Annotated in this window: 50 protein-coding genes (2 of these 50 only partly in view); 12 read left to right on the top strand and 38 right to left on the bottom strand. The window is 72.6% G+C overall.

Going from position 1 to position 56,649, the window contains the following annotated elements; genetic code table 11:
• From DCW30_RS33015 to DCW30_RS32990, 6 genes are all read right to left on the bottom strand, one after another.
• Positions 1-387, bottom strand: partial view of a lysine N(6)-hydroxylase/L-ornithine N(5)-oxygenase family protein gene (locus tag DCW30_RS33015; RefSeq protein WP_076686778.1) — the 5' end (the start) only. Its footprint begins 1,062 nt before the window's first position; only the first 387 of its 1,449 coding nucleotides appear in the window; the start codon lies at positions 385-387; its stop codon lies beyond the left edge, outside the window.
• A complete protein-coding gene (locus DCW30_RS33010; RefSeq protein ID WP_076686777.1) occupies positions 384-1,808 on the bottom strand; it encodes a pyridoxal phosphate-dependent decarboxylase family protein in 1,425 nt (474 codons plus the stop codon). The genes DCW30_RS33015 and DCW30_RS33010 overlap by 4 nt, the downstream gene beginning before the upstream one ends.
• Positions 1,809-1,971: 163 nt before the next feature.
• Entirely contained in the window at positions 1,972-2,829 is an 858-nt protein-coding gene (locus DCW30_RS33005) for an SDR family oxidoreductase (protein ID WP_076686776.1), read from the bottom strand.
• A 142-nt stretch (positions 2,830-2,971) separates the two neighbouring features.
• Positions 2,972-5,536, bottom strand: coding sequence for an aminopeptidase N (gene pepN / locus DCW30_RS33000; protein ID WP_076686775.1), 2,565 nt, complete (start codon positions 5,534-5,536; stop codon positions 2,972-2,974).
• Positions 5,537-5,607: 71 nt separating this feature from the next.
• Positions 5,608-6,006, bottom strand: a complete 399-nt coding sequence (locus DCW30_RS32995; protein ID WP_076686774.1) for a chorismate mutase — start codon at positions 6,004-6,006, stop codon at positions 5,608-5,610.
• An 11-nt stretch (positions 6,007-6,017) separates the two neighbouring features.
• Positions 6,018-6,926 (bottom strand): helix-turn-helix domain-containing protein, encoded by a 909-nt coding sequence (locus DCW30_RS32990; RefSeq protein WP_076686773.1) that lies wholly within the window; start codon positions 6,924-6,926, stop codon positions 6,018-6,020.
• Positions 6,927-7,058: 132 nt separating this feature from the next.
• Between DCW30_RS32990 and DCW30_RS32985 the strand changes: the two genes are divergently transcribed.
• Positions 7,059-8,810: a glycoside hydrolase family 35 protein gene (locus DCW30_RS32985; protein WP_076686772.1), complete on the top strand. Its 1,752-nt coding sequence runs from the start codon at positions 7,059-7,061 to the stop codon at positions 8,808-8,810.
• A gap of 68 nt (positions 8,811-8,878) precedes the next feature.
• Here the strand turns inward: DCW30_RS32985 and DCW30_RS32980 are convergent, their stop codons facing one another.
• Both DCW30_RS32980 and DCW30_RS32975 read right to left on the bottom strand, forming a co-directional pair.
• Positions 8,879-11,986 (bottom strand): endo-alpha-N-acetylgalactosaminidase family protein, encoded by a 3,108-nt coding sequence (locus tag DCW30_RS32980; RefSeq protein ID WP_076686771.1) that lies wholly within the window; start codon positions 11,984-11,986, stop codon positions 8,879-8,881.
• A gap of 189 nt (positions 11,987-12,175) precedes the next feature.
• Positions 12,176-12,952, bottom strand: a complete 777-nt coding sequence (locus DCW30_RS32975; protein ID WP_373568987.1) for a S1 family peptidase — start codon at positions 12,950-12,952, stop codon at positions 12,176-12,178.
• Positions 12,953-13,226: 274 nt separating this feature from the next.
• Between DCW30_RS32975 and DCW30_RS32970 the strand changes: the two genes are divergently transcribed.
• Entirely contained in the window at positions 13,227-14,189 is a 963-nt protein-coding gene (locus tag DCW30_RS32970; protein ID WP_076686769.1) for a hypothetical protein, read from the top strand.
• Between the two features lie 127 nt (positions 14,190-14,316).
• Here DCW30_RS32970 and DCW30_RS32965 read toward each other — a convergent pair whose 3' ends face one another.
• From DCW30_RS32965 to DCW30_RS32915, 11 genes are all read right to left on the bottom strand, one after another.
• Positions 14,317-15,174, bottom strand: coding sequence for a pentapeptide repeat-containing protein (locus DCW30_RS32965; RefSeq protein WP_076686768.1), 858 nt, complete (start codon positions 15,172-15,174; stop codon positions 14,317-14,319).
• Between the two features lie 687 nt (positions 15,175-15,861).
• Positions 15,862-17,409, bottom strand: coding sequence for a DEAD/DEAH box helicase (locus tag DCW30_RS32960; protein WP_062781290.1), 1,548 nt, complete (start codon positions 17,407-17,409; stop codon positions 15,862-15,864).
• 142 nt (positions 17,410-17,551) lie between these two features.
• Positions 17,552-17,755, bottom strand: coding sequence for a cold-shock protein (locus tag DCW30_RS32955; RefSeq protein WP_037661310.1), 204 nt, complete (start codon positions 17,753-17,755; stop codon positions 17,552-17,554).
• Positions 17,756-17,989: 234 nt separating this feature from the next.
• Positions 17,990-18,562 carry a dihydrofolate reductase family protein gene (locus DCW30_RS32950; protein WP_076686767.1) on the bottom strand — a complete coding sequence of 191 codons (573 nt, stop codon included), beginning with the start codon at positions 18,560-18,562 and terminating at the stop codon, positions 17,990-17,992.
• Positions 18,563-18,688: 126 nt separating this feature from the next.
• Positions 18,689-19,411, bottom strand: coding sequence for a VWA domain-containing protein (locus tag DCW30_RS32945; protein WP_076686766.1), 723 nt, complete (start codon positions 19,409-19,411; stop codon positions 18,689-18,691).
• 179 nt (positions 19,412-19,590) lie between these two features.
• Positions 19,591-20,472 carry a carbohydrate ABC transporter permease gene (locus tag DCW30_RS32940; RefSeq protein WP_079107702.1) on the bottom strand — a complete coding sequence of 294 codons (882 nt, stop codon included), beginning with the start codon at positions 20,470-20,472 and terminating at the stop codon, positions 19,591-19,593.
• On the bottom strand, positions 20,469-21,410 hold the full coding sequence (locus DCW30_RS32935; RefSeq protein ID WP_062781311.1) for a carbohydrate ABC transporter permease: 942 nt from the start codon (positions 21,408-21,410) through the stop codon (positions 20,469-20,471). Before DCW30_RS32935 ends, DCW30_RS32940 begins: the two co-directional genes overlap by 4 nt.
• 95 nt (positions 21,411-21,505) lie before the next feature.
• The gene (locus DCW30_RS32930; protein WP_232626658.1) at positions 21,506-22,771 is read right to left on the bottom strand and encodes a sugar ABC transporter substrate-binding protein; all 1,266 of its coding nucleotides are present in this window, start codon (positions 22,769-22,771) and stop codon (positions 21,506-21,508) included.
• A 332-nt stretch (positions 22,772-23,103) separates the two neighbouring features.
• Positions 23,104-24,564: a glutamate synthase subunit beta gene (locus tag DCW30_RS32925; protein ID WP_062781282.1), complete on the bottom strand. Its 1,461-nt coding sequence runs from the start codon at positions 24,562-24,564 to the stop codon at positions 23,104-23,106.
• Positions 24,557-29,134: a glutamate synthase large subunit gene (gene gltB, locus DCW30_RS32920; protein ID WP_076686765.1), complete on the bottom strand. Its 4,578-nt coding sequence runs from the start codon at positions 29,132-29,134 to the stop codon at positions 24,557-24,559. The genes DCW30_RS32925 and gltB overlap by 8 nt, the downstream gene beginning before the upstream one ends.
• A 335-nt stretch (positions 29,135-29,469) precedes the next feature.
• Positions 29,470-30,201 (bottom strand): VIT1/CCC1 transporter family protein, encoded by a 732-nt coding sequence (locus tag DCW30_RS32915; RefSeq protein ID WP_062781277.1) that lies wholly within the window; start codon positions 30,199-30,201, stop codon positions 29,470-29,472.
• A 247-nt stretch (positions 30,202-30,448) separates the two neighbouring features.
• Between DCW30_RS32915 and DCW30_RS32910 the strand changes: the two genes are divergently transcribed.
• Genes DCW30_RS32910 through DCW30_RS32880 form a run of 7 tightly spaced genes read left to right on the top strand, consistent with a single transcriptional unit; the run spans position 30,449 to position 38,223 of the window.
• A complete protein-coding gene (locus DCW30_RS32910) occupies positions 30,449-31,453 on the top strand; it encodes an ADP-ribosylglycohydrolase family protein (protein ID WP_062781275.1) in 1,005 nt (334 codons plus the stop codon).
• The gene (locus DCW30_RS32905) at positions 31,450-32,667 is read left to right on the top strand and encodes an ADP-ribosylglycohydrolase family protein (RefSeq protein WP_237283448.1); all 1,218 of its coding nucleotides are present in this window, start codon (positions 31,450-31,452) and stop codon (positions 32,665-32,667) included. Before DCW30_RS32910 ends, DCW30_RS32905 begins: the two co-directional genes overlap by 4 nt.
• Positions 32,651-33,868, top strand: a complete 1,218-nt coding sequence (locus DCW30_RS32900; protein WP_076686764.1) for an ADP-ribosylglycohydrolase family protein — start codon at positions 32,651-32,653, stop codon at positions 33,866-33,868. The genes DCW30_RS32905 and DCW30_RS32900 overlap by 17 nt, the downstream gene beginning before the upstream one ends.
• Entirely contained in the window at positions 33,865-35,235 is a 1,371-nt protein-coding gene (locus tag DCW30_RS32895; protein WP_076686763.1) for an ADP-ribosylglycohydrolase family protein, read from the top strand. Before DCW30_RS32900 ends, DCW30_RS32895 begins: the two co-directional genes overlap by 4 nt.
• Positions 35,232-36,158 (top strand): ribokinase, encoded by a 927-nt coding sequence (gene rbsK, locus DCW30_RS32890; protein WP_076686762.1) that lies wholly within the window; start codon positions 35,232-35,234, stop codon positions 36,156-36,158. The genes DCW30_RS32895 and rbsK overlap by 4 nt, the downstream gene beginning before the upstream one ends.
• A 26-nt stretch (positions 36,159-36,184) precedes the next feature.
• Positions 36,185-37,387 (top strand): CaiB/BaiF CoA transferase family protein, encoded by a 1,203-nt coding sequence (locus DCW30_RS32885; RefSeq protein ID WP_076689433.1) that lies wholly within the window; start codon positions 36,185-36,187, stop codon positions 37,385-37,387.
• Positions 37,384-38,223: an HpcH/HpaI aldolase/citrate lyase family protein gene (locus DCW30_RS32880; protein ID WP_062781267.1), complete on the top strand. Its 840-nt coding sequence runs from the start codon at positions 37,384-37,386 to the stop codon at positions 38,221-38,223. Before DCW30_RS32885 ends, DCW30_RS32880 begins: the two co-directional genes overlap by 4 nt.
• Before the next feature lie 284 nt (positions 38,224-38,507).
• Here DCW30_RS32880 and lgt read toward each other — a convergent pair whose 3' ends face one another.
• From lgt to hisI, 11 genes are all read right to left on the bottom strand, one after another.
• The gene (gene lgt, locus DCW30_RS32875; protein WP_076686761.1) at positions 38,508-39,518 is read right to left on the bottom strand and encodes a prolipoprotein diacylglyceryl transferase; all 1,011 of its coding nucleotides are present in this window, start codon (positions 39,516-39,518) and stop codon (positions 38,508-38,510) included.
• Between the two features lie 82 nt (positions 39,519-39,600).
• Positions 39,601-40,377, bottom strand: a complete 777-nt coding sequence (locus tag DCW30_RS32870) for a DsbA family protein (RefSeq protein ID WP_076686760.1) — start codon at positions 40,375-40,377, stop codon at positions 39,601-39,603.
• 95 nt (positions 40,378-40,472) lie between these two features.
• Complete coding sequence (trpA, locus tag DCW30_RS32865; RefSeq protein WP_062781260.1) at positions 40,473-41,288, bottom strand: tryptophan synthase subunit alpha; 816 nt, start codon at positions 41,286-41,288, stop codon at positions 40,473-40,475.
• Positions 41,285-42,568 (bottom strand): tryptophan synthase subunit beta, encoded by a 1,284-nt coding sequence (gene trpB / locus DCW30_RS32860; protein ID WP_076686759.1) that lies wholly within the window; start codon positions 42,566-42,568, stop codon positions 41,285-41,287. The genes trpA and trpB overlap by 4 nt, the downstream gene beginning before the upstream one ends.
• 135 nt (positions 42,569-42,703) lie before the next feature.
• Positions 42,704-42,868 carry a tryptophan biosynthesis modulator TrpM gene (trpM, locus tag DCW30_RS38320; RefSeq protein WP_373569029.1) on the bottom strand — a complete coding sequence of 55 codons (165 nt, stop codon included), beginning with the start codon at positions 42,866-42,868 and terminating at the stop codon, positions 42,704-42,706.
• A gap of 8 nt (positions 42,869-42,876) precedes the next feature.
• Positions 42,877-43,686, bottom strand: a complete 810-nt coding sequence (gene trpC / locus DCW30_RS32855) for an indole-3-glycerol phosphate synthase TrpC (RefSeq protein ID WP_062781256.1) — start codon at positions 43,684-43,686, stop codon at positions 42,877-42,879.
• Between the two features lie 142 nt (positions 43,687-43,828).
• Complete coding sequence (locus DCW30_RS32850; protein ID WP_062781304.1) at positions 43,829-44,269, bottom strand: DUF2752 domain-containing protein; 441 nt, start codon at positions 44,267-44,269, stop codon at positions 43,829-43,831.
• 143 nt (positions 44,270-44,412) lie between these two features.
• Positions 44,413-44,646: an HGxxPAAW family protein gene (locus DCW30_RS32845; protein WP_062781254.1), complete on the bottom strand. Its 234-nt coding sequence runs from the start codon at positions 44,644-44,646 to the stop codon at positions 44,413-44,415.
• Between the two features lie 106 nt (positions 44,647-44,752).
• The gene (locus DCW30_RS32840; RefSeq protein ID WP_076686757.1) at positions 44,753-45,403 is read right to left on the bottom strand and encodes a TIGR02234 family membrane protein; all 651 of its coding nucleotides are present in this window, start codon (positions 45,401-45,403) and stop codon (positions 44,753-44,755) included.
• A 7-nt stretch (positions 45,404-45,410) separates the two neighbouring features.
• Positions 45,411-46,919, bottom strand: a complete 1,509-nt coding sequence (locus DCW30_RS32835; RefSeq protein WP_062781250.1) for an anthranilate synthase component I — start codon at positions 46,917-46,919, stop codon at positions 45,411-45,413.
• An 11-nt stretch (positions 46,920-46,930) separates the two neighbouring features.
• Complete coding sequence (gene hisI / locus DCW30_RS32830; RefSeq protein ID WP_076686756.1) at positions 46,931-47,341, bottom strand: phosphoribosyl-AMP cyclohydrolase; 411 nt, start codon at positions 47,339-47,341, stop codon at positions 46,931-46,933.
• An 82-nt stretch (positions 47,342-47,423) separates the two neighbouring features.
• On the opposite strand from hisI, the gene DCW30_RS32825 reads away from it, so the two are divergent.
• Complete coding sequence (locus DCW30_RS32825; RefSeq protein WP_076686755.1) at positions 47,424-48,059, top strand: TIGR03085 family metal-binding protein; 636 nt, start codon at positions 47,424-47,426, stop codon at positions 48,057-48,059.
• A gap of 63 nt (positions 48,060-48,122) precedes the next feature.
• On the opposite strand, the gene hisF is transcribed toward DCW30_RS32825, so the two are convergent.
• From hisF to hisD, 8 genes are read right to left on the bottom strand one after another with little or no spacing between them, the layout of a single operon-like run.
• A complete protein-coding gene (hisF, locus tag DCW30_RS32820) occupies positions 48,123-48,878 on the bottom strand; it encodes an imidazole glycerol phosphate synthase subunit HisF (RefSeq protein WP_062781243.1) in 756 nt (251 codons plus the stop codon).
• Positions 48,875-49,279, bottom strand: a complete 405-nt coding sequence (locus DCW30_RS32815; protein ID WP_062781240.1) for a RidA family protein — start codon at positions 49,277-49,279, stop codon at positions 48,875-48,877. The genes hisF and DCW30_RS32815 overlap by 4 nt, the downstream gene beginning before the upstream one ends.
• A complete protein-coding gene (priA, locus tag DCW30_RS32810) occupies positions 49,276-50,004 on the bottom strand; it encodes a bifunctional 1-(5-phosphoribosyl)-5-((5-phosphoribosylamino)methylideneamino)imidazole-4-carboxamide isomerase/phosphoribosylanthranilate isomerase PriA (RefSeq protein ID WP_062781238.1) in 729 nt (242 codons plus the stop codon). The genes DCW30_RS32815 and priA overlap by 4 nt, the downstream gene beginning before the upstream one ends.
• Positions 50,001-50,642: an imidazole glycerol phosphate synthase subunit HisH gene (gene hisH / locus DCW30_RS32805; RefSeq protein ID WP_076686754.1), complete on the bottom strand. Its 642-nt coding sequence runs from the start codon at positions 50,640-50,642 to the stop codon at positions 50,001-50,003. The genes priA and hisH overlap by 4 nt, the downstream gene beginning before the upstream one ends.
• Before the next feature lie 16 nt (positions 50,643-50,658).
• The gene (locus DCW30_RS36925; protein ID WP_062781233.1) at positions 50,659-50,823 is read right to left on the bottom strand and encodes a hypothetical protein; all 165 of its coding nucleotides are present in this window, start codon (positions 50,821-50,823) and stop codon (positions 50,659-50,661) included.
• Between the two features lie 4 nt (positions 50,824-50,827).
• Positions 50,828-51,421 (bottom strand): imidazoleglycerol-phosphate dehydratase HisB, encoded by a 594-nt coding sequence (gene hisB / locus DCW30_RS32800; RefSeq protein ID WP_062781230.1) that lies wholly within the window; start codon positions 51,419-51,421, stop codon positions 50,828-50,830.
• The gene (locus DCW30_RS32795; RefSeq protein ID WP_076686753.1) at positions 51,418-52,533 is read right to left on the bottom strand and encodes a histidinol-phosphate transaminase; all 1,116 of its coding nucleotides are present in this window, start codon (positions 52,531-52,533) and stop codon (positions 51,418-51,420) included. The genes hisB and DCW30_RS32795 overlap by 4 nt, the downstream gene beginning before the upstream one ends.
• Positions 52,530-53,864 (bottom strand): histidinol dehydrogenase, encoded by a 1,335-nt coding sequence (gene hisD, locus DCW30_RS32790; protein WP_076686752.1) that lies wholly within the window; start codon positions 53,862-53,864, stop codon positions 52,530-52,532. Before hisD ends, DCW30_RS32795 begins: the two co-directional genes overlap by 4 nt.
• A 223-nt stretch (positions 53,865-54,087) precedes the next feature.
• On the opposite strand from hisD, the gene DCW30_RS32785 reads away from it, so the two are divergent.
• Positions 54,088-55,602 carry an oxidoreductase gene (locus tag DCW30_RS32785; protein WP_373569030.1) on the top strand — a complete coding sequence of 505 codons (1,515 nt, stop codon included), beginning with the start codon at positions 54,088-54,090 and terminating at the stop codon, positions 55,600-55,602.
• A 178-nt stretch (positions 55,603-55,780) separates the two neighbouring features.
• Positions 55,781-56,649, top strand: partial view of a hypothetical protein gene (locus tag DCW30_RS32780; protein ID WP_062781221.1) — the 5' portion only. Its footprint extends 133 nt past the window's final position; 869 of the gene's 1,002 nt are visible here — the first part of the coding sequence; it begins with the start codon at positions 55,781-55,783; its stop codon lies off the right edge, out of view.

The raw sequence follows: 56,649 nt of genomic DNA, 5'->3' as shown, positions 1-56,649 counted from the left end.
GTGGAGTGCGGGGAGGTTCTCGCTGACCCAGCGGCAGTAGGCGTCGTATTCGGCGCGTTGGATGTGGAAGCGCTCGGCGAAGTAGAAGGGGTAGAGGCGTTCGCGGGTCTTGAGGTAGTTGAGAAAGGTCCAGGGGTTGGCGGGGTCGGCGAGGGTGACGAGGTCGGCGAGGAAGGGGACTTGGAGGGTGGCGCCTTCGATGAGGAGTCCGGGGTGCCAGTGGAAGGCGGGCCGCTGGTCGTAGAAGGCGGTGTCGAGTCCGGTGAGGGGCTGGGCGAGGGCGGCGAGGGAGAGGTTGAAGGGTCCGATGCCGATGCCGACCAGGTCGCGGGGGGCTTCGGGGGTGGTGAGCGGCTCGGGTCCTGGCTGGTCGGGCGTGCCGGTCATCGGCGGGTGGTTCCTTCCGTGGGGTGGGGGGTGGTGGGGGCCGGGTGGTGGTGGTCGACGCGGGCGAGGAGTTCGGTGAGGTCTTCGGTGCGGGTGTGGGGGTTGAGCAGGGTTGCTTTGAGCCAGCGCTGTCCTGCGAGGTCGGCGCGGCCGAGGACGGCGGCGCCGAGGTCGAGGAGGTGTCTGCGGAGGCGGGCGATGTCGTGGTCGTCGGCGTCGGTGGGGCGGAAGAGGACGGTGCTGATGGTGGGGGTGGCGTGGAGTTCGAGGCGGGGGTGCTTGTCGATGAGGGCGGCGAGCTCGTGGGCGCGGTCGCAGACGTGGTCGACGAGGGCGCCGAGGCCTTGGCGGCCGAGGGCCTTGAGGGTGACGGCGATCTTGAGGATGTCGGGGCGGCGGGTGGTGCGCAGGGAGCGGCCGAGGAGGTCGGGCAGGCCTGCTTCGGTGTCGTCGTCGGCGTTGAGGTAGTCGGCGCTGTGGGTGAGTGCGGTGAGGTCGGTGGGCTCGCGTACGGCGAGGAGGCCGGCGGCTGCGGGTTGCCAGCCGAATTTGTGCAGGTCGAGGGTGACGGTGTCGGCGCGGTGGATGCCGTGGACGAGGTGTTTGCGTGCGTCGCTGAAGAGGAGGCCCGCGCCGTAGGCGGCGTCGATGTGGAGGCGGGCGGTGTGGGTGGCGCAGACGTCGGCGATGTCGTCGAGGGGGTCGATGAGTCCGGCGTCGGTGGTGCCGGCGGTGGCGGCGACGAGGGGGGTGCCGGGTCGGTCGGCGAGGGTGGTGAGGGCTTCGTCGAGGGCGGCGGGGTCGAGGGTGCCGGTGGGGGTGGGGATGACGTGGGGGGCGGGCAGGCCGAGGAGCCAGGTGGCGCGGGCGAGGCTGTGGTGGGCGTTGGCGCCGATGAGGAGGCGTGGGGGGTCTTGGGTGGTGGGGTGCTCGCGGGCGAGGAGGAGGGCGAGCTGGTTGGCCTCGGTGCCGCCGGTGGTGACGAGGGCGTCGCCGTTCTCGTGGATCAGGGCGGTGAGGGTGCGGGTGAGGAGTGCTTCGAGTGCGGAGGCGGCGGGTGCCTGGTCCCAGGAGTCCATGGAGGGGTTGAGTGCGGACGCGGCGAGGTCGGCGGCGGCTGCGACGGCGAGGGGTGGGCAGTGCAGGTGGGCGGCGCAGAGGGGGTCGGCGGGGTCGGCGGTGCCTTCGGCGAGTGCGTGGACGAGGGTGCGCAGGGCGGTTTCGGCGCCTTCGCCGTGTTCGGGGAGGAGGGGTAGGGCGGCGGTGCGGAGGCGGTCGGTGACGGCTGCGGGGCCCCCTGCGGGCAGGGGGCCCCGGCGGGCTGTGGCGCCTTGGCAGAGGGCGTCGAGGGTGGTGGCGAGCAGGGGCCGGAGGGCATCGGGGCCGTGGGCGCCTCCGGCGAGGGGCGGCGGGGTGCTCATGGGCGTGTCCTCCGGATGCGCGCGTACAGGGGGACCAGCCTGTACAACGCACGCACCGTTTGCCCGGGTACTTCGGGGAACGGAACCCGAAAGTGGTACTTGCGTACTGGTGCCGCGTGGTGGCGCCCGGCGGGGTGCTAGGGCCGGGCGGGAGGGTGTGGGGTCAGGGTTTGCGGAAGTCGTCCCTGTGATCGTGGGCCCACTGGTCGAAGGTGCGGGCGGGGCGGCCGGTGACGGTTTCGACGGTGGTGGTGATCTCGGGTTCGACGCCGACGGTTTCGGCGAAGGAGGCGAGGAGGGCGGGCAGCATCTGCGGCGGGACGTGCGGGAACGTCTCGGGGCCGATGTCCTCGGGGGGTACGTCGATGAAGCGCAGGGGCCTGCCGAGTGCGGTGCCGATGGCGTGGATCTGCTGTTCGGTGGTGAGGGCGTGGGGCCCGGTGAGGCGGTGGACGGCGCCCCGGTGGGTGTCGTCGAGGAGGGTGCGGGCGGCGACTTCGGCGATGTCGGCCTCGTGGATGGGGGCGGTGGCGGCTTGGGCGAAGGGGCCGCGGACGGTGTCGCCGACGTGTGTCTGGGGTGCCCATTGCAGGGAGTTGGTGGCGAAGGCGTTGGGCCGCAGGAGGGTGTGGTCGAGGCCGCTGTGCCGGACGTGGGCTTCGAGTTCGGCGTGCATGACGTGGATGGGGTGGCTGGTGTCGGCGCCTTCTTGGATGATGCCGGACGACAGGACGGTGACGTGGGTGACTCCGGCCTCGGCGGCGGCTCGGAGGAGTGCCGCGGTGTGGTCGCCCGCGGCCCGCAGGTGGAGGAAGAGCCGGGTGGCGCCCTTGAGTGCGGTGGTGAGGTCGTCGGGGGCGGTGTGTTCGTCGGCGAGGTCGAGCCGTGCGACGGTGGCGGCCGGGTGGAGCCGGGCTCGCCGGGGGTCGCGGGTCAGGGCGCGTACGGGGGCGCCTTCGGCGCCGAGGCGGTCGACGAGGGCGCGGCCTACGTTCCCGGTGGCTCCGGTCACGACGATCATGGGGGCTCCTCTGGGCTGGAGGGGCCGGGGCGGCGGGCCCGGCCCGGTTCTCGATCGAGCCTAGGTCGGGCCTGCCGGGTGTCGGATCGTCGGTTGGGACCAGGGGGTGTAGGCCGCGGGACCTACGTCGGGCGGTCCGGGGTCAGGCCGTGCCGTCGCCCTCGCGTACGCGCAGGGCCCGTGCGAGGTCGTCGAGTTGGTCGGTGAGTCTGCGGCGCAGGGCGGGGGTGGGGTCGGTGTCGCGCAGGCAGCGTTCGCCGAGGCGGAGGGTTTCGGTGTCGACGAGCGGGGCGGGGAAGGCGAAGCCGCCGATGACGGCGGCGATGGCGGGGCCGCGGCGGGCGGCCACGGCAACGGCGTCCTCGTAGTAGCGCGGCACGTACTCGCGTACGAAGTCGGCCTGTTCGGGCTGCCAGAAGCCCTGGGCGGTGGCCTTGAGGAGGTAGTTGGACAGGTCGTCGGTGGCGAACATGGCCTCCCACGCGGCCTGTTTGGCGGCGGCGTCGGGCAGTGCGGCGCGGCAGCGTGCGGCGCCTTCCTGGCCGGTGGCGCTGGGGTCGCGGGCCAGTTCGGCGGTGATGGCGGCCTCGTCGGTGGCGTCGAGGACGGCGAGGCGGGCGAGGATGTGCCAGCGCAGTTCGGGGTCGAGTTCGGGGCCGCCGGGGACGGTGCCCTCGGTGAGCCAGGCCTCCAGGGGTGCGGGCTGGGTGGCGACGTTGATGGCGCCGCGGACGGCGGTGAGGCGCAGGCCCGGGTGGGAGCCGTCCTCGGTGCGGCGGATCAGGTCGCGGCAGAGTTCGCCGAGGGTGGCGAGGGCGGCGGGCCGTTCGTCGGGGCCCGTGTAGCGGCCGGCGATGTGGGTGGTGGCGAAGGTGAGGACGCCTTGGACGACGGCGAGGTCGCTCTCCTCGGGGAGGTGGGTCTGGGCGGCCCTCAGGTAGCGGGCGGGGGCGAGTTCGCCGTCGCGGACCATGTCGCGCAGGCTGTTCCACAGGACGGCGCGGGTGAGGGGGTCGGGGACCCGGGAGAGGCTCGCGAGGGCGGTCTCCTGGGATGCCGCGTCGAGGCGGATCTTGGCGTAGGTGACGTCCTGGTCGTTGGGGACGACGAGGGCGGGGCAGCCGCCGTCGCGTTCGACGGTGGTGGTGGCGGGCACGTCGGTCTCGAAGCGCTCGCGCAGGACGAGTGCGGGGCCGCCCGCGAGGTCGCGGTCGTAGACGCCGACGGTGACGCGGTGGGGGCGGCCGTCGGTGCGGCCTCCGTCGCGGTCGATGTCGAGGGTCCACTGGCGTCCGGCGTGGTTGACCTTGGAGGTCAGGGTGTCGACGCCGGTCGTGCGCAGCCATGCCGCGGCCCAGGAGTGGACGTCGCGGTCGGTGGCGTGGGCGAGGGAGTCGATGAAGTCGGCGAGGGTGGCGTTGGAGAACTTGTGGCGGGCGAAGTGGGTGTTGATGCCGGCGAGGAAGTCCTTCTCGCCGAGCCAGGTGACGAGCTGGCGCAGGGCGCTCGCGCCCTTGGCGTAGGAGATGCCGTCGAAGTTGAGCAGCGCGGACGCGGTGTCGGGCACGGCGTCGGGGTCGGGGGCCACGGGGTGGGTGGAGGGGCGCTGGTCGGCGTCGTAGCCCCAGGCTTTGCGGGCGATGGCGAAGTCGGTCCACGGGTCGGTGGATGGGGTATCCCCTGCTCGAACGGAGTTGAGAGCTCGGGGGAGGGTGGCTTCGGCGGTGATCTGGTAGCCCATGTACTCGGCGAAGGACTCGTTCAGCCAGATGTCGTCCCACCAGCGCAGGGTGACGAGGTCGCCGAACCACATGTGGGCCATCTCGTGGGCGATGGTGACGGCGCGGCTCCGGCGTTCGGTGTCGGTGACGGCGGAGCGGAAGACGTACTCGTCGCGGAAGGTGACGAGTCCGGGGTTCTCCATGGCGCCGGCGTTGAATTCGGGGACGAACGCCTGGTCGTAGGAGTCGAAGGGGTAGGGCTCGTCGAATGTGTCGTGGAAGCGGTCGAAGCAGGCGCGGGTGATGTCGAGGAGCTCGTCGGCGTCGGCCTCCAGGAAGGGGGCGAGTGAGCGGCGGCAGTGGAGGCCGAAGGGCAGGCCGCGGTGTTCGGTGCGTACGGAGTGCCAGGGGCCCGCGGCGACGGCGACGAGGTAGGTGGAGACGCGGGGGGTGGGTGCGGCCCGCCACTTTCCGCCGCCGAGGTGTTCGGTGACGCCGTTGGCGAGGACGGTCCAGCTCTCGGGAGCGGTGACGGTCACCTCGAAGACGGCCTTCAGGTCGGGTTGGTCGAAGGCGGCGAAGACGCGCTGGACGTCTTCCATGAACAGCTGGGTGTAGAGGTAGGTCTCGCCGTCGCTGGGGTCGGTGAAGCGGTGCATGCCTTCGCCGGTGTGCGAGTAGCGCATGGTGGCGTCGACGCGGAGCTCGTGTTCGCCGGGGGTGAGGCCGTCGAGGGTGAGGCGGTTGCCGTCGAGTGCGGTGGTGTCGAGGGGCTGCCCGTCGAGGGTGGCGGAGCGCAGGGTGGCGGGCTTCAGCTCGACGAAGGTCGCGCCGTCCGCGCGGGCGCTGAAGCGGATGGCGGTGTGTGACGCGAAGGTCTCGCAGGCGGGGTCGGCCGCCCGGGTCAGATCGAGTTCGACCGTGTACCGGTGGACATCGATGAGCTGGGCACGGGTCTGCGCTTCGTCGCGCGTCAGTACGGGCATGGCCCCATGCTGCCCGATGTCACCGGTATCGGCGTAGGACTCGGTTCTCGGCGCCCGCGCGCTGGGCGGGCCTAAGAGGACTTGGCGATCGTCTCGTGGTGGCGGATCACCTCGGCGATGATGAAGTTGAGGAGTTTCTCGGCGAACGCCGGGTCGAGCTTGGCGTTCTCGGCGAGTTCCCGCAGGCGGGCGATCTGGCGGGCCTCGCGGGCGGGGTCGGCGGGCGGCAGGTGGTGGTTGGCCTTGAGGTGGCCGACCTGCTGGGTGCACTTGAAGCGCTCGGCGAGCATGTGGACGACGGCCGCGTCGATGTTGTCGATGCTGTCGCGCAGGCGGGACAGCTCGGCGCGGACGGCCTGCTCGTCGGCGGCGCCGGCGCCGTTGTCCGCGGGGGCGTCCGCGTTCGTGGGCGCGTCCGCGTTCCTGGGGGCGTTCGCGCCGTGTCCGTCACTGGTGTGGCTGGTGGTCATGGGCCACGAGCCTACGTTGCCGTGTGGGGGCCGCTCGCGGCGGAAGAGCGCAGAATCGGCGGGTGGTCGGGGTCGGGTACCTGCTGGGACCAGCCGCCGGGTACGGCCCTGCCCTGCTGTTCGCGGAAGCGGACGGGGGCGGCGCCGACGCGGCGGGTGAAAAGGCGGGAGAAGTACGCCGGGTCGTCGTAGCCGACGCGGCGGGCCACGGCGGCGACGGGCAGCTCGGTGGCGGCGAGGAGTTCCTTGGCGCGGCCGAGGCGGATGCCGAGGAGGTAGTCCTTGGGGCTGCATCCGGCGCCGCGGCGTACGGCGGTGCGCAGTTCGGCGGGGGTCATGCCGTGCCGGGCCGCGTGTTCGGCGACGGACAGGGGCTGGAAGGCGTCGCGGGCGAGGGCCTGGAGCACGGGGTCGCCGTCGGGCGCGATGTCGGCGCGGGCGCGGCGCAGGGCGACGAGGAGTTCGTGGACGGCGGCTCCGGTCTCGACTTCGAGGAGGGGGTTGCCGCGGCGGGCGGCGCGGGCGATGCGGCCGACGGCGGCGCGGGGGCCCGCGGCGTCGGAGAGGGGTACGACGGCTCTGGCGGCCTCGATGTAGCCGAGTTCGGTGTAGGTGGCGGTGGCGGGTCCGGTGAAGTCGACGAAGCACTCGTCCCAGCCGGTGTCGGGGTCGGGCCCGTAGTGGTGGCGCACGCCGGGGGTGAGCCAGATGAGGGCGGGTGCGGTCACCGTCGTACGCCGTCCGTCGGGGCCGCGGAACCAGCCGGTGCCCGCGCTGATGACGACGGCGACGTGGTGGTCGAGGGTGCGGGGGCCCACGGTCGGCAGCTGTCCGTGCTGGAGGCCCACGCCGAGGCAGGCGAGACCGAGCCGGTGGTGGGCCGGGCTGGGAGTGAAATACCGCATCCACGTGTGGTACATCCGTGCCCCTTCCGGTGCGGGCCGGGCCTCCGACCCGCTCGCTGCGTCCAACCGGACCCGATCTTTGTCCATGGACCCCGCCGCCCGCCAGAGGTGATCGTGGGTGGGCGTGCTGGGAGCGAGGGGGACACGGTGGACGGTTTCAGGGTCGGCGCGGACGGTTTCGAGCTGGACGGGCGGCCGGTCCGGCTGCTCTCCGGCGCGCTGCACTACTTCCGGGTGCACGAGGAGCAGTGGAGGCACCGGCTGGCGATGCTGCGGGCGCTGGGTCTGAACTGTGTGGAGACCTATGTGCCGTGGAACCTGCACGAGCCGGGTCCGGGTGACTACCGGGACGTGGAGGCCCTCGGCCGTTTCCTGGACGCGGTGCGGGAGGCGGGCCTGTGGGCGATCGTGCGGCCGGGCCCCTACATCTGCGCGGAGTGGGAGAACGGGGGGCTTCCGCACTGGCTGACGGGTGTGGTGGGGGCGCGTGCGCGGACGCGTGACGAGGAGTATCTGGGGCATGTGGGGCGCTGGTTCCGGCGGCTGCTGCGGGAGGTCGTGCCGCGGCAGCACGGCGGCCCCGGCGGCGGGCCCGTGATCATGGTGCAGGTCGAGAACGAGTACGGCAGCTACGGCTCGGACCGGGTGTATCTGGCCCACCTCGCCGACCTGCTGCGGGCGGCGGGGGTGCGGGTGCCGCTGTTCACCTCGGACGGCCCGGAGGACCACATGCTGAGCGGCGGTTCGCTGCCCGGCGTCCTCGCCACGGTCAACTTCGGCTCGGGCGCGCGGGCGGCGTTCGCGAAGCTGCGGGAGCACCGCCCGTCGGGGCCGCTGATGTGCATGGAGTTCTGGTGCGGCTGGTTCGACCACTGGGGGGCGGAGCACGTCGTACGGGACGCGGGCGACGCGGCGGCGGCGCTGGCGGAGATCCTGGAGTGCGGGGCGTCGGTGAATCTGTACATGGCGCACGGCGGCACGAACTTCGCGGGCTGGGCGGGCGCCAACCGCGGGGGCGGCGCGCTGCACGACGGGGCTCTGGAGCCCGATGTGACCTCGTACGACTATGACGCGCCGATCGACGAGCACGGCCGCCCCACGGCGAAGTTCGAGGCGTTCAGGGACGTCCTCGCACGGTATGCGCCGGGGCCCCTGCCCGAGCCGCCGGCACCGCTGCCGGTGCTCGGCGCCCCGGTCTCGGCGGCGCTCGCCGACTGGGCGCCGCTGGATGCGGTCCTTGACCGTCTCGGGACCCCGGAGGCGGAGCACGCCGTCCCGCCGACCTTCGAGGAGCTGGACGTGGACCGCGGCCTGGTGCGGTACGCGCTGACGGTGCCCGGTCCGCGCGGGCCCTGTCCGCTGTCGGTGCGGGGGCTGCGCGACCGGGCGGTGGTGTACGTGGACGGGGAGCGGGCGGGGGTCCTGACCGAGGACGAGCCCGTCCTCGGGGTGCCGGTCGCGGGGCACGCGCGCGTGGAGCTGTGGGTGGAGTCCCTGGGGCGGGTCAACTACGGGCCGCGCCTGGGTGAGCCGAAGGGCATCGAGGGGGGTGTCCTGCACGAGCGGCAGTATCTGCACGGTGTGCGGGCGCGGGGGCTGCGGCTCGACGCGTTCGACGTGGCGCCGGCGGTGCGGGAGATCCCCGGGGGTGGTCAGGGGCGGGGGCGTCCGGGCCTGTACCGGGGTGCGCTGTCCGTGCGGGGCGCGGGTGACGCCGCGCTGGAGCTGCCGGGCTTCACGCGTGGCTTCGTGTGGGTGAACGGCTTCAACCTGGGGCGTTACTGGTCGGTGGGCCCGCAGAGGTCCCTGTATGTGCCGGGGCCGGTGCTGCGGGAGGGTGAGAACGAGGTGTGGGTCCTTGAGCTGGAGGAGGGCGGCGAGCGGGTCGCGCTGCGGTGAGGCGGGGGCGGGTCGCGCCGCGGTGAGGGCCGCGCGCACCGGGCGGGTGCGCGCGGCCGGTGCGGCGCTCAGACCTCCCGTACCTCGAAGGCGTCGAGCACGAACTCCGCCGTGCCGTCGTCGCCGGTCTTGCGCAGGCCCACCCAGGCCTCACCGTCGTCGGGGGCGGTGAACTCGTAGGTGAGGGTGGTGGGCGTCGTCGCGACGGGAAGGTCCTTGCGGTCGAGTTCCCGGGTGGCGGGGGTGTCGACGGCGGTGATCCAGGCGTACTGGCCGGCCTTCTCGTTCTCGTGGCGCAAGGAGACGCGGTAGCGCTTGCCCGGGGTGAAGCGGACGGTGTGCGGGACGGTGCGGTAGACGAGCCCGGTGTTCTCGCCGCGTGACTTCAGGGAGTTGGCGCCGTCGATGACGTCGTCGATCTCCTTGCCGTTCCAGCCGCGCTGGGTGTAGGGCGCGTGGCGCTGGGCGATGTGGGTGCGCGGGTCGGTGGCGCCGCCGGCGTCGCCCTTGACGAACGGGCCCCAGCCCTGCGGGACGTGTTCGAAGTCCTCGTGGACGAGGGTGCCGCGGGGCGGTCTCACAGGCTGCGCGGGGACGACGCGTACGTTGTCGAAGCGCACGCGCGCGTGGCCCGCCTCGGCCCGCAGGGTCAGCTCGGCGGCGCCGCCGCCCCGGGGGACGGTGAAGCGGGTGGACATGCGCTGGAAGCGGGTGCCGTGCTTGCGGTCGGCGGCCACGTGGTTGCCGGCGGTGGAGGTCTCGGTGAAGTTGGCGGCGGTGACGCCGTCGGCGGTGCGCACCTCCAGGGAGGCCTTGCGCCGCTCCCCCGCCTTCTCGCCGACCTCGACCTGCACGGAGGCGACGTACGTACCGGCCTTGAGGCGGGCGAGCCGCTGTCCGACGGAGGCCGCGCCGCCCGCGCCGATGACCAGCTCGGGGTCGCCGAGCGCGCTGAGCTCCACGGCGGCGGGCCCGCTGGCCTTCCAGCCCTTCAGGGAGCCGGAGTGGAAGCCCGGGTCGTGCAGGGGGGTGCCCTCGCCCCAGCGCGGGTCGGGCAGGGCGGCGGCCCGCTCGCGGTAGAGGACGTAGGGCTGCTTCGCCTCCGCCTCCAGGGTGACCTTGCCGCCCACCACGGAGACGTATGACTCGAAGACCCTGCCCTGGTCGGTGAGCCGGTACAGGGCGACGCGGGAACGCTTCGCCCACCCGCGCGGAAGACGCCATTCGCTGCTGCCGCCGGTGGGGTGGTAGTGGTACAGCTTGGCGGGATCGGTGGCCTCGCGGGGCTCCCAGGGCAGCAGGTAGCGGCCGTCCTCGTAGACGAGGTGTCCGTCCGTGGTGATGCGCCGCGTGCCGGAGGCGTCGGAGACGGTCGTCCCGCGTGCGCGGGAGCCCGCCGCGCCGAAGAAGGTGATCTCGTGCTCGCCCCACGTCTTGACGGGGTACGCCTGGAGGTACTTGGCGGGCAGCGAGTGGGTCCAGATCAGCTCGTAGAACGCGTGCCAGTCGGTCTTGCCGACCCAGCCCTCGAAGTTGCCCATGCGGGCGACGCCGAGGAGGGTGGGCCACTTGTCGGCGAAGACGTCCTTCTGGTGGTTGCGGACGAAGCGGATCAGGCGGGAGTTGATGCCGCGCGAGGTGTCGCCGCCGTAGTCGGTCTCGGTGGCCCAGTGCGACCAGACCGCGGAGCGTTCGAAGCCGTGGCCCCACTCCGTGGTGATGGTCCAGCCCTGTGCGCGCAGGGCGCGCTGGAGGCGGTCGGAGGTCCAGCCCGACTCGCGGAACACGTCGATGTACAGGGCGTCCAGGCCGTCGTCGGTCTGGGCGCGCAGATCGGCGAAGCGGCGCACGATGTCACCGGAGACGAGGTCGCGGCGCTGGTCGATGCGGTAGCTCTGGTCGAGCCAGTCCCACTGCTCGTCGCGTCTGTCGACGAGCTTCTCGGAGAAGGCGTTCGCGACGGGGTAGGACTCGGTGGCGTTGACGTGCACGCCGAAGGTGCTGTTCCACTTCTTGCCCTCGCGGACCAGGGTGTTGAGGTCGTCGAGGCCGCCCGCGCGCTCGTTGTAGTTGCCCGCGTAGTCGGGGTGGGCGGAGTCGTGGCCCTCGGACTGGTAGCCCTTCAGGAGCGTGTACTGGCCGAGGCCGTCGGTCGCCAGGTGGACGCGCTTGACGTTGTCGAGGGTGGCGAGGAAGGGGTTGGTGGCCTGGGAGGCGAAGTTGAACGGGATGTGCGGGACGACCCGCAGATGCTGTTCGTCGGCGCCGAGCGGCGTCACCATGATGTCGCGGAAGGCGATCGCGGCGTCCTGCCAGTCGACCTTGCCGTCGCCGTTGCGGTCGCCGGTGATCACGACGGTGGCGTACGGGAGGGGTTCGGTGGCGTCGACGGGCGCGGTCGCGGCACGGTGCGTCCACTGCCCCGGGCTCAGCCTGACCTCCACCCGGTCGCCGTTTCGCACCGTCTCGCGCCACAGCCGGCCGTTCTCCCAGGTGGTGCCCGCCTCGCCGGTGGGCTTGTCGTAGACGGTGTTCGTCTCGACCGCTCCGCCGAGCCCGTCGTGCGCGACGACGGCGTAGGCGCATCCGACGGCCGCCTCGGCGGGCGTGTCCTTACCCGGCCGGACGAGCGTGTCGCCGCTCTTGGCCTTGTCCAGCTGCACCTTGGCGGCGAGCAGGGCGGCGCCGGGCTGGTCGTCGCGTACGGAGAGCAGGCCGAGCCCGGGTATCCGCAGGGTGCCGACCCGCAGCGCCGCGGTGTCCGCGATCCGGGTGACCCGCCAGTGGACCTGCCACCCCTTGACCGCGATCTCCACGCCGATCCGGGTACCGCCGTCGAAGACCATGTCGTACGAGATGCGGTCCCCGCCTGGCACAGCGGTGACCTGCGGCGTCCGCTCGGCCTCGTCGATGAGCACCGTGCTCAGCGGCTCCGGCCGGCCGTGCAGCACGGCGCCGCTCGCGCGGTCGGTGTAGGAGACGACGCGCGGGAAGTCGCCCGCGACACGGACGTCGAGGCGCGCCGAGCGCAGGACCACCTCGCCCGCGGGGCGCTTGCCGGCGCCGGGCGCGCCGAACGCGCTTCCGGCCGCCCCGAGGGCGGCGCCCACCCCGGCCATCGCGCCCGTGGCGACCACGGCTCTGCGGCTCGGCCCTGACCTGTTCGACGGCAGCATGCGACACCCCTCGACGGACGGAGATTCGTGCCGAACACGATGCGCGGGTCCGGCGGGGACGCCCATGGACAAAGGAGGGGCAGCTGTTGGACTAACGGGTCCGTGGGGCGGTCCTGGCAGCGCGACGGGGCGCCCGCGGTTCGCGGGCGCCCCGTGCGTGAGGCTGTGGAGCGTCGGCCGTGGCGGGACTCAGAGTTCCGCGGCGGCCTTCTCTATGTCGGCAGCGAAGGTCGACACCTCGGTGTAGACGCCGGGGAACTTCGGCCGCGCGCAGCCGTTGCCCCAGCTCACGATGCCGACCTGGATGTACTCGCCGGCCTCGTCCTTGCGGAACATCGGGCCGCCCGAGTCGCCCTGGCAGGTGTCCGTGCCGCCCTCGGCGAGCTTGCCCGCGCAGAGCTCCTCACCGGGCGTCAGGTCCTCGCCGTACGCGGCCTCGCAGTCGGCGTCGCTGACGAACGGGACGGTGGCCTTGAGGAGGTGGCGCTGCTGCTGGCCGCCCTCCTTGTCGGCGCCCCAGCCGGCGACGGTGAAGTCGCCCTCGTTGTACTGGGTGTCCTTGGCGATCTTCAGCGTGGGCTGGTCGATCGGCTTGGCGAGCTTGACGAGCGCCCAGTCCTTGCCCTTGCCGTCGTAGCCGGGGGCCTGGAGGACCTTGGTGGACTTCACGCTGATCGCGTCGGGGCTCTCCAGGTCCACGACACCGCCGGTGGCGGTGATGCCGGTGTTGTCGCCGGAGCCGTCCACGCAGTGGGCGGCGGTCAGGACGACGTCCTGGGCGTACAGCGCGCCGCCACAGCCCATCGACAGACGGACCATGAACGGGAACTCGCCCTGCTCGGCGGGGGTGCCGCCGACGATGCGCTCACCCGGCTGGGGGCCCGGGTCCGGCGCCGCCTGAGCGGCCAGGGGCTGAAGGCTGACGGTGGCCAGAGCGATCGCGCCGAGGGTGGCGGCTCTCTTCACTCCACGCAGCTTGGTGTTCAATTGTCTTCCCTTCGTGGGGGGTTCGTGGGGGGATACACGCCTGAGCGGGCCCCTGCCGACCGCACGGAGTGCGTGCGGGTGGCATGAGCCCGCCAAAAGCGTTGCTGCGGATTATGGAGATCGATGTCCGCTCAGGACAAGGGGCGGTTTCCGGCCACGGCTTGTCGTGCGCGGCCGGGTCCGGGCGCCGGAGGGCGGTCGTACAGTGGGGTGGGCAGGCGTCGGGGGCGGGTAGGCGTCAGGGGGTGGGGGCGTGGCGGACGGTGGGCCTGTCGTGCACGGTTATCCCCATCTGGAGACCGTCCGTGCCGCCATCACCGCGCTCTACAAACGCCTTTCGTACGACACCATCCGCGCCTTCGACACCAGCGTGGCCCCCGCCGACGTGGCCTTCAGCGACCAGGACGACCTGCATCTGGGCGCGCAGCGCGTGGCCCGCGAGATGGTGCGGCACCTGCGCCTGCCCGACGCCCGCGTGATCGTCGGCTTCCGCGAGATGCGGCACGCGGCCTCCGTCGAACTCGCCGCAGGGCCCGAGTACTTCGTCGAGCTCAACGACCGTTTCCGCACCCACCGGCGGGACATCGGCGCGGCCCTCGCCCACGAGGTCATGCACGTGTATCTGCACCGCCTCGACCTGACCTTCCCCGGCACCCGCGCCAACGAGATCCTGACCGACACCGCCGCCGCGTACCTGGGCGCCGGGTGGCTGCTTCTCGATGCCTACCGCGAGGACGGCGCGTCCTCGCAGAAGCTGGGCTATCTGACGCCGGAGGAGTACGGATACGTCCTCGCCAAGCGGGCCTCGGCCTTCGGCGAGGCCCCGGAGACGTGGTTCACCAGCGCGCAGGCCTACACCGCGTACACCAAGGGCCTGGCCCGGGCCCGCCGCGACGAGCGGCAGCCTCCGCTGACGGCGGCCGGGTGGGCGGGGAAGCGGCGGTACGCCAAGGACCGGCGGTGCGCCGTGGAGCGCGGGGGGTTCGGGGGCGGGGGCGGGGCCGACGCCGACGCCGGGGCCGGGGCCGGGGCCGGGGCCGGGGCCGACGCCGGGGCCGGGGCCGCCGGGGGGTACTCGTTCTCCGGGGGTGGGGCGGGGACGCTTCGGGTGGCGTTCGCGTGCCCGGTCTGCCGGCAGCGGATACGGGTGCCGGTTCAGGGGCGGGTGCGGGTGCGGTGCGGGTTGTGCCGGGCCGTGCTCGACTGTGACACGTAGGCGGGCCTTCGGCCTGGGGGTGGGGTTGGTAGCTGGGGTGGGGCCGGTTCCTGGGGTGGGGCCTGTTCCTGGAGTGGGGCCGGTTCCTGGGGTGGGGCCGGTTCCAGGGCTGGTGCTGCGGCTGGGGTTAGGCCTGTGTCCAGTGGCTCGGGCGGTCCAGGATCTTCGGCAGCTTCGTGCGGGCGTCGCCCCTGGCCGCGTTCACCTGTGACCGCGTGAGGAACAGCGCGTCGGTGAGGTCCGCGCCGCGCAGATCCGTGTCCCGGAAGTCGGCGCCGATGAGGTCGGCCTCCCGCAGGTCCGCGTCGCGCAGGTCGGCGCCGATCAGGTAGGCGCCGCGGAGGTCCGCGCCCTTGAGGTCCGCGGACCTGAGCCGGGCGCCGACGAGATCGGCGCCTCTGCGCTGCTTCTTCTTGCCGGTGTTGCCCTTGCGGACCAGTTCGCTGGTGCGCAGGAGGAGGACGTTGACGTCCTGGCGGTGCGCGGCCACGTCCACGTCGGCCACGGCCTGGGGGGTGCCCGCGGCCAAGCGCTCCGTCTCGGCCAGGGCCTGCTTCAGCTCCGCGGTGATCGGGGCGGTCCGGGGGCGGCTCAGTGCGTCCGTCAGGTACCAGAGGAGTTCGTGGAGCTGCCGCATGACCGGGAAGACCTCGAACATCTGGCGGGCGGCGTCCTTGTCCTCGCGCCAGCTCCTGCCGTCGAAGGTGTGCTGCGAGACGTGCTGGCCCGCGCCGAAGCAGTCGTAGACCGTGCAGCCCTGGAAGCCCTTGTTCCGGAGGTCGCCGTGGATTCCGCAGCGGTAGTCCTCGCGGAGGTTGGTGCAGGGCCGGCCTGCGGCCTTGTCCACGGCGAAGTCCGTGGACCTGGCGAAGGTGAGGGCGACGCAGCAGAGCCCGAAGCAGTTGGCGCAGTCGGCGCGGAGCGCGGCGGGGCCGTCTCCGACCAGCGGCAGCGCGACGGGGGCGCGGCGGTGCTCCGGGGCCATGGGGGTCCTTCGGGCGTCTCGGGGGGGGGCGTGGTGTGACGATTCTGCTATGGCGGGGCTGCGGGGGTTTACCGGGGGGTGCGGTGGGTCCGCCGACGGGGCCGGGGTCGTCCGCCGGGGCCGGTGCCGGGTTGGGGGGTGGTGCCGGGTTGGGGGTGGTGCGCTTGTTCGTCGGGGGGCGGGGCCGCGCCGGTATGTCCGTCCTCGCTAACTTGGCGCGGGCGTCTCGTGCTTCGGCTCGGGCACCTCTGACCGCTGTGCTCCGGGCGGACATACCGACACGTCCCCTCCGGTCTCGTCATCGACCACCGCCCGTCCCGGCTTCCGGCAGCTGGCTTCCACCGGCTCCCGCCACCCGTTCCGGCTTCCGGCAGCTGGCTTTCACCGGCTTCCACCGGCTTCCGGCTCCCGCCCCGGCTCCCGCCACCCGCCCCGGCTTCCGGCTTCCGGCTTCCGGCTTCCGGCTTCCGGCTTCCGGCAGCTGGCTTCCACCGGCTTCCGGCTTTCCGCCCCTACGGGGAGGCCACCGCCGCCGGTCACGGGCGGGCGGGTGGGGAATCCCGCCGCGGAGCCGGCGCGGCGGGAGAGCCGGGGGGGAGACGGTCAGGGCGCCGAGGGGCCCCGCGGCCCCCGGGCGCGCACGGCTGCGGGGGGCCGGGGGGCGGCGGTCAAGGCACAGCGGCAGCGTTACGCCGCGCTGCGGCGGCCCCCCTGCGCTCCCCCGGCCGGACGGCCCCTGCGGGGCTGGCCGCCGCCCTGGCGGGGAACCCGGCGCTGCCCCTGCCCGGAGGGGCCCCCGGCGGAGCCGCCGCCACGGGGGCGGCGTCGGCGCGAACCCTGCCCGGCGGGCTGCTGCGCGGGCTGCGGGACCTCGATGACCACCGGCACCCCGGAAGGCTCCCGCGCCCCGGTGATCCGTACGAGCTCCTCGTCGGAGGAGGAGATCCGAGCCGTCCGGGGACGGATGTCCGCGTCGGACATCAGCCGCGTCATGTCCCGCTTCTCCTCGGGGAGGACGAGGGTGACGACGCTGCCGGACTCCCCGGCCCGCGCGGTGCGCCCGCCGCGGTGGAGGTAGTCCTTGTGGTCCGTGGGCGGGTCGACGTTGACGACCAGGTCGAGGTCGTCGACGTGGATGCCGCGCGCCGCGACGTTGGTGGCGACGAGCGCCGTGACCTGGCCGGTCTTGAACTGGTCGAGGGTCCGGTTGCGCTGCGGCTGCGAGCGTCCGCCGTGCAGGCCGGAGGCCCGTACGCCGTTGGCGAGGAGCCGCTTGGTGAAGCGGTCCACGGCGCGCTTGGTGTCCAGGAACATGATCACGCGACCCTCGCGGGCGGCGATCCGCATGGCGACGGCCTTCTTGTCCGTCTCGTCGGCGACGTAGAGGACGTGGTGCTCCATCGTCGTCACCGCACCCGCCGAGGGGTCCACGGAGTGCACCACGGGGTCGGTGAGGAACATCCGGACCAGGCGGTCGATGTTCTTGTCCAGCGTCGCCGAGAACAGCATGGTCTGGCCGCCCTGCTCGACCTGCTTGAGCAGGGCCGTGACCTGCGGCATGAAGCCCATGTCGGCCATCTGGTCGGCCTCGTCGAGGACCGTCGTGCGCACCTGGGACAGGTCGCAGTCGCCGCGTTCGATCAGGTCCTTGAGGCGTCCCGGCGTGGCCACGAGGACCTCGGCGCCGCGACGCAGCGTGTTCGACTGCTTGCTGATCGACAGGCCGCCGACGACGGTGGCGAGGCGGAGGTTGACCGAGGTGGCGTACGGGGTGAGCGCGTCCGTCACCTGCTGGGCCAGCTCACGTGTGGGGACCAGGACCATGGCGAGCGGCGACTTCGACTCGGCGCGCCGGCCCGCCGTACGGGCCAGGAGGGCGAGGCCGAAGGCCAGGGTCTTGCCGGATCCGGTGCGCCCGCGGCCGAGGATGTCGCGGCCCGCGAGGGAGTTCGGGAGGGTGGCGGCCTGGATCGGGAAGGGCGCCGTGACGCCCTGGGCGGCCAGCGTCTTCAGGAGGGCCTCGGGCATGTCCAGGTCGGCGAAGGCCTCGACGGCCGGCAGTGCGGGCGTGAGGCTCTCGGGCAGCGCGAACTCGCCGCCCTGCGCGGGCTTGGGCTTACGGCTCGCGGGCTTCCTCGCGGAGCCGCCCTTCGCCTGTCCGTTCGGCCGACCCCTGCCGCCCGCGTTGGTGGGTCGCTTGCGTGCGGGTCGTGCCGGGCCTTCGGAGCGGTTCATGCAGTAATGCCTTCCTGGTCGCTGGACTTTCCGGACCTCTGAGCCGGTGCGGCTCTGGGCCCGTCGGGCCCGATGACAGCGCAAGCCGAGGCCCGCACCCGAAGGTGCGGGCCTCGGCTTTGAGGTTCGCGCGCTGCGACGATCAGGCAGGAACGATGTTCTCGGCCTGCAGGCCCTTCTGGCCCTGGGTCACGTCGAAGGAGACCTTCTGGCCCTCCAGGAGCTCACGGAAGCCCGAGGACGCGATGTTGGAGTAGTGGGCGAAGACGTCGGGGCCGCCGCCGTCCTGCTCGATGAAGCCGAAGCCCTTTTCCGAGTTGAACCACTTAACGGTGCCGGTTGCCATGTCAATCTCCTCAACAGGGGCAGAGTATGGAGGATCACCGAATTGTGATACTCCAGCGCTGCATTGACCCCATCCGGAGAGAACCGGAAAAAACAAATATGCGCCCTCGGAGCATTCCCGTCAGGCGCACATAAAGTTCATGGGTACCAAAACTGCAACACATAACTTTAACATGCCGCGGCGGCCGGTTGTTCCCGGCCGCCGCGGCCGTGGTCCGCGGGGGTGTGCGGCCGCCTAGCGGACGACGTCGAAGACGTTCTTCTGGAGGCCGTTCGCGTAGGCCTCGTGCTCGACGAGCCGCAGCTTCTGGGTGTCCTTGTCCGTCGTGCTGAACAGTCGCTTGCCCGCGCCGAGCAGGAGCGGGAAGACGAGCAGGTGGTAGCGGTCGATAAGGCCGGCGTCGGAGAGGCCCTGGTTCAGGGTGGCGCTGCCGTGGACGATGATCGGGCCGCCCTCGGTCTCCTTCAGCGCGGCGACGTCGTCGAGGGTGCGCAGGATCGTGGTCTCGCCCCAGTTCGTCACCAGCTCGTCCTCGGTGAGGGTGCTGGACACGACGTACTTCGGCATCGGCCTGTAGTCGGCGAAGTCCTCCATGTCGGGCCAGACCGGGCTGAAGGACTCGTAGCTGACGCGGCCGAGCAGCATCGCGGCTGCCTCCTTCTGCTCCCGGCCCTTGATCTCGAAGGCCTCGGGGAGGAACTCCATGTCCTTGAAGGTCCACCCGGAGTTACGGTAGCCGGGCTCGCCGCCGGGGGCCTCGACGACGCCGTCGAGGGAGATGAAGGCGGTGCTGATGAGAGTGCGCATCGGGGGTTCCTCGGGTCTCGGGGCGGGGCCGCGGCGGGCGTGCGCCGTGTGTTCTGCACATGTTCTTCGACCGCGGGGGCCCGGGGAACTCATCGGTCGTCGGCCGCCTTCTTCCGGCGGGTCCTGCTAGGCCACGATCCCGCTCGTCCGCGCCGCCGCGAGCCAGGCGGGGAACTCCCCCACCAGGCGGTCGTAGAGCCTCTCGTCCGGCACCGCCCGCGGGTCGTCCCCCGCGTGGAAGAAGCCCGCGTTGTCGACCGGGCGCCTGGCGGGGACGGCGAGCTCGTCGAGCTTGCGGAGGTAGTCGAACTGCTTGCTCTCCGGGTCGCCGAAGCCGATGAACTGCCAGAACAGCGGGAGCTTCGCCGCCTTGCACAGGTACCGCTCGGCGGCGAGCTTGTTGACGGGGCCGCCGTCGGTCTGGAAGACCACGAGGGCGGGGGCGGTGGAGCCGCTGTCCAGGTAGTGGTCGATGACGGCGTCCATGGCCAGGTGGTAGCTGGTCCTGCCCATGTGTCCGAGCCCGGCGACGATCTCGTCGACGCGGCCGCGGTGGCGGTCGAGCGCGATGTCGGTCACCGCGTCGACGTCCGTGGAGAAGAAGACGGTGGGCACGCGGCCGTCGTCGTCGAGGTGCGCGGAGAGGCCGAGGACGCGGTCGGCCAGGGCCTGGACGCTGCCGTCCCGGTAGTAGGGCCGCATGGAGCCGGAGTAGTCGATGACGAGGTAGACCGCGGCCCGCGCCCCGTCCAGGCCGTGCTCGCGCAGGGAGGCGCCGGCGCTCTTGTAGAGGCTGACCAGCGCGGGCGCGGACTCCTCCACCTTGCGCAGACTGATCGCCGGTCCCATGTGCCGCTCCGCTCTCCCGCGCCCGGCCGCCGCCGCGCATGATCGTCAGCGGCCGAGCGTACGCGTTTCCCGGCCGTGTGCCTTCTCGGCGGGGAGGGGGACAGCGCGCCCGGCGGCCCGGCGCGCAGGTGTACGGGGAGACGTTCGGGGCGCTCTGACCCCGTACACCCGGGGCGGTGTCAGCCCTTGACCGCGCCCGCCGCCAGGCCCGAGCCCAGCTTGCGGTGGACGATCACGAAGAAGATCATCACCGGCACGGTGACCAGCGTGGAGCTGGCCATGACGGGTCCCCAGGACGTCGAGTTCTCCCCGAAGAACTGGTAGATGCCGACGGCGGCGGTGTACTTGTCGCTGCCCTTCATGAAGGTGTACGCGAAGACGAACTCGTTCCACGCCGTGATGAAGGCGAAGATCGACGTGGCGACCAGTCCGGGTCCGACCAGCGGCAGAAGGACCGACCGGAACATCCGGAACCAGGACGCGCCGTCGATGTAGGCGGCCTCCTCCACCTCCTTGGGGATGGTGGCGACGAAGCCGCGCAGCGTCCAGATCGCGAAGGGCAGGGACAGCGCGATGTAGACGATGCTCAGGCCCAGCAGGGAGTTGAGCAGTTCGTAGTCCCGCATCTGGATGAAGAGCGGGATGACGAGCGCCTCCAGCGGCACCATCTGCACGATCAGGATCATGATCAGCACGGAGGTGCGGAAGCGGAACTTGAACCGGGCCACCGCGATGGCCGCGAAGAGTGAGAGCAGCGCGGCGGCGACAATCGTGGCGAGGCCGACGAGGGCGGAGTTCAGCAGGTAGGTGCCGAAGTTGCCCTTCTCGAAGACGAACGTGAAGTGTTCGAAGCTGATGCCGCTCGGCAGCACGTCCGAGCCGCGGCTGATCGCCTTGGGGTCGAGTGCCGTGGAGATCATCCAGTACACGGGGAAGAGCGTGAAGACCAGCAGCGCGATGACCGCCACCGGCAGTCCGACGCGTGAGGCGAGTGAGGTGCGGCGGCCCGATGCGGCCGTGGGCCGGGGCGCCGGCCGGGCCTGGAGCTTGGCGGTGGTCACAGGTCCTCCTCCCCCTGTCGGAACAGCGTGCGGATGTAGACGATCGTGATGAGCAGGAGCAGCAGGGTCAGCAGGACGGCCGCCGCCGCGCCCGCGCCGTAGTCGTTCTTGGCGAAGGCCTGGATGTAGGAGAAGACGCCGAGGTTGTAGACCTCTTCGTTGGAGCCGTCGCCGCCGGGTTGCAGGTAGATCTGGGTGAAGACCTTGAAGTCCCAGATGGTGGAGAGGATGGTCACCACGAGGAAGACGGGCTTGATCGTCGGCACGGTGATGTTCCAGAACCGCTGCCAGGCGTTGGCGCCGTCCAGTTCCCCGGCCTCGTACAGCTCCTTGGGGATCGTCATCAGGCCCGCGAGGACGGTGATGGCGACGAACGGGAAGCCGTGGTGGATGACGTTCAGGGTGGCGATGGCGTAGAACGGTCCGCGTTCGGTGAACCAGTTGGTGGTCTCGGGGTCGATCAGGCCGATCGAGCCCGCGATCTGGCTGACCATGCCGTCCTGCGGCTGGAAGAGCCAGATCCACACGTACGTGCCGGTCACCGCGGGCATGGCCCAGGCGGCGAGGATCGCGATGGAGCAGATCAGCCGCCAGGTGGCGCCGAGGCGGTTGAGCAGCAGCGCCACGAGGGTGCCGAGCGCGACGGTGAGGCCGACGCAGGCGAGGGCGAAGAAGACGGTGTTGGGCAGGACGGTCTTCCACAGCAGGCTGCTGGAGAGCAGGTCGCTGTAGTGGTCGAACCCGGTGTAGGTGCCGACGCCGCCGCCGAACTTGACGGCGTAGTCCTGGAGGGAGAGCTTGCCGACCTGGATCAGCGGCCAGAGCAGCAGGCCCGCGAGGACCACCAGGGAGGGGGCGAGCAGGAGCCAGGGCCGGGTGAGGTTGATCAGGTTCTTGCGGCGGCGGGCCGCTTCGGCTCCGCCGGTGTCCTGCTTCAGGGGGCCGCGGCGGGCCGGAGTCTCCTCCGGCCCGCCGGCGACGAGCGTGTCTGTCACGACTGTCGCGTCCTTCACTGTGCCGAACTCGACCTCGCTCACTTGTCCTTGGCGAAGATCGCGTCCATGTCCTTGGCGGCCTTGTCGGCGGCCTCCTTGACGGAGGCCTTGCCGGTCAGGATCGACTGGACCATGCCGGGGATGACCTTGGAGGCCTGGATCTCGCCGTACGCCTTGGTCTTGGGGACCGTGGCGCCGGCTTCGAGCATCTGCTTGGCGAACGGCTCGACCAGCGGGTCCTTCTTCGCGGCGATCTTCTTCAGCTCGGAGTTCTGGCCGGGGAAGTAGTTGGTCTGCTCGGCCCACTTGGCGGCGAAGTCACCGGTGGTGAGCATCTTCACGAACTCCCAGGCGAGTTCCTTCTTGTCCGTGTTGAACGTGGACAGGTAGGAGCCGCCGAGGAAGGACTTGCTCATGCCGCCGTTCTCGCCGGGGATCGGCACCGCGCCGAGCTTGCCCTTGAGGTCGGGGTTGGCGTCGACGATGGCCTTCGGGGTCCAGTTGCCGCCGATGGCCATGGAGATCTCGCCCTTGTTCCAGGCGTCGCCGACCTCCTTCTCGGTCCAGGTGTTGACCTTGGCCGGGGAGACCTTGTCCTTGGTGGCGAGGCCCGTGTAGAACTCGATGCCCTTGAGCGCCTCGGGCGAGTTGATGCCCGACTTCCACTTGCCGCCGGACTCGGTGGCCAGCTCGCCGCCCGCGCCCCAGACGAAGGGGGCCGCGAACATCTCGGCGCCGCCCGCGACGGGGAAGGCCACCTTGTCGGGCTCCTTCTCCTTGAGCGTCTTGGCGGTGGCCTGGAGCTCCTTCCAGGTGGTCGGGGGCTTCAGGTCGTGCTTCTCGAAGAGGTCCTTGCGGTAGACGACGGAGCGCACGCCCGCGTACCACGGCATGCCGTACTGCTTGCCGTCGAGCGTGCCCGCGTCCTTCAGGCCCTCGACGAGGTCGTCGCCGAGGCCGGACTTCTTCACGTCGTCGGTGACGTCGACGAGCGCGTCGGTCTCGGCGAACTGCGGCACCCAGGTGGTGCCGACCTCCGCCACGTCGGGCACCTGTTCGGCGCCGCCCTCGATGGCGGTCGTGAACTTCTTCTGGGCCGTGGCCCACTGCTGGTACTCGACCTTGATCTTGGCGCCCGTCTTCTTCTCGAAGGCGTCGCCGGCCTCCTTGAAGAACGGACGGGCGTCGGGGTTGGTCCCCTCCATGATCCACACGGTCAGGGTCTTGCCCTTGCCGTCGGTGGCCTTGCCGCCGTCGCCGCCGTCATCGCCGCCGCACGCCGTGGCGGTCAGTCCGATACTCATGGCGATACAACCAGCCGCGATGACACGTCGCTTCATGCCGGCCCCCTCCAGGTTCGATTGGTGGGAGCGATTGTGGTCACACGGGGTCGAGGCGGTCTAGACCCATTGGGATAAGCGGCCGAACCGTAATGAGGGTTGCGGGTGACGCAACATACGCTCATACCATTGCGCCACACGCAACGCAGGCGTCGCGCGGTCCGGTCTCCGGAACCCCCCGCGAACGCCACGACGCCCGCCTCCGTCCGGTCGGGGACAAAGCGGGCGCCGCGTCAGTTCCGCACACCGTTGTGCGGGACGTTCTTGAGGGGTCGTACGCGATTACGGCGTACGGGTCAGACCATCAGGGCTCGGTCCGTCGGACGGATCGGCGCCGGAAGATCACTCGCACCGGTGAGGAAGCGGTCGACTCCGCGTGCCGCCGAACGGCCCTCGGCGATCGCCCAGACGATGAGCGACTGGCCGCGGCCGGCGTCGCCGGCGACGAAGACTCCGGGGACGTTCGTCTGGTAGTCGCCGTCGCGTGCGATGTTGCCGCGCTCGTCGAGCTCCAGGGCAAACTGGTCCACCAGGCCGTTCTCCCGGTCCGTGCCGGTGAAGCCCATCGCGAGGGTGACGAGCTGGGCGGGGATCTTGCGCTCCGTGCCCGGCTTCGGGGTCGGCCTGCCCTCGATGAACTCCACCTCGACCAGGTGCAGGAACTGGACGTTGCCGTCCTCGTCCCCCTCGAAGTGGGTGGTGTTGACGGAGTAGACCCGCTCACCGCCCTCCTCGTGCGCGGAGGTGACCTTGTACAGCATCGGGAAGGTCGGCCACGGCTGGTGCGGGGCGCGGTCCTCGCCCGGCTTCGGCATGATCTCCAGCTGGGTCACGGAGGCCGCGCCCTGGCGGTGGGCCGTGCCCACGCAGTCCGCGCCGGTGTCGCCGCCGCCGATGACGACGACGTGCTTGCCCTCGGCGGTGATGGGGGGCGCCACGAAGTCGCCCTCCTGGACCTTGTTGGCGAGCGGCAGGTACTCCATGGCGAAGTGGATGCCGTTCAGGTCGCGGCCGGGCACCGGCAGGTCGCGCGAGATGGTCGCGCCCGCGGCGATGACCACGGCGTCGTAGCGCTTGCGCAGCTTCGTCGCGTCGATGTCGCGGCCGATCTCCACGCCGGTGCGGAACTTGGTGCCCTCCGCGCGCATCTGCTCGATGCGGCGGTTGATGTGCCGCTTCTCCATCTTGAACTCGGGGATGCCGTAGCGCAGCAGGCCACCGATGCGGTCGGCGCGCTCGTACACGGCGACGGTGTGGCCGGCCCGGGTGAGCTGCTGGGCGGCGGCCAGGCCCGCGGGGCCCGAGCCGACGACCGCGACCGTCTTGCCGGAGAGCCGCTCCGGGGCCTGGGGCGCGACGTCGCCGCGGTCCCACGCCTGGTCGATGATCGAGACCTCGACGTTCTTGATGGTGACGGGCGGCTGGTTGATGCCGAGCACGCACGCCGACTCGCACGGGGCCGGGCAGAGGCGGCCGGTGAACTCCGGGAAGTTGTTCGTGGCGTGCAGGCGCTCCTGCGCGGCCGACCAGTCCTCGCGGTAGGCGTAGTCGTTCCACTCCGGGATGAGGTTCCCGAGCGGACAGCCGTTGTGGCAGAACGGGATGCCGCAGTCCATGCAGCGCGAGGCCTGCTTGGAGATGATCGGCAGGAGCGAACCGGGGACGTAGACCTCGTTCCAGTCCTGGACGCGCTCGCCGACCGGGCGGGTCCGCGCGACCTCGCGGCCGTGGTTCAGAAAGCCCTTGGGATCAGCCATTGGTCGCCGCCTCCATCATCTTCTCGGTGATCTCGGTCTCGGAGAGACCGGCTCGCTCGGCGGCGTCCTTGGCGGCGAGCACTGCCTTGTACGTGCTGGGGATGATCCTGCTGAAGCGCTCCACGGCGGAGTCCCACTCGGCGAGCAGCTTCTCGGCGACGGTGGAGCCCGTCTCCTCCTGGTGGCGGCGCACGACGTCGTGCAGCCACTGCTTGTCGGACTCGTCGAGCGGCTCGACGGCCGCGAGGTTGCCGGCGTTGACGTTGTCGCGGTCCAGGTCGATGACGTACGCGATGCCGCCGGACATACCGGCCGCGAAGTTGCGCCCGGTCTCGCCGAGGACGACGGCGTGGCCGCCGGTCATGTACTCGCAGCCGTGGTCGCCCACGCCCTCGGAGACCACCGTGGCTCCGGAGTTGCGGACGCAGAAGCGCTCGCCGGTGCGGCCCCGCAGGAACAGCTCGCCGCCCGTCGCGCCGTACGCGATGGTGTTGCCGGCGATCGTCGAGTACTCGGCGAGGTGGTCGGCGCCGCGGTCCGGGCGGACGATGATCCGGCCGCCGGAGAGGCCCTTGCCGACGTAGTCGTTGGCGTCGCCCTCCAGGCGGAGCGTGACGCCGCGCGGCACGAACGCGCCGAAGGACTGGCCGGCCGAACCGGTGAACGTGATGTCGATGGTGTCGTCGGGCAGGCCCGCGCCGCCGAACTTCTTCGTCACCTCGTGGCCGAGCATGGTGCCGACCGTGCGGTTGATGTTGCGGATGGCGACCTGGGCGCGGACGGGCTGCGCGTCGGTGGCGCTGGAGGCCGCGAGCGCGTCGGCGGAGAGCTTGATCAGCTCGTTGTCGAGGGCCTTCTCCAGGCCGTGGTCCTGGACGGCGATCTGGTGGCGCACGGCGCCGGCGGGCAGGGCGGGCACGTGGAAGAGCGGCGCCAGGTCGAGGCCCTGCGCCTTCCAGTGCGTGACGGCCTTCTCGGTGTCGAGCAGCTCGGCGTGGCCGACGGCCTCCTCGATGGAGCGGAAGCCCAGCTCGGCGAGCAGCTCGCGGACCTCTTCGGCGATGAACTCGAAGAAGTTGACGACGTACTCGGCCTTGCCGGAGAAGCGCTCGCGCAGCGCCGGGTTCTGCGTGGCGATGCCGACGGGGCAGGTGTCCAGGTGGCAGACGCGCATCATGACGCAGCCGGAGACGACGAGCGGCGCGGTCGCGAAACCGAACTCCTCGGCGCCGAGGAGCGCGGCGATGATGACGTCGCGGCCGGTCTTCAGCTGGCCGTCCGTCTGGACGACGATGCGGTCGCGCAGGCCGTTGAGCAGCAGGGTCTGCTGGGTCTCGGCGAGGCCCAGCTCCCAGGGGCCGCCCGCGTGCTTGAGCGAGGTCAGCGGGGAGGCGCCGGTGCCGCCGTCGTGGCCGGAGATGAGGACGACGTCCGCGTGGGCCTTGGAGACGCCCGCGGCGACCGTGCCGACGCCGACCTCGGAGACCAGCTTCACGTGGATGCGGGCCTGCGGGTTGGCGTTCTTCAGGTCGTGGATCAGCTGGGCCAGGTCCTCGATGGAGTAGATGTCGTGGTGCGGCGGCGGCGAGATGAGGCCGACGCCGGGCGTCGAGTGACGCGTCTTGGCGACCCACGGGTAGACCTTGTGGCCCGGCAGCTGGCCGCCCTCGCCGGGCTTCGCGCCCTGCGCCATCTTGATCTGGATGTCGTCGGCGTTGACGAGGTACTCGCTGGTCACGCCGAAGCGGCCGGAGGCGACCTGCTTGATGGAGGAGCGGCGCGCCGGGTCGTACAGGCGCTCGGCGTCCTCGCCGCCCTCACCGGTGTTGGACTTGCCGCCGAGCTGGTTCATGGCGATGGCGAGCGTCTCGTGCGCCTCGCGGGAGATCGAGCCGTACGACATGGCGCCGGTCGAGAACCGCTTGACGATCTCGGAAGCCGGCTCGACCTCGTCGATGGAGATCGAGGGGCGGTTCGACTTGAAGCCGAAGAGCCCGCGCAGGGTCATCAGCCGCTCGGACTGCTCGTTCACGCGGCCCGTGTACTGCTTGAAGATGTCATAGCGGCGGCTGCGCGTGGAGTGCTGGAGGCGGAAGACCGTCTCGGGGTCGAACAGGTGCGGTTCGCCCTCGCGGCGCCACTGGTACTCGCCGCCGATGTCCAGGGCGCGGTGCGCCGAGGGGACGCCGGAGGCCGGGTAGGCCTTGGCGTGCCGGGCGGCGACCTCCTGGGCGATGACGTCGAGGCCGGCGCCGCCGATCTTCGTCGTCGTGCCGCTGAAGTACCGCTCGACGAAGGACTGCTCCAGGCCGACGGCCTCGAAGACCTGGGCGCCGCGGTAGGAGGCGACGGTGGAGATGCCCATCTTGGACATGACCTTCAGGACGCCCTTGCCGAGGGCGTGGATGAGGTTGCGGATGGCCTGCTCGGCCCCGCCGTTCTCGTCGGCCTGCAGGAAGGTGCCGGCGCGGACGAGGTCCTCGACGGACTCCATCGCCAGGTAGGGGTTGACGGCCGCGGCGCCGTAGCCGATGAGGAGGGCCACGTGGTGGACCTCGCGCACGTCGCCCGCCTCCACGAGCAGGCCCACCTGGGTGCGCTGCTTGGTGCGGATGAGGTGGTGGTGGACGGCCGAGGTGAGCAGCAGCGAGGGGATCGGCGCGTGCTCGGCGTCGGAGTGCCGGTCGGAGAGCACGATCAGGCGGGCGCCGGCCTCGATGGCGGCGTCGGCCTCGGCGCAGATCTCGTCGATGCGGGCGGCGAGGGCGCGGCCGCCGTCGCCGACGCGGTAGAGGCCCGAGAGGGTCGCGGCGGTCATGCCGGGCATGTCGCCGTCGGCGTTGATGTGGATGAGCTTGGCCAGCTCGTCGTTGTCGATCACCGGGAAGGGCAGCGTGACGCTGCGACAGGACGCGGCGGTCGGTTCGAGCAGGTTGCCCTGCGGACCCAGCGAGGAGTGCAGGGAGGTGACGAGCTCTTCACGGATGGCGTCCAGCGGCGGGTTGGTGACCTGCGCGAAGAGCTGCGTGAAGTAGTCGAAGATCAGCCGGGGGCGCTCGGAGAGGGCGGCGATCGGGGTGTCCGTGCCCATGGAGCCGAGCGGCTCGCCGCCGGTCTTGGCCATGGGGGCGAGGATGACGCGCAGCTCTTCCTCGGTGTAGCCGAAGGTCTGCTGGCGGCGCGTGACGGAGGCGTGCGTGTGCACGATGTGCTCGCGCTCGGGCAGGTCGGACAGCTCGATCTCGCCGGCTTCCAGCCACTCCTGGTACGGGTTCTCGGCGGCGAGGCCCGCCTTGATCTCGTCGTCCTCGACGATGCGGTGCTCGGCGGTGTCGACGAGGAACATGCGGCCGGGCTGGAGGCGGCCCTTGCGGACGACCTTCGCGGGGTCGATGTCGAGGACGCCGACCTCGGAGCCGAGGACGACGAGGCCGTCGTCGGTGACCCAGTAGCGGCCGGGGCGCAGTCCGTTGCGGTCGAGGACGGCGCCGACCTGGGTGCCGTCGGTGAAGGTGACGCAGGCGGGGCCGTCCCAGGGCTCCATCATCGTGGAGTGGTACTGGTAGAAGGCGCGCCGTGCCGGGTCCATCGAGGCGTGGTTCTCCCAGGCCTCGGGGATCATCATCAGGACGGAGTGCGGGAGCGAGCGCCCGCCCAGGTGCAGCAGCTCCAGCACCTCGTCGAAGGACGCCGAGTCGGAGGCGTCGGGGGTGCAGATCGGGAAGACGCGGTCGAGGTTCGCGCTGCCGAAGAGGTCCGAGGCGAGCTGCGACTCACGGGCCCGCATCCAGTTGCGGTTGCCCTTGACCGTGTTGATCTCACCGTTGTGCGCGACGAAGCGGTACGGGTGTGCGAGCGGCCAGCTCGGGAACGTGTTCGTCGAGAAGCGGGAGTGGACGAGCGCGACGGCCGTGGCGAAGCGGCGGTCGGACAGGTCGGGGAAGAACGGCTCCAGCTGGCCGGTGGTCAGCATGCCCTTGTAGACGATCGTGCGGGCGGAGAGCGAGGGGAAGTAGGTCCCCGCCTCGCGCTCGGCGCGCTTGCGCAGCGCGAACGCCTTGCGGTCGAGAGCCAGGCCGGTGTTCTCGCCGTCGGCCACGAAGACCTGCCGGAAGACGGGCATCGTCGAGCGGGCGGTGGCGCCGAGCAGCTCGGGGGCGACGGGGACCTCGCGCCAGCCGAGGACGGTCAGGCCCTCCTCCGAGGCGATCGTCTCGATCTGTGAGACGGCGGCGTCGGCGGTGCCCGCGGTGTCGACGGGCAGGAAGGCGATGCCTACCGCATAGGCGCCGGCGGCGGGAAGTTCGAATCCGGCCACTTCGCGGAGGAACGCGTCCGGGACCTGGAGCAGGATGCCGGCGCCGTCACCGGAGTCGGGCTCGGAGCCGGTGGCGCCGCGGTGCTCGAGGTTGCGCAGTACCGTCAGCGCCTGTTCGACCAGCTCATGGCTGGCAACACCGGTGAGGGTGGCCACGAACCCGACACCGCAGGCGTCGTGTTCGTTACGGGGGTCGTACATGCCCTGGGGGGCGGGGCGACCATCCATGGGCGACCAGGCGTGGGTACGCATCGGCACTCCCGTCGTCGTCGTGGCTGGGACCTCCCAGGCCGCTCCGGCTCTGGGGGTACGTGAGGCGAGGGACGACTTTGGCCCTGGCGAAATTTCGTGCAGGTTACATGATGGAACGCTTCTCGAAAAGCGGATACGTCATTCCAACATGTGGACACCGCCCTCGCAGGTGGGGGCGGTACGGAGGGGGCTCGGCGGACAGGTCGATGGCCGGCGGCCCTGAGCGACACAGGCCTCATTGCCCGCAGCGCTACCGGCTCATGCCCGCTGGTCACGGAGTCGAAACCGCCGATTGACGGTTACTTATGCAACAACTCGCATAGCCCTGCGTCCGCTCATCCTACGGCCGTACCGAACAGCGTGCCCAGGGCGTACGTCACACCGGCCGCCGCGCCGCCGAGCGCGAGCTGCCGCAGACCGCTGAACCACCAGGACCGCGCGGTCACCTTGGCGACCACGGCGCCGCAGGCGAAGAGCCCGATCAGCGCGAGCAGCACGGCGGGCCACAAGGCGGTCGCGCCGAGCAGGTACGGCAGCACGGGGAGCAGGGCGCCGAGCGCGAAGGCGCCGAAGGAGGACACCGCGGCCACGGCGGGCGACGGCAGGTCCCCGGGGTCGATGCCGAGCTCCTCGCGGGCGTGGATCTCCAGGGCCTGCTCGGGGTCCGCGGAGAGCTGCCGGGCGACCTCGCGGGCCAGACCCGGCTCGACGCCGCGCGACTCGTACAGCGCGGCGAGCTCCTTCTCCTCGTCCTTGGGGTGCTTGCGCAGCTCCGCGCGCTCGATGTCCAGCTCGGCCTGGACCAGCTCACGCTGGGAGGCGACGGAGGTGTACTCGCCGGCCGCCATGGAGAAGGCGCCGGCGGCGAGCCCGGCGAGGCCGGTGATGACGATGGTCTGATGGGCGACGGAGCCGCCGGCGACACCGGTCATCAGCGCCAGGTTGGACACGAGCCCGTCCATCGCGCCGAAGACGGCGGGACGCAGCCAGCCGCCGTTCACGTCCCGGTGCGTGTGGTTGTCGCGGTGCGCCTCGTGCAGCGTCGCTTCGGTCTCGATGATCGCCATGGTGAATGGACCCCCTCAATGTCTGGACGGTGTCGAAAGTACGCTCCAAAAAAATCTCCCGCCAGCAAGGAAGGCCGTACTTACCTGCGAAAACGCGCCTCGGCGGGGCCCTGGGAGCGCCGCTCGCGACGGGGCCGTGAGCACGGCGAAGGGGTGATCCGGGCCCGCTCGTGCTCGGGTGAACGGCTGACGTGGCAGACATGCAGGGACGCGCGGTCCGTCCGTCCGCGCGACAGGGAGGCACGGCATGGCATCCAGCGCATGCGTCACGTCGGTCCCGGCGCCGGGCGGCGCCGACGAGCTCCGCGAGCGGGCACGGGGCGCGCTCCTCGGCCTGGCGGTCGGTGACGCGCTCGGCGCGCCCGCCGAGAACATGAGACCGTCCGAGATCCGCGCCCGCTGGGGGCGCATCACCGGTTACGTCGCCGAGCACCCGGCGGGCACCGACGACACCGAGTACGCGATCTTCTCGGGGCTGCTGCTGGCCCGGCACGGGTCCGCGCTGACCGTCGCCCACGTCGAGGCGGCCTGGCACCAGTGGATCGCCGACCTGGACGTCCCCTTCCGGGGCGCGGGCTTCTCCGAGCGCGGCACGCTGGAGAACCTGCGGCGCGGGCTCGCCGCGCCCATCTCCGCCCAGCACCGGCACGCCTGGAGCGACGGGCTCGCGATGCGGGCCGCGCCCTTCGGCGTCTTCGCCGCGGGACGCCCCGCGGAGGCGGCGCGGCTCATCGCCGTCGACGGCTCCGTCAGCCATGACGGCGAGGGCATCTACGGCGGCCAGGCGGTCGCCGCGGGGGTCGCGGCGGCGATGGGCGGCGCCCCGGTCGACGGCGTCGTGGCGGCGGCGCTCTCCGCCGTCCCCGAGGACAGCTGGACCTCGCGGTCGCTTCGGCGGGCCGTGGCCGTGGCGCACCTCGGTGAGCGCGCGGTCCGCTCGGCGGTGGTCGTCGGGGGGTATCCGTGGACCGACCTCGCCCCGGAGGCGGTGGGGCTCGCCTTCGGCGCGTACGCGGCGGCGCGCGGGGACTTCCGGTGCGCGGTGCTCTCCGCGGTGAACATGGGGCGGGACGCCGACACCACCGGGGCCGTGGCGGGGGCGCTGGCCGGGGCGACGTGCGGGGTCTCGGCCATCCCCGCCGCCTGGGCGTCCGCCGTCGAGGCGGCCCGCGGGAGCTGCCTGCCCTCCATGCGGGGGCATCACGTGCTGGACGTGGCGGATCTGCTCGTGCCCGAGGGGGAGGCGGCGTGACCCTGGACAGGGCCGCCGCGCGGCCGGTCTCCGCCACCGGGCTCGCCCCCGGCCTCGGCAGCCGTCCCGGCCGGAGCCGTTCCCGCACCGAAGGGCTGCTCCTCGGCCTTGCCGCGGGTGACGCCGCCGGGTGGCCCGCCGCCCGGCACCGGGCGAGCCGGATGCCCGAGTGGACCCGGCGGCTCACCCGCGAGCTGGACACCTTCGCGGAGCGGAACGCGACCACCACGCTCCCCGTCCCGATCGCCCTGAACCAGCCCCCGGAGCCGCTGCGCCTCGGCCCCTCGGACGACGCCGAATGGGCGGCGTTCACCGCCGAGTCCCTGCTGCGGGCGGCGGACGACGGGCTCGGCCAGGGGCCGCCCTCGGACCGCCGGGTCCGCGCGGCGCTCGACCTCGCCTGGTCGGCGCTGGCCGCCGAAGTGGCCGACGCGGCGGCCCTCGCCCCGGAGGTGGAGTCCGCCGTCCTGCCGCTGCGCGCCCGCATCTCCGTCCGCGCGGGCCTCGGCAACCTCGCCGCGGGGCTGCGCCCGCCCGCCACCGGCCACGACAACCCGCACTTCTTCGACGACGCCGCCTGCGTACGGGCCTGCGTGCTCGCCCTGGTCCACCCCGGCGCCCCCGAACGGGCCGCCGGCCTCGCGGAGTTCGACGCCCGCTACACCCAGGACGGTGACGGCGTCCACGGCGCCCGCGCCATGGCCGCGGCCGTCGCGGCGGCCCTCGGCGACGCCGACGTGACCGCCGCCGTGGACGCCGCGCTCGCCCGGCTCCCCGAGCACACGGAGATCGGCCGCAACGCCCGGCACGCGGTGAAGCTCGCCCAGAACGCCGCGTGCGCCTTCGACCTCGTACCGCTCCTCGAACACCAGATCGTCGACCACGTCTACAGCTACGGGATCGCCGCCGCCGAGACGGTGCCCGTGGCCCTCGCCCTGGCCACCGCCGCGCGTGGCCGCATCCGCGAGGCGGTGCCCGCCGCCGCGTGCCTGTCCCGTGTCGCCGACTCGGCGCCCGCCCTGGCGGGGGCGCTGACCGGTGCGCTCGGCACGGCGGCCGCGATCCCCGAGGCGTGGCGCGACGCCTGCCGGACCCTCTCCGGGTGCGCGCTGCCCCGCCTCGCCGGCACCGATTTGGTGGAACTCGCCGGGCGTCTGACAGCCGCGGAACCGGGTGCTCCAGATGGACAATCCCGACATGACGCCCACATCTAGCCGGCTCACGGCCGACGCCCCGCCCTCTGGCTCCCCCGCACCCGGCGCACCCGCACCCGACGGCCTCGCCGACCGCATCACCGGCAGCCTCGTCGGCGCGGCGGTCGGTGACGCGCTCGGCGGGCCCGTCGAGGGGTACTCCCCCGAGCAGATCGGCGCGCGGCACGGCGGTCGCGTCGACGGCATCGTCGGCCCCTGGAACGGCGAGCGGTGGCGCACGGCCCGGCCCCTCGCGCCGTACCACAAGGGCGACGGGCACATCACCGACGACACCCTGATGACGCACGCCCTCATCCGGGTCTACGCCACCGTCCGCGACCACCTCGACGCGTACGCGGTCGCCGACCACCTGGTGCCCGACCTGATGACGACCCCGCGCTGGATCCCGGAGCTGGAGGCCGAGGCGCTCCCGCTGCACCGGATCTTCCTCGCCGAGAAGTGGCTCGTCGCCCGCCTGCACTACGGGCACGTCGACCCGCGCGAAGCCGGTTCCGGCAACATCGTCAACTGCGGGGCCGCGATGTACATGGCGCCCGTCGGCCTGGTCAACGCCGCCGATCCCGCCCGCGCCTACGCCGAGGCCCTGGACGTCGCGGGCGCCCACCAGTCCTCGTACGGCCGCGAGGCGGCGGGCGTCTTCGCGGCGGCGGTGGCCGCGGCCTGCGCGCCCGGCGCCACGGCGGCCTCGGTGGTCGAGGCATGCCTGGCCCTGGCCAAGGACGGCACGCGCGCGGCGATCGAGGCGGTCGCGGACGTGGCCGTGCGCAGGCATGACACCGAGGCGGCCATCGGGCCCCTGCGCGCCGCCGTCGCCCCCTTCGACACCGTCGGCCCCGACTACCGCACCCCCTCCCTCGGCGCCCGCCGCCCCTCCCGGCTGCACTCCATCGAGGAGCTGCCCATCGCCCTCGGCATGCTCCTGGCCGGCGGCTCCGACTACCGCCGCACGGTCCTCGGTTCGGTCAACTACGGCCGTGACTGCGACTCCATCGCGACGATGAGCGGCGCCCTCGTGGGCGCGCTGCACGGCGAGGCCGCCGTCCCCGCGGAGTGGGTCACGGCGGTCTCCGAGGCGAGCCGCGTCGACCTGCGCTCCCCCGCCGCCGCCCTCACGGAGGTCGCCCGGGAGATCTTCGCCCGTGACGTACGCCGCCGCCGCGCCCACGAAGCGGCCTTCACGGCGCTGGCGGCCGCCCCGTGAACCGTGTGACCTGGGTCCAGCCCGAGGACCTGATCGGCCATGAGCTGCGCCAGGCCGACGAGGACGGCAGGGACGCCTCCGCCGTGCGCGAGCGCTGGCTCGCGGCGGGCGGCCACCCGGCCCCGGACCGGGCGGGCGCCTCCCCCGTCCCCGCGCCGCCGCCGCTGCGGGCCCTGGCCGAACGGCTGCTCGACGAGCTGGCGTCGCTGCCCCGCCCCGCCGGCGAGCAGGCCTCGGAAGCGCCGGAGTCCGGGCCCGCGGACCGCGGGACCCCGGCGGCCGCCGCTCCCGGGCTGCGCGACCGGCTGCACGCCGCCTGGCTGGGCAGGGCCGCGGGCTGCGTGCTCGGCAAGCCGGTGGAGAAGCTGCCCCTCGACGGCATCCGCGCGCTCGCCGCGGCGACCGGAAACTGGCCGCTGACCAGCTGGTTCACCGAGCGGGGCGTGCCGCCCGCGCTGATGGCCGCGTACCCCTGGAACAGGCGCTCGGCGGCCACCTCCCTCGCCGAGAACATCGACGGGACGCCGGAGGACGACGACCTGAACTACCCGCTCCTCGGCCTCCTCCTGCTCCAGCGCCATGGGCGGTCCTTCACCACCGGGGACGTGGCGCGGCTCTGGCTGGACGAGCTGCCCGCGGGCCGCACCTTCACCGCCGAGCGCGTCGCGTACCGCAACCTCCTCCAGGGCATCGAGCCGCCGCACACCGCCATGCACCGCAACCCCTTCCGCGAGTGGATCGGCGCCCTGATCCGCGCCGACGTCCACGGCTGGACGAACCCCGGCGACCCCATGGCCGCCGCCCGACAGGCACGGCGCGACGCGCGGTTGAGCCACACGGTGAACGGCGTGTACGGCGCGATGTTCGCGGCAGCCACCATCGCCGCGGCGGCCGGCGGACACACCGACGTCCACCAGTGCCTGCGGGCGGGTCTCGCCGCCGTGCCGGCCCCCTCACGCCTGGCCCGCGCGGTGCGCGACGGCATCCGACTCGCCTCCACCACACGGCACTTCGAGGACGTGGTGGATCTGCTGCACGCCGCCCACGGGCACCACCACTGGGTCCACGTGGTCCCCAACGCCGCCCTGCTCGCCGCCGCCCTCACCCACGCCGACGGGGACTTCCACGGCTCCATCACGCGGGCCGTCTCCGGCGGCTGGGACACCGACTCCAACGGCGCGACCGCGGGCTCGGTCGCGGGGCTGCTCGCCGGACACCCGGACGCGCTCCCCGAACGCTGGACGGCGCCCCTGAAGAACCGGCTCGCCACCTCCGTCGCCGGCTTCGACGGCATCGGCTTCGACACCCTCGCGGACCTCACCGCCGCGCTCACCGCACCCACCGCCCCGGAGGCACCCCGCCCATGACGCACACCCCCCACATCGCCGTCCTCGGCAGCGCCAACATGGACCTCGTCACCTACGTCGACAGGGCCCCGCAGCGCGGTGAGACCGTGACGGGCCGCGAGTTCCGCACGATCCCCGGCGGCAAGGGCGTCAACCAGGCCGTCTCGGCGGCCCGCGCGGGCGCCACCGTCTCGATGATCGGGGCGGTCGGCACCGACTCCTACGGCACCCAGATCCGCTGCGCCCTCGCCCAGTCCGGCGTCGACACGGACCTGCTGCGCACCGTCGACGCCCAGTCGGGCACCGCGCACATCGTCGTCGACGACAAGGGCGGCAACGCCATCGTCGTCATCCCCGGCGCCAACGGCACCGTCGACGAACTCTCCGCGGGCGACGAGGCCGTGATCGCCACCGCCGACGCCCTGCTCCTCCAGCTGGAGATCCCGGTCGACGGGGTGCTCGCCGCCGCGCGGACCGCCCGCGCCCACGGCGTCCGCACGATCCTCACCCCGGCCCCCGCCCAACCGCTGCCGGAAGCGCTCCTCGCGGCGACCGACCTGCTGCTGCCCAACGAGCACGAGGTCCGCACGCTCACCGGCATCTCCGACGACCCACGGGCCGCCGCGCTCTCGCTGCTCCCGCACGTCCCCGAGGTCGTCGTCACCCTCGGCGCACGCGGCAGCCTGTACGCGGCGCGGGGCGCCGAACCGGTCACGGTCCCCGCCCGCACGACGACGGCGGTCGACACCACCGGCGCGGGCGACACCTTCGCCGGGGCCCTGGCCGTGGCGCTCGCCGAGGGCAGGCCGATGACGGACGCGCTCGGCTGGGCGTCGGCGGCGGCGGCGCTCTCCGTCCAGCGTCCCGGCGCCTCGGCCTCGATGCCGTACCGCAAGGAGATCGACGCCCGGACGTCCGGCGCGGCAAAGGGCTCCCCCTCATGACGAAACCCCGCGTGACGCAGCCCCTCATGGCGCAGCCGGCCCCGACGAAGCCGCTCGGCGGTCTGCGCGTCCTGGACCTCGCGACCCTCTTCGCGGGGCCGCTCGCCGCCACGATGCTCGGTGACTTCGGCGCGGACGTCGTCAAGGTCGAGCACCCCACGCGCCCCGACCCCTCCCGCGGCCACGGCCCGTCGAAGGACGGCGTCGGCCTGTGGTGGAAGCTGCTCGGCCGCAACAAGCGGACGATGACGCTGGACCTCTCGACGCCCGGCGGCCGGGACACGCTCCTGCGCCTCGCCGCCACCGCCGACGTGATCGTGGAGAACTTCCGCCCCGGCACCCTGGAGAAGTGGGGCCTGGGGTGGGAGGAGCTGAGCGCGGCCAACCCCCGGCTCGTCCTGGCCCGCGTCACCGGCTTCGGCCAGTTCGGCCCCTACGCCCGCCGCCCCGGCTTCGGCACGCTCGCCGAGGCGATGAGCGGCTTCGCCGCGATCACCGGCGACCCGCAGGGGCCGCCCACGCTGCCGCCCTTCGGCCTCGCCGACTCCATCGCCGGGCTCGCGACCGCGTACGCGGTGCTGACGGCGCTCGCCGCCCGCGACCGCACGGGGCGCGGCCAGGTGGTGGACATGGCGATCATCGAGCCGATCCTCACGGTCCTCGGCCCGCAGCCGCTCTGGTACGACCAGCTCGGCCACGTCCAGCCCCGCACGGGCAACCGCTCCACCAACAACGCGCCCCGCAACACCTACCGCACCGCCGACGGCGGCTGGGTCGCGGTCTCCACCTCCGCGCAGTCCATCGCCGAACGCGTGATGCGGCTGGTCGGCCGCCCCGAACTGATCGACGAGCCGTGGTTCGGCACGGGCGCGGGCCGGGCCCGCCACGCGGACGTCCTCGACGGGGCGGTCGGCGCCTGGATCGCCCGGCACACCCGCGCCGAGGTGATCGACGCCTTCGAGCAGGCGGAGGCGGCGGTCGCCCCCGTCCAGGACGTGCGGGACGTCATGGCCGACCCGCAGTACGCGGCCCTCGACACGATCACCACCGTCGACGACCCGGAGCTGGGCCCGTTGCGCATGCAGAACGTCCTCTTCCGGCTCTCCGAGACCCCGGGCGGCATCGGCTGGGCGGGGCGCCCGCACGGCGCGGACACCGACGCCGTCCTCACCGAGCTCGGCTTGTGCCCGGAAGAGATCTCCACCCTGCGCAAGGAGGGCGCCCTGTGACCGCGCCGCACCCCCTGACCTGGCTGTACGTCCCCGGGGACCGGCCCGGCGTGGTGGCCAAGGCCCTGCACGCGGGCGCCGACGTGGTGATCGTCGACCTGGAGGACGCGGTCGCCCCCGACCGCAAGGAGTACGCGCGCGCGGCGACCGCCGAACTCCTGTCGGAACCCCGGCCGCACGACGTGCCCGTCCACGTCCGGGTGAACGCCCTCGACGGTCCCTTCGCCGAGACCGACCTCCGCACGATCGCCCCGCTCCCCGGCCTCGCGGGGCTGCGGCTGCCCAAGGTGACCTCGCGCGCCGAGGTCGTCCGGGTCGCCGACCGCGCCGTGCCGTCCGACGGCGGCGCCCCCACGCTGCACGCCCTGCTCGAATCGGCGCTCGGCCTGGAACACGCCTTCGCCATCGCCTCCGCGCACCCCGCCCTGCACGGCATCTCCCTCGGCGAGGCCGACCTCCACGCTGACCTGGGCGTACGGGAGGACGCGGGCCTGGACTGGGCCCGCTCCCGCGTCGTGGTGGCGGCGCGCGCGGCGGGCCTCGCGCCGCCCGCCCAGTCGGTCCACCCGGACATCCGCGATCTGGCGGGCCTGGCCGTGTCCTGCGCCCGGGGCCGCTCGCTCGGCTTCCTCGGCCGCGCGGCGATCCACCCCCGACAGCTCCCGGTGATCGAACGGGCCTATCTGCCGACGCCCGTGGAGATCGAGCGGGCGGAAGAGATCATCGAAGCGGCGGCGGTCGAGGAGGGCGCCCAGGCCCTGCCGGGCGGCCGCTTCGTGGACAAGGCGGTGGTGGAGGGCGCCCAACGCGTCCTGTCCCTGGCCGCCCGAGCATGAGCCTGCCCGAGGCCCGGGACAGCGGCCCTCGTGAGCCTGCCCGAAGGCCCCGGCCAGCGGACCACGCGTGAGCCTGCCCGAAGGCCCCGGCGACCGACCGCTCGCCACGGCCTCCCGCCGTCGCGGTGAATCGCCGCCGCAGCACGCTCCCGCCGCGACGGCGAGGGGCCGGACGCACCTTCTCGGCGGTGCCGAACCGTCAGATCCCGCTCCCCCTCCCCTACGAAAACGGGGCCGCCGGATCAACCGATCCGGCGGCCCCGTCGACGTACGACGAGCAGACGTCAGCTCTTCTCGGCCGACTCGGGCTTCGACTTCGGCTCCGAGGCCTTCGGCGCCTTCGCCCCCGGGGCCGAGGCCGGCTCCGCCCCGCCGTCCTTGCCCTTGGCGAGCTTCGCGGCCCCGTCACGCTTCGCGCCGTCCTCGGGCTTCGCGGCGCCCTCGGCGTCGTCGCTAGCCCCGTCGGAGGCGGCTGCGACGGCCGCAGGCTCGACGATCTCCTCGCGTCCGGGGCGCTTCCGGGCCGAGAGGACCAGGTAGACCACCGCGAGCAGGAAGACCACGATCGCGGTCCACACGTTCAGGCGCACGCCGAGCACATGGTGGGCGTCGTCCACCCGCATGTACTCGATCCAGCCGCGCCCGGCGCAGTACGAGGCCACGTACAGCGCGAACGCCCGCCCATGGCCGAGCTTGAAGCGGCGGTCGGCCCAGATGACGAGCAGGGCGACGCCGACGCACCACAGCGACTCGTACAGGAACGTCGGGTGGTAGGTGCCCGGGACCCGGCCGTCCTCCGCGGACGTGATCTTCAGCGCCCAGGGCACGTCCGTGGCCTTGCCGTACAGCTCCTGGTTGAACCAGTTGCCCCAGCGGCCGATGGCCTGGGCGAGGGCGATGCCGGGGGCCAGCGCGTCGGCCCAGGCGGGCAGCGGGATGCCCCGCCTGCGGCAGCCGATCCACGCGCCGACCGCGCCGAGCGCGATCGCGCCCCAGATGCCGAGGCCGCCCTCCCAGATCTTGAAGGCGTCCACCCAGTTGCGGCCCTCGCTGAAGTACAGCTGGTAGTCCGTGATCACGTGGTAGAGACGCCCGCCGACGAGGCCGAACGGAACGGCCCACACGGCGATGTCGGCCACGGTGCCGGACTGGCCTCCGCGAGCGACCCACCGCTTGTTGCCGAGCCAGACGGCCACGAAGACGCCGATGATGATGCAGAACGCGTAGCCACGCAGCGGAATGGGGCCGAGTTCGACCACACCGCGCGAGGGACTGGGGATAAAGGCAAGGTCCATGGCAGGACCGACGCTACCGTGCCGGGCGGCGCGGGCGGGAACCAGCCCGGCTACGGGTCCATAACAGGCGCTCCCCACGAACCTACTTGTCGGCGTCCAGCACCATCTGCCGCAGCTTCGCCGGGGTGAGCGGATTGCTCTGGTCGCCGAAGATGCTCTTGCCGTTGAGCTTCACGGTCGGCGTACCCTGGAGCTTCGCGTCCTGGAAGGCCTGGTGGGACTTGGCGACCCACTTGTCGTGCTCGCCGTCGTTCACGCACTTCTTGAACGTGTCCGTGGCGAGGCCGTCGACCTGACCGGCCAGCTCGATCAGCTTGTCGTTCTTCCCGAAGGCGTCGTCCGGCTCGGCGGGCTGGTTCTTGAAGAGCACGTCGTGGTACTCGGTGAACTTCCCGGCGTCCTGGGCGCAGCCCGCGGCGTTGGCCGCGCGGAGGGAGCCGCTGCCGCCCATGTTCCCGTCGATGAGCGTGGCCAGGTGGTACTCGACCTTGAGCCGGCCCTGGTCGGCCAGCTCGTGGATCGTCGAGCGGTAGGTGTCCTCGAAGCCCTTGCAGGCCGGGCAGCGGAAGTCCTCCCAGATGGTGAGCGTCGACTTGGCGCTCTCCTTGCCCAGCGGGATCGTCAGCGAGTCCTTGCCCGTCGCCCCCTTGGGGGCGCTCACCGGACCCGATGTGTCGCTCTTGTCGTCGCCGGAGCCGGCGGCGAGCAGGCCCACCACGGCGGCGAGGCCGAGGACGCCGACCACCGCGGCACCCACGATCAGCGCCCGGCGCCGCTTGTCGCGCGCCTTCTGCCGCTCTCGCTCCTCGGCCACCCGCTCGCGGGCCGTTCGCTTTCCGTCACGGTTCTTCTCACTCACACCCCGCCAACGAACCGGGGAGGCACGAGCGTGCCTCCCCGGTCCAGGACCACCCGTACGAGTGAGGGCCCGCGTCGGGCCCCCTGCACGGGTCCCTATGCCTTGCCGCGGACACCGTCGGCGAGTTCACCGGCGAGCGCGCGCACGGCGGCGAGCCCGGCGGCCTCGTCCTCGGCGTCCAGCATCCGCCGCACGAAGGCCGAGCCGACGATCACCCCGTCGGCGAAGCCCGCGACCTGCGCCGCCTGGCGTGCGTTGGAGACGCCGAGGCCGACGCAGACCGGCAGACCGGTGGTGGCCTTGGTGCGCCGCACCAGTTCCTGCGCCTGCTCGCCGACGGACTCGCGGGTGCCCGTGACGCCCATCAGCGACGCCGCGTACACGAAGCCGGAGCCCGCCGCCGTGATCGTGGCGAGCCGCTCGTCCTTGCTGCTCGGCGCGACGACGAAGACGGTGGCGAGACCGTGCTTCGCCGCGTGCTCGCGCCACAGCGCGGACTCCTGGACGGGCAGGTCGGGCAGGATGCACCCGGCGCCGCCCGCCTCGGCGAGCTCGGCGGTGAAGCGCTCCACGCCGTAGCGGTCGATGGGGTTCCAGTACGTCATGACCAGCACCGGCTTGCCGGTCGCCGCGTATGCCTCGCGGACCGTGCGCAGCACGTCGCGGATCTTGAGGCCGCCGCGCAGGGCGATGTCGTCGGCGGTCTGGATGACCGGGCCGTCGAGCACCGGGTCGCTGTGCGGCAGCCCGACCTCGACCACGTCGGCGCCGCCGTCGAAGACCGCCTTGACCGCCGCGATGCCGCCGTCGACCGTCGGGAACCCCGCGGGCAGATAGGCGATGAGCGCGGAGCGTCCCTCGGCCTTCGCGGCGGCCAGGGTGTCGTCCAACAGCCGGATGTTGCCGCTCACTTGGCGTCCCCCTCGATCTCCGCGGTGGCCGCGGCGTCCGCCTCGACGGCGGCGTCCGTGTCGTACAGGCCGAAGTAGCGTGCGGCCGTGTCCATGTCCTTGTCGCCGCGCCCGGAGAGGTTGACGACGATCAGCCCGTCCGTGCCGAGCTCCGTGCCGACCTCGATGGCGCCGGCGAGCGCGTGGGCGCTCTCGATGGCCGGGATGATGCCCTCGGTCCTGGAGAGCAGCCGCAGCGCCTGCATGGCGGCGTCGTCGGTGACCGCCCGGTACTCGCCGCGCCCGCTGTCCTTGAGGTAGGCGTGCTCGGGGCCGATGCCGGGGTAGTCCAGGCCCGCGGAGATCGAATAGGGCTCGGTGATCTGGCCCTCCTCGTCCTGGAGCACGTAGCTGCGGGAGCCGTGCAGGATGCCCGGCTCGCCCGCGGTCAGCGTGGCCGCGTGCTCGCCCGTCTCGACGCCGTGCCCCGCGGGCTCGCAGCCGACGAGGCGGACGCCGGCGTCCGGGATGAACGCGTGGAAGAGGCCGATGGCGTTGGAGCCGCCGCCCACACAGGCGATGGCGGCGTCGGGCAGCCGCCCGGCGCGCTCCAGGATCTGCCGCCTGGCCTCGACGCCGATCACGCGGTGGAAGTCGCGCACCATGGCGGGGAAGGGGTGCGGCCCGGCCACGGTCCCGAAGAGGTAGTGGGTGCGGTCGACGTTGGCGACCCAGTCGCGGAACGCCTCGTTGATGGCGTCCTTGAGGGTGCGGCTGCCGGACTTCACGGCGATGACCTCGGCGCCGAGCATGCGCATCCGGGCCACGTTCAGGGCCTGGCGCTCGGTGTCGATCTCACCCATGTAGATGGTGCATTCGAGGCCGAAGAGCGCGCAGGCGGTGGCGGTGGCGACGCCGTGCTGGCCCGCGCCGGTCTCGGCGATGACGCGGGTCTTGCCCATGCGCTTGGTGAGCAGGGCCTGGCCGAGCACGTTGTTGATCTTGTGCGAGCCGGTGTGGTTGAGGTCCTCGCGCTTGAGGAAGATCCGGGCGCCCCCGGCGTGCTCCGCGAAGCGGGGGACCTCGGTGAGGCTGCTGGGCCGTCCCGTGTAGTGGACGAGCAGGTCGTCCAGCTCGGCGGCGAAGGCGGGGTCGTTCTTGGCCTTGTCGTACTCGACGGCGACCTCGTCCACGGCGGCCACCAGGGCCTCCGGGATGAACTTGCCGCCGAACGCGCCGAAGTAGCCTTCGGCGCTGGGCACGTGACCCTCGGGGTCCGGGATGAAGAACTGGCTGGGCATGGCGGATCCTCGCTGGGGCTGATGTCGGTTTCTCGCGCGTGTGCCCTGGCGCCGCGGCTGGTCGTGGCTCTGGCGCGACCGCGGCCCGTCATGGGCCTGTCGCGCGGTTTCCCGCACCCCTCGCGGGGGCGCTTCTCAGCTCGCTGCGGCGGTCGGGGCGCCGCGTCGCCATCGCATCCCGGGGATCTGGCCCGGCTCCGAGCCGATGTGGTAGCGCACCCGCCTGCCCCGCACGCGCCGCGCGGGCGCCCGGCAGCCGCGGGGGCGGCAGCCGGGTGCGAGGCGGGCGGAGATCGGCATCGGGAGGGTCAGCTCCGTCCGTGGCGGAGGGCCGGGTGGGCGCCCGCCGCGACGAGGTCGGAGACCGCGGACCTCGGGTCGCGCCCGGTGACCAGGGACTCGCCCACGAGCACAGCGTCGGCGCCCGCGTTGGCGAAGGCGATCAGGTCGTGCGGTCCGCGGACACCGGACTCGGCGATCTTGACGACGCTGTCCGGCAGCTCGGGCGCGATGCGCTCGAAGGTGGAGCGGTCGACCTTGAGGGTCTTGAGGTCGCGGTTGTTGACGCCGATGACCCGGGCGCCCGCGTCCACGGCGCGCTCGGCCTCCTCCTCGTCGTGCACCTCGACGATCGGCGTGAGGCCGATCGACTCGGCGCGCTCGATGAGGGACTCCAGCGCGGGCTGCTCAAGAGCGGCCACGATGAGCAGCGCCACGTCGGCGCCGTACGCCCTGGCCTCCCACAGCTGGTAGGAGGTGACGATGAAGTCCTTGCGCAGGACGGGGATGTCGACCTTGGCGCGGACGGCCTCCAGGTCGGCGAGCGAGCCGCCGAAACGGCGCTCCTCGGTGAGCACGGAGATGACGGCGGCGCCGCCCGCCTCGTAGTCGGCGGCGAGCCCGGCGGGGTCGGCGATCGCGGCGAGCGCGCCCTTGGAGGGGCTGGAGCGCTTCACCTCGCAGATGACCTTGACGCCGTCGCCGCGCAGGGCGGCGGCGCCGTCCTTGGCCGCGGGAGCCTTGGCGGCGCGCTCCTTGAGCTCGTCGAGGCTGACGCGCGCCTGCCGCTCCGCGAGGTCGGCACGGACTCCGTCGATGATCTCGTCGAGCACACTCACGCGAGCGGTCCCCTTCCCTGACGGTTGAAGCTGACGTTCAAGCTGGTCACTGCGATGGTATCCGCAGGAGGACGAAGCCCCAGCATCCGGTTGACGCCCGTCCCAGGACCTGGACACGCCTCACCCGTCCGGCCTGCGCTTTTCAGGGGTGCAGCCAGGAGCCGAACGGCAGGTTCCGTACGAGGGTGAAGACCGCGATCAGGACGCCGAGGCCCCAGAGCGTCGCCGGGCCCGCCTCGATCCGCGGCGGTCGTCCGCGCACCGCGCGAATCACCCAGAAGGACCAGAGCACGGCGAAGACGACGTAGCCGGCGACGGCGAGGGCGTTGGCGCCCAGGGCCGCGGTGAGGTCGCCGTGGACGAAGGCGTGGGCGCTGCGCAGGCCCCCGCAGCCGGGGCAGTAGACGCCGGTGAGGCGCAGCAGCGGGCAGGCGGGGTAGTGGCCGGGCTCGTTCGGGTCGACGGCGCCGACGTAGGCGAAGGCCCCGGCGACCGCGGCGAGCACACCGGCGGGGACGAGCAGCCGGGCCAGGACGCCGGGCTCGCGCCGTCCGGGGGGTCCTGGCACGGCGCCTCCCGGCATCTCGCTCCCCGGCATGGCCCTCGCGCTCTCGGTCTCGGCGGTCACCCGTGCATTCTGCCCCGCGGGCGGGGCCGCCGCCCGGCCCCCGACATGCCGAGAGGCGGCCCCGGCGAGCGCCGGACCGCCTCTCGGCATGTGCGTGCTCAGGCCTCGGAGCGCCGGACCTCGCGCTGCGGGCGCTTGTTCTGGCCCATGCCCGCGGCGCGCATGGCGCCGCCCACGATGCCGCCGAGCGCGATGATCGCCATGCCGACCCAGAACCCGGGCACGTTGGCCATCACCATGAAGGCGCCCGCGACGCAGAAACCGATGAAGGCGATGATGACACCGGTCCAGGCGGCCGGGGTGTGTCCGTGTCCGTGGCTGCTGCCCGCCATGACTTGCTCCTATTTGCTGTATGCGTGGTGATGGGTGGGAAGCCCACCGCGAGTCGGACGCTCGCCGACATTGTCCCGTACCCGTGCGTATGGCGTGAGCTCGGGGTCACGCTTCGCGCGTCGGATCCTCGCCGCGGTCCAGGGCCTTCCACAGTTCCTCGGGCCGCTCCGGGTCCGGGGTGCCGCGCGCCTTGCGCGGGCGCGGGGAGCCGTCGCGTTCGTAGCGCCCCGACATCGCGGGCCAGGACCGGCCGCAGGTGAGCGCGAGGAGTCCGGCGACCAGGATCAGGACGCCCGCGCCCGCTGCGGCGTACGGCCATCCGGTGTGGGAGAGGCCGTCGATGGTGGTGGCGGCGTCGCCGGACGCCGTGGCGGCCTTCTCGTCGAGCGCCGAGGCGTCGTCCGCGCCGAGCAGGGCGGCGGCCACGACGCCCGCGCCGCTCAGCGTGAGCAGCAGGGCGACCAGGACGCGTCCGGTGCGGCGGACCGCGAAGACCGCGACGAGGGCGGCGAGGCCCACTATCGCGAGGGCCGCGGGGACGCCCGTGACGTCGCTGCCCTTGGCGGTCAGCGAAAGGGCGCCGCCCGCCACCGACGCGGTCCCGTGGGCCCAGTCCCGGCGGGACGCAAGGAGCGCGAGGGCCGCGCCGACGGCGCCGAGCAGCAGCGCGGCGGCGATGCTGCGCCTGCTGCCGCGCTGGGCCGGGGTCTCGGCGGGCGGCGCGTCGGTACGGGGCGATGGCACTGCGGAAGTCACCTGTCCACTATCCCTCACCGCTTCCGGCGGCGCGCAGGCGGTTCGCCGTGTGGATGGCGCGGAGCACCGCGGCGGCCTTGTTGCGGCACTCGGTGTCCTCGGCCACGGGGTCGGAGTCGGCGACGACACCGGCTCCGGCCTGCACGTATGCCGTGCCGTCGCGGAGCAGGGCGGTGCGGATGGCGATGGCGGTGTCGGAGTCGCCGGCGAAGTCGAGGTAGCCGACGCAGCCGCCGTAGAGCCCGCGGCGGGACGGCTCCAGCTCGTCGATGATCTGCATGGCGCGGGGCTTGGGCGCGCCGGAGAGGGTGCCCGCGGGGAAGCAGGCGGTCAGCACGTCGAAGGCGGTGCGGCCCTGGGCGACCTGACCGGTGACCGTGGAGACGATGTGCATGACGTGGGAGTACTTCTCGATGGACATGAAGTCGACGACCTCGACGGAGCCCGGTTCGCAGACCCGGCCCAGGTCGTTGCGGCCGAGGTCGACGAGCATCAGGTGCTCGGCGCGCTCCTTGGGGTCGGCGAGCAGTTCCTCGGCGAGCGCCTGGTCCTCCCGCGGGGTGCCGCCGCGGTGGCGGGTGCCCGCGATGGGGTGCACCATGGCACGCCCGTCCTCGACCTTGACGAGGGCTTCGGGGCTCGATCCGACCACGTCGAAGCCGTCGAGGCGGAGGAGGTACATGTACGGCGAGGGGTTGGTGGCCCGCAGCACTCGGTAGACGTCGAGCGCGCTCGCCGTGCAGGGGGTCTCGAAGCGCTGCGAGGGCACGACCTGGAAGGCCTCGCCGGCGCGGATGCGCTCCTTGATGTCCTCGACGGCCTCCTGGTACTGCTCGCCGCCCCAGAGCGCGGTGAACTCGGGCAGCTCGGAGGCGGGCAGCGCCGCCGGGGGCTGGGCGACGGGCCGGGAGAGGTCGGCCTCCATGGCGTCGAGGCGGGCGACGGCGTCGGCGTACGCCTCGTCGACACCGGAGTCGAGGTCGTTGTGGTTGATCGCGTTGGCGATCAGCAGGACGGAGCCGTCCCAGTGGTCGAGTACGGCGAGGTCGCTGGTGAGCAGCATGGTCAGCTCGGGGAGCCGCAGGTCGTCCCGCTCGCCGGGGCCGATCTTCTCCAGGCGGCGCACGATGTCGTAGCCGAGGTAGCCGACCATGCCGCCGGTGAAGGGCGGGAGCCCCGCGGCGCCCGCCACGTCGCGTGGGGTGTGCAGTATGGCGATGGTGGCGCGCAGCGCTTCGAGCGGGTCGCCGCTGGTGGGGACGCCGACGGGCGGGGTGCCGAGCCAGTGGGCCGCGCCGTCGCGGACGGTGAGGGTGGCGGCGCTGCGGACGCCGACGAAGGAGTACCGGGACCAGGACCTGCCGTTCTCGGCGGATTCGAGGAGGAACGTGCCGGGGCGTTCGGCGGCGAGCTTGCGGTAGAGCCCGACGGGGGTGTCGCCGTCCGCGAGGAGTTTGCGGCTGACGGGGATCACTCGGCGGTCGGACGCCAGCTTGCGGAAGGTCTCGAGGTCCATGGCAGCAGACCCTACTGACCTGCGGCCGTGTCGCCCGACGCGTCCGGCGCGGGGGTGCCGGACAGGGGGAGCACGTCGGAGTCGAAGCAGGTGCGCGTGCCGGTGTGGCAGGCGGCGCCGACCTGGTCGACCCGGACGAGGACGGTGTCCGCGTCGCAGTCGAGGGCGACTTCCTTGACGTGCTGGACGTGCCCGGAGGTGTCGCCCTTGACCCAGTACTCCTGGCGGCTGCGGGACCAGTAGGTGCAGCGTCCCGTGGTGAGGGTGCGGTGCAGTGCCTCGTCGTCCATCCAGCCGAGCATCAGCACCTCGCCGGTGTCGTACTGCTGGGCGATGGCGGGGAGGAGCCCGTCGGCGCTGCGCTTGAGTCGCGCGGCGATCCGCGGGTCGAGGCCGCTGCTGGGCGGGGGAACGCTGGTCATGCGCCCATTGTGCCGCGCGCGGGGTGGCCGCCGGGCACGCGTCCACTGTCCGGACCGGGTGCGCGGTCGTAGGCTTGGGCGTATGTCGACCCATGCGAAGCGTGAACGACTTCTCCTCGCCGACCTGTTGGAGGCGGAGGGCCCGGAGGCCCCCACGCTGTGCGAGGGCTGGAGGACCCGGGACCTCGCGGCCCATGTGGTGGTGCGCGAGCGCCGCGCGGACGCCGCGGGCGGACTGGTGATCAAGCAGCTCGCCGGGCGCCTGGAACGGGTGCAGACCGAGTTCGCCGCGAAGCCGTACGAGGAACTGATCCAGCTGATCAGGACCGGGCCCCCGCGTTTCTCGCCCTTCTCCCTCAAGCAGATCGACGAGGCCTCGAACGCCGTCGAGTTCTACATCCACACCGAGGACGTGCGCCGCGCGCGCCCCGACTGGGTCCCGCGCGAGCTGGACCCGGTCTTCGCGGACGCCCTCTGGTCCAACCTGGAACGCACGGCCCGCCTGATCGGCCGCAAGGCCCCGGTGGGCCTGGTCCTGCGCCGCCCCGACGGTCGCACGGCGGTGGCCCACCGCGGCACCCCGGTGGTGACGGTCACGGGCGAGCCCTCCGAACTGCTCCTCTTCGCCTACGGCAGGCAGGGCGCGGCCGAGGTGGACCTGGACGGCGACAAATCGGCGATCGCCGCACTCCAGGAGACCAAGCAGCTGGGGTTGTAGGAACTGCGGCGAAGCCCCGGCCACCGCACGGGTGACCGGGGCCGGGGCAGGCCGTCGCAGGGGCTAGCGCACCGCGTGTCCCGCCCCCCGCAGCGTCTCCTTGACCTCGCCGATGCGGAGGTCGCCGAAGTGGAAGACCGAGGCGGCCAGGACCGCGTCGGCGCCCGCTTCGACGGCCGGGGGGAAGTGGGGCAGGGCGCCCGCGCCGCCGGAGGCGATGACCGGGACGGTGACGTGCTCGCGGACGGCGGCGATCATCTCCAGGTCGTAGCCGTCCTTGGTGCCGTCGGCGTCCATGGAGTTCAGCAGGATCTCGCCGGCGCCCAGCTCCGCGGCCCGGTGGGCCCACTCCACGGCGTCGACGCCCGCCGACTCGCGGCCGCCGTGGGTCGTGACCTCGAAGCCGCCGGACGGCGTGCGGCGGGCGTCCACCGACAGGACGAGGACCTGGCGGCCGAAGCGCTCCGCGATCTCGCGGATCAGGTCGGGGCGCGCGATGGCCGCGGTGTTCACGCCCACCTTGTCCGCGCCCGCCCGCAGCAGCTTGTCGACGTCGTCGGCGGTGCGCACGCCGCCGCCGACCGTGAGCGGGATGAAGACCTGCTCGGCGGTGCGGCGGACCACGTCGTACGTCGTCTCGCGGTTGCCGGAGGACGCGGTGATGTCCAGGAAGGTCAGCTCGTCGGCGCCCTCGGCGTCGTAGACCTTGGCCATCTCGACGGGGTCGCCCGCGTCCCGCAGGTTCTGGAAGTTGACGCCCTTGACGACGCGGCCGTTGTCCACGTCCAGGCAGGGGATGACACGTACGGCGAGGGTCATGCCGCACCTGCCCGCGGGCCGTAGGCCTCCACCTCGACCTCGACGACCAGGCTGGGGTCGACGAAGCCGGAGACGATGAGCATGGACGCGGCCGGGCGGACGTCGTCGAACAGCTCCTTGTGGGCGCGGCCCACCTCGTCGACGTCCCGCGCGTGCGTGAGGTACATGCGGGTGCGGACCACGTGCTCCCGGCCGAGGCCGAGCTTCTTCAGGGCGTCGAAGGCCACGGTGAAGGAGTTGACGGTCTGGTCGTACGGAGTGCCCGCGTCGATGACGCCGTCCACCACGGACGTGCAGCCGGAGACCAGGACCAGGCCGTTCGGCAGCTCGACGGCGCGGGAGTAGCCGATGGCCTCCTCCCAGGGTCCGCCCGAGCTCACCCGGCGTACGGCGTCGCTCATGAGGAGGCCACCGCGGCGAGCGCCTCTTCCAGCGTGAACGCCTTGGCGTACAGCGCCTTGCCGACGATCGCGCCCTCGACGCCGAGCGGGACCAGCTCGGAGATGGCGCGCAGGTCGTCCAGGGACGAGACGCCGCCGGAGGCGACCACGGGGCGGTCCGTCGCCGCGCACACGGTGCGCAGCAGCTCCAGGTTCGGGCCCTGGAGGGTGCCGTCCTTGGCGATGTCGGTGACCACGTACCGCGCGCAGCCCTCGGAGTTCAGGCGCTCCAGCGTTTCGTAGAGGTCGCCGCCGTCGCGGGTCCAGCCGCGCCCGCGCAGGGTGGTGCCGCGTACGTCGAGACCGACCGCGATCTTGTCGCCGTGCTCGGCGATGACCTTGGCGACCCACTCGGGGGTCTCCAGGGCGGCGGTGCCGAGGTTGACACGGGTGCAGCCGGTGGCGAGGGCGGCGGCGAGCGTGTCGTCGTCGCGGATGCCGCCGGAGAGTTCCACCTTGATGTCCATGGCGGCCGCGACCTCGGCGATCAGGGCGCGGTTGTCGCCGGTGCCGAACGCGGCGTCCAGGTCGACCAGGTGCAGCCACTCGGCGCCCGACCGCTGCCAGGCGAGGGCGGCCTCCAGCGGGGAGCCGTAGGAGGTCTCCGAGCCGGACTCGCCGTGGACGAGGCGCACGGCCTGGCCGTCGCGGACGTCGACGGCGGGAAGGAGTTCGAGGATGCTCACAGGGTTCCGATCCAGTTGGTGAGGAGCTGGGCGCCGGCGTCGCCGGACTTCTCGGGGTGGAACTGGGTGGCGCTCAGGGCGCCGTTCTCGACGGCCGCCACGAAGGGCTCGCCGTGCGTGGACCAGGTGACGTGCGGGGCGCGCATCGCCGGGTTCGCCACTTCGAGTGACCAGTCGTGCACCGCGTAGGAGTGCACGAAGTAGAAGCGGGTGTCGTCGTCGAGGCCCTGGAACAGGGTCGATCCCGCGGACGCCTGGACCGTGTTCCAGCCCATGTGCGGGACGACGTCGGCCTTCAGCGGCTCGACCGTGCCGGGCCACTCGTCGAGGCCCTCGGTCTCGACGCCGTGCTCGATGCCGCGCGAGAAGAGGATCTGCATGCCCACGCAGATGCCCATGACCGGGCGTCCGCCGGCGAGGCGGCGCCCGACGATCCAGTCGCCGCGCGCCTCCTTCAGGCCCTTCATGCAGGCGGCGAAGGCGCCGACGCCGGGCACGAGCAGGCCGTCGGCGGCCATGGCCGTGTCGTAGTCGCGCGTGATCTCGACGTCCGCGCCCGCGCGCGCAAGGGCGCGCTCGGCGGAGCGGATGTTGCCGAAGCCGTAGTCGAAGACGACGACCTTCTTGGGAGTGCTCATGTCTCGTACGCCCCCGTCAGTTCCAGTAGTCGAGCCGCAGGATGCCCGCCGCCAGGCACATCACGGCGCCGATGGAGAGCAGCGTGATCAGGCTCTTGGGCATCCCCTGCTTGACGAAGGAGATGACGCCGCCGATCAGGAAGAGGCCGACGACGATGAGGATGGTGTTGAGGCCGGTCATGGCTTTACAGCGCGCCCTTCGTGGAGGGGAGGATTCCGGCGGCGCGCGGGTCTCGCTCCGAGGCGTACCGCAGGGCGCGGGCCAGGGCCTTGAACTGGCACTCCACGATGTGGTGGGCGTTGCGGCCGTAAGGCACGTGGACGTGCAGGGCGATCTGCGCCTGCGCGACGAAGGACTCCAGGATGTGCCGGGTCATCGTCGTGTCGTACGCGCCGATCATCGGCGCCATGTTCTCCGGCTCGGTGTGCACGAGGTACGGCCGGCCGCTGAGGTCGACGGTCACCTGGGCCAGGGACTCGTCGAGCGGGACCGTGCAGTTGCCGAAGCGGTAGATGCCCACCTTGTCGCCGAGGGCCTGCTTGAAGGCGGCGCCGATGGCGAGCGCGGTGTCCTCGATCGTGTGGTGCGAGTCGATGTGCAGGTCGCCCTCGGTCTTGACGGTGAGGTCGAACAGGCCGTGGCGGCCGAGCTGGTCGAGCATGTGGTCGTAGAAGCCGACGCCGGTCGACACGTCGACCTTTCCGGTGCCGTCGAGGTCGATCTCGACGACGACCGACGTCTCCTTCGTGGTGCGTTCGACCCGTCCTACGCGGCTCATGCGTGTCGCTCCTTCTTGAGTTCGCGTACCGCATCGAGGAACGCGTCGTTTTCGTCGGGGGTTCCCGCGGTGACCCGCAGCCACCCGGGGACGCCGTTGTCCCTGACCAGGACGCCCCGGTCGAGGATCTTCCGCCACACCTCGTGGGCGGCTCCCTCTCCCACGAACCGTCCGAACTGCACGAAGTTGGCGTCGGACTCGGTCACCTCGTACCCCGCCGCGCGCAGTTCGGCGACGAGGCGGTCCCGCTCGGCCTTGAGCTGCTCCACGTACTTCAGGAGCGTGTCGGTGTGTTCGAGGGCGGCGAGCGCGGTGGCCTGGGTGACGGCCGAGAGGTGGTACGGCAGGCGCACGAGCTGTACGGCGTCGACGACCGCCGGGTCGGCGGCGAGGTAGCCGAGGCGCAGCCCGGCCGCGCCGAAGGCCTTGGACATGGTCCGTGAGACGACGAGGTTCTGCCGCCCCTCGATCAGCGGGAGCAGCGAGGCGCCGTGGCTGAACTCCACGTAGGCCTCGTCGACCACGACCAGGGACGGCTTCGCGGCCTGCGCGGCGTCGTACAGCGCGCGGACCGTCTCGGCGGGGACCGCGGTGCCCGTGGGGTTGTTGGGCGTGGTGATGAAGACGACGTCGGGCCGGTGCTCGGCGAGCGCGCGCTTCGCGGCCTCGACGTCGATGGTGAAGTCGTCGTTGCGCGGGCCCGAGATCCAGCCGGTGCCGGTGCCGCGGGCGATCAGGCCGTGCATCGAGTACGAGGGCTCGAAGCCGATGGCCGTCCTGCCGGGCCCGCCGAAGGTCTGCAGGAGCTGCTGGATGACTTCGTTGGAGCCGTTGGCCGCCCACACGTCGGCGAGGGCGACCTCGTGGCCCGCGGTGTCGCTGAGGTAGCGCGCGAGGGCGGTGCGCAGCTCGACCGCGTCCCTGTCGGGGTAGCGGTTGAGGTCGCGGGCGGCCTCGCGCACCCGCTCGGCGATGCGCTCGACGAGCGGTTCGGGCAGCGGGTAGGGGTTCTCGTTGGTGTTCAGGCGTACGGGTACGTCGAGCTGGGGCGCGCCGTAGGGGGACTTGCCGCGCAGCTCGTCGCGGACGGGGAGGTCGTCGATCCTGGTCACTTGGCTCCCGGCACCTTCCAGCCGAACCTCGCCTTGATCGCCGCGCCGTGCGCCGGGAGGTCCTCGGCCTCGGCGAGTGTCACGACGTGGTGCGCGACGTCGGCGAGGGCCTCGCGGGTGTAGTCGACGATGTGGACGCCGCGCAGGAAGGACTGCACGGAAAGGCCCGAGGAGTGGCAGGCGCAGCCGCCGGTGGGCAGGACGTGGTTGGAGCCCGCGCAGTAGTCGCCGAGGGAGACGGGCGACCAGGGGCCCACGAAGATTGCGCCCGCGTTCTTCACGCGGTCGGCGACGGCGGCGGCGTCGGCGGTCTGGATCTCCAGGTGCTCGGCGCCGTACGCGTCGACGACCCGCAGGCCCTCCTCGACGCCGTCGACCAGGACGATCGCGGACTGGCGGCCCCGGAGGGCGGGGACGATGCGGTCCTCGACGTGCTTGGTGGCCGCGACCTGCGGCTGGATCTCCTTCTCGACCGCGTCCGCGAGGGCGGGCGAGTCGGTGACGAGCACGGCGGCGGCGAGCGGGTCGTGCTCGGCCTGGCTGATCAGGTCGGAGGCGACGTGCGCGGCGTCGGCGGTGTCGTCGGCGAGGACCGCGATCTCGGTCGGCCCGGCCTCGGTGTCGATGCCGATGCGGCCGGTGAAGTAGCGCTTGGCGGCGGCGACCCAGATGTTGCCGGGGCCGGTCACCATGTTGGCGGGGGCGCAGGTCTCGGTGCCGTACGCGAACATCGCGACGGCCTGGGCGCCGCCGACCGCGTACACCTCGTCGATGCCGAGGAGGGCGCAGGCGGCGAGGATCGTCGGGTGCGGCAGGCCGCCGAAGTCGGCCTGCGGCGGTGAGGCGAGCGCCATCGACGCGACGCCGGCCTCCTGCGCGGGCACCGCGTTCATGATCACGGAGGAGGGGTAGACGGACCGGCCGCCCGGGGCGTAGAGCCCGACGCGCTCGACGGGCACCCACTTCTCGGTGACCGAGCCGCCGGGCACGACCTTCGTGGTGTGCGGGGCGCGGCGCTGCTCGCGGTGGACGGCGCGGGCGCGGCGGATCGACTCTTCCAGGGCCTCGCGCACGACGGGGTCGAGACCGGCCAGGGCCTCGGTGAGCGCGGCGGCGGGCACCCGGACCTGGTCCAGGCGGACGCCGTCGAATTTCTCCGCGAGCTCGATCAGCGCCGCGTCGCCACGATGATGCACGTCCTCGCAGATGGGCCGCACCTTCTCCAGGGCGGCCGCGACGTCGAAGTCGGCACGGGGCAGCAGGGCGCGAAGGGCGGACCCCGACGGGAATTCCGTGAGGGCGTCGCCGCGCAGATCGATTCGAGAGATCACATGGCCAATTCTCTCAGACCTTCTTTCGGCGCCCGACGTCCGTATCACTGGCTGATATGGACCCCGGAAGACGGTGTTCACCACTAGCGTTCAGCCGGTCACACAGCGGGCATGAAACAGGTGTACGAAGCAGTGCACCGCGGGGACGGGGAGGACGACAGCAGTGGTGGACGACGCCGGCGCCGGAGATCCGCCCGACGGGCTGACCGCCGCGGAGATCGGCATGTGGCAGGCCTTCCGCAACGGCACCGTCTACGACCTCCGGTCGGGGGACGCCGCGGCGGACGACCCGCACGGCGGGCACCCGTGGGGGCCCGAGCGCAGCGTGCGGGCGCGCATCGTGTGCTGGCTGCTCCTGGACGGCCCGCCGGCCCTCGCGGGACGGGTCTCCTCGCTGAAGCTCGCGGGCGTGCAGATCACCGACGTCCTCGACCTGGCGGGCGGCACCGTCGCCCCGTACACCGAGCTGAAGCACTGCCGTTTCGAGAAGGAGGTGCTTCTGCCGGAGTCCCGCTTCGCCACGCTGCGCCTCGTCGACTGCTCGATCCCGCGCATCGAGGCGGCCCGGCTGCACACCGAGGGCGATCTGCACCTGCCGCGCTGCCGGGTGCACAACGGCATCCGGCTCACCGACGCCCAGATCGGCACCGACCTGCTGCTCAACCAGGCGGTGGTCTACCGCGACCGGCGCAGCCGCTCGATCACCGGCGACGGCCTCACCGTCGGCCAGGACCTCCAGGCCGAGATGATGGAGTCGCACGGCGAGCTGAGCATGCGCGGCGCGAAGATCGGCGTCTCGCTGAGCCTGCGCGGCAGCAGGCTGATCAACCAGTACGGCCGGTACGCGCTCAACGCCCCGCAGCTCACCGTCGAGCGCACGCTCTACCTCACCCCGGCCGCCGTCGGCAATCCCCCGCAGACCTCCGGCACCACCCCGGCGCGCGGCACGCGCGTGCAGCGCTTCGAGTGCGAGGGCGGCGTCCGGCTCGACGACGGCCGCTTCGGCGACGCCATCGACTTCGCGCAGGCCCGCTTCGCCCTCCAGAACGACCAGGAGATCTCGCTGCGCCGCGTCCAGACGCCCGAGCTGCGCTTCCTCGGCGAGGCGCCGCAGCGCGGCAAGGTCGTGCTGTCCGGCGCCAGGGTCGTCAACCTCATCGACCGGGCGACGAGCTGGCCGGGCCCCGGCGGCCTCCAGATGGGCGGCTTCAGCTACGAGAACCTCGTGCCGCAGGGCAGCTTCACGCTGGAGCGGCGGCTGGCCTGGGTGGCGGCGGCGACCGCCGAGTACAACCCCGAGCCGTACGAGAAACTGGCCGCCGTGCTGCGCAACGGAGGCGAGGACGCCGATGCCCGCGAGGTGCTCCTGGCCAAGCAGCGCAGGCGCCGCGAGACGCTGCCGCTGGCGGCGAAGCTGTGGGGTTACGCGCAGGACTGGACGGTCGCGTACGGCTACCGGCCCGGCCGGGCCGCGGTGTGGATGGCCGTGCTGTGGGCGGTCAGCGCGGTCGCGTTCTCGCACGCCGAGCACCCGGCCATCAAACCGGGCGAGCACCCGAACTGGAACCCCGCGCTCTTCTCCCTCGACCTGCTGCTGCCCGTCATCAACCTCGGCCAGGACAGCTACTGGCAGCTCAACGGCGGCTGGCAGTGGTTCTCCACCGCGCTGATCCTGCTCGGCTGGGTCCTGGCCACGACGGTGGCGGCGGGCGCGACCCGGCTCCTGCGGCGCAACTGAAACCCCGGGCCGCGGCCCGGCGCCACCGCGCCCGCCCGCGGCTGAACCGTTATCCGCCCCCGGGCAACCTTCGCCGTCCCCGGACCGTCATCCCAGCGCAGGCAGACATGTGAGCAACCACGAAGGTGACCGGCGGGCCGCGCGAGCGGGCCCCGGTTGAGGCGCAAAGGAGGGCACGATGCTGCGTGCCTTCATCCGCACCGCCCGCATGGTGCGGCACACCCCGCGCCTTGCCGTCGGTCTCCCGCCGGACGACGAGGTGCTCCTCGACGTACCCGACGAGCGGCTCGCCCCGGCCCTCGTGGCCGCCGGCCGCGGCGACCACGGTCCCGCGGCCAAGCTGCTCGCCATGACCCGCGAGGCCGCCGAGTGGGAGAACCGCGACCGCTACACCACCCGCCTCGCCGCCTTCGCCCGCTCCCGCCCCGAGTGGTTCGACGACTGGCTCCGCGCCTCCCCGCACGACCCCGACCTGCTGCTCGTCAAGGCCGAGCTCGCGGTCGTCCGCGGCTGGGAGTCACCGGCGCGGGCCGAACTGCTGCGCGAGGTGAGCCCGCTGATCACCGCCGCCGCGGAGGCCGATCCGCGCGACCCCGTGCCCTGGCGGATCGCCCTGGACCACGCGCGCGGCACCCACGCCCCGCACACCGTCTTCGAGCAGCTCTGGGCGCACGCGGTGCGCCGCTCCTCGTACCACTACGGCTGCCACGCCTCGGCCCTGCAGTACCTCTCGGCCGCCTGGTACGGCTCGCACAGCGAGTGCTTCGACTTCGCCGAGCGCGCCGCCGCCGACGCGCTGCCGGGGTCGCTGATACAGGTCCTGCCGGCCCGCGCCGCCTTCGCCTACCTCACCAGTCCCACGGGCAAGGTGCCCCGTGAGCGCCTGGACGCGGCGGCCGACCTCGCCATCGGCCTCTCCCGCGACTACGCCACCGGGGACCCCTGGCCCGCCGAGGTCCGCAACCTCCTCACCTACGTCCTGGTCCGCCTGGAGCGCTGGGACGACGCCCTGGAGCAGCTGCGCCTGGTCGGCCCGTACGCCACGTC

The organism is Streptomyces alfalfae (genome assembly GCF_004127445.1).
In the GTDB taxonomy this organism is placed as follows: Bacteria; Actinomycetota; Actinomycetes; order Streptomycetales; family Streptomycetaceae; genus Streptomyces; species Streptomyces alfalfae.
This window is presented reverse-complemented; position numbering and strand designations above follow the sequence as displayed.

What these genes read in the sequence shown, in the direction of transcription:
- DCW30_RS32825 (WP_076686755.1), top strand. Translation starts at nt 47,424, where the DNA reads ATGTCGACCCATGCGAAGCGTGAACGACTTCTCCTCGCCGACCTGTTG.
- DCW30_RS32885 (WP_076689433.1), top strand. Translation starts at nt 36,185, where the DNA reads ATGGCGCAGCCGGCCCCGACGAAGCCGCTCGGCGGTCTGCGCGTCCTG.
- hisH (WP_076686754.1), bottom strand. Translation starts at nt 50,642, where the DNA reads ATGAGCACTCCCAAGAAGGTCGTCGTCTTCGACTACGGCTTCGGCAAC.
- DCW30_RS33005 (WP_076686776.1), bottom strand. Translation starts at nt 2,829, where the DNA reads ATGATCGTCGTGACCGGAGCCACCGGGAACGTAGGCCGCGCCCTCGTC.
- lgt (WP_076686761.1), bottom strand. Translation starts at nt 39,518, where the DNA reads ATGGACCTTGCCTTTATCCCCAGTCCCTCGCGCGGTGTGGTCGAACTC.
- DCW30_RS32995 (WP_076686774.1), bottom strand. Translation starts at nt 6,006, where the DNA reads ATGACCACCAGCCACACCAGTGACGGACACGGCGCGAACGCCCCCAGG.
- hisI (WP_076686756.1), bottom strand. Translation starts at nt 47,341, where the DNA reads ATGACCAGCGTTCCCCCGCCCAGCAGCGGCCTCGACCCGCGGATCGCC.
- trpB (WP_076686759.1), bottom strand. Translation starts at nt 42,568, where the DNA reads ATGCCCAGCCAGTTCTTCATCCCGGACCCCGAGGGTCACGTGCCCAGC.
- DCW30_RS32955 (WP_037661310.1), bottom strand. Translation starts at nt 17,755, where the DNA reads ATGGCAACCGGCACCGTTAAGTGGTTCAACTCGGAAAAGGGCTTCGGC.
- DCW30_RS32815 (WP_062781240.1), bottom strand. Translation starts at nt 49,279, where the DNA reads ATGAGCGACGCCGTACGCCGGGTGAGCTCGGGCGGACCCTGGGAGGAG.
- DCW30_RS32980 (WP_076686771.1), bottom strand. Translation starts at nt 11,986, where the DNA reads ATGCTGCCGTCGAACAGGTCAGGGCCGAGCCGCAGAGCCGTGGTCGCC.
- DCW30_RS32925 (WP_062781282.1), bottom strand. Translation starts at nt 24,564, where the DNA reads ATGGCTGATCCCAAGGGCTTTCTGAACCACGGCCGCGAGGTCGCGCGG.
- rbsK (WP_076686762.1), top strand. Translation starts at nt 35,232, where the DNA reads ATGACGCACACCCCCCACATCGCCGTCCTCGGCAGCGCCAACATGGAC.
- DCW30_RS32950 (WP_076686767.1), bottom strand. Translation starts at nt 18,562, where the DNA reads ATGCGCACTCTCATCAGCACCGCCTTCATCTCCCTCGACGGCGTCGTC.
- DCW30_RS36925 (WP_062781233.1), bottom strand. Translation starts at nt 50,823, where the DNA reads ATGACCGGCCTCAACACCATCCTCATCGTCGTCGGCCTCTTCCTGATC.
- gltB (WP_076686765.1), bottom strand. Translation starts at nt 29,134, where the DNA reads ATGCGTACCCACGCCTGGTCGCCCATGGATGGTCGCCCCGCCCCCCAG.
- hisB (WP_062781230.1), bottom strand. Translation starts at nt 51,421, where the DNA reads ATGAGCCGCGTAGGACGGGTCGAACGCACCACGAAGGAGACGTCGGTC.
- DCW30_RS32910 (WP_062781275.1), top strand. Translation starts at nt 30,449, where the DNA reads ATGGCATCCAGCGCATGCGTCACGTCGGTCCCGGCGCCGGGCGGCGCC.
- pepN (WP_076686775.1), bottom strand. Translation starts at nt 5,536, where the DNA reads ATGCCCGTACTGACGCGCGACGAAGCGCAGACCCGTGCCCAGCTCATC.
- DCW30_RS33010 (WP_076686777.1), bottom strand. Translation starts at nt 1,808, where the DNA reads ATGAGCACCCCGCCGCCCCTCGCCGGAGGCGCCCACGGCCCCGATGCC.
- DCW30_RS32965 (WP_076686768.1), bottom strand. Translation starts at nt 15,174, where the DNA reads ATGGCCCCGGAGCACCGCCGCGCCCCCGTCGCGCTGCCGCTGGTCGGA.
- DCW30_RS32850 (WP_062781304.1), bottom strand. Translation starts at nt 44,269, where the DNA reads ATGCCGGGAGGCGCCGTGCCAGGACCCCCCGGACGGCGCGAGCCCGGC.
- DCW30_RS32915 (WP_062781277.1), bottom strand. Translation starts at nt 30,201, where the DNA reads ATGGCGATCATCGAGACCGAAGCGACGCTGCACGAGGCGCACCGCGAC.
- DCW30_RS32930 (WP_232626658.1), bottom strand. Translation starts at nt 22,771, where the DNA reads ATGAGTATCGGACTGACCGCCACGGCGTGCGGCGGCGATGACGGCGGC.
- DCW30_RS32845 (WP_062781254.1), bottom strand. Translation starts at nt 44,646, where the DNA reads ATGGCGGGCAGCAGCCACGGACACGGACACACCCCGGCCGCCTGGACC.
- DCW30_RS32785 (WP_373569030.1), top strand. Translation starts at nt 54,088, where the DNA reads ATGTGGCAGGCCTTCCGCAACGGCACCGTCTACGACCTCCGGTCGGGG.
- DCW30_RS32945 (WP_076686766.1), bottom strand. Translation starts at nt 19,411, where the DNA reads ATGGGACCGGCGATCAGTCTGCGCAAGGTGGAGGAGTCCGCGCCCGCG.
- hisF (WP_062781243.1), bottom strand. Translation starts at nt 48,878, where the DNA reads ATGACCCTCGCCGTACGTGTCATCCCCTGCCTGGACGTGGACAACGGC.
- DCW30_RS32900 (WP_076686764.1), top strand. Translation starts at nt 32,651, where the DNA reads ATGACGCCCACATCTAGCCGGCTCACGGCCGACGCCCCGCCCTCTGGC.
- DCW30_RS32835 (WP_062781250.1), bottom strand. Translation starts at nt 46,919, where the DNA reads ATGGACCTCGAGACCTTCCGCAAGCTGGCGTCCGACCGCCGAGTGATC.
- trpM (WP_373569029.1), bottom strand. Translation starts at nt 42,868, where the DNA reads ATGCCGATCTCCGCCCGCCTCGCACCCGGCTGCCGCCCCCGCGGCTGC.
- DCW30_RS32990 (WP_076686773.1), bottom strand. Translation starts at nt 6,926, where the DNA reads ATGTACCACACGTGGATGCGGTATTTCACTCCCAGCCCGGCCCACCAC.
- DCW30_RS32960 (WP_062781290.1), bottom strand. Translation starts at nt 17,409, where the DNA reads ATGAACCGCTCCGAAGGCCCGGCACGACCCGCACGCAAGCGACCCACC.